This is a genomic window from Wolbachia endosymbiont (group A) of Scambus nigricans (assembly GCF_947251485.1).
Lineage (GTDB): Bacteria > Pseudomonadota > Alphaproteobacteria > Rickettsiales > Anaplasmataceae > Wolbachia > Wolbachia pipientis.
Map to the genome: position 1 here is coordinate 343,030 of NZ_OX366356.1, position 57,671 is coordinate 400,700.

The window sequence follows — 57,671 nt, forward strand, 5'->3', positions numbered from 1 at the left end:
TGCTGACAAAATAATGGAAGAAAAAGAACTGCCTATTCGCTTTACTGCATATTCGGAGTGCTTTCGTAAAGAAGCAGGTAGTGCAGGTCGCGATACCAGGGGCATGATAAGGCAACACCAATTTGGTAAAGTGGAGTTGGTAAGCATCACAACTGAAGACCAATCAAATGATGAGCTTGAGCGTATGACGAGTGTTGCTGAAGAGATATTAAAAAAATTAGAATTGCCATACAGAGTAATGCTGCTTTGCAGTGGCGATATGGGTTTTGCTGCACAAAGGGCTTATGACATAGAGGTATGGTTACCTGGGCAAAATAAATATAGAGAAATATCAAGCTGCTCAAATTGTGGTGCATTTCAAGCAAGAAGGATGAACGCTAAATACTCTTCAGAAACTGATAAAAAGATGAAAAAATATATTCACACTTTAAACGGCTCAGCTTTAGCTATAGGAAGAACGATTATTGCCATAATGGAGAATTATCAAAATTCTGACGGGTCGATTGCAATACCAAACGTGTTGCAAAAATACATGAGTAATGATACTGTTATAAGCAAATAATAATTTTGACATATAGAAAAGCGAGGAAATAAAGATGAAGGTTCTGGTTATAGGTTCTGGTGGGCGTGAGCACGCTCTACTTTGGGCTCTAAAAAAATCTCCTATCTTGACTGAGTTATATGTAACTCCTGGTCGCCAAGCTATGAAAGATCTTGGGGCTCTTGTGGATGTAAATATTCAAAATTCAGTGGATGTTACACAATTTTGCAAGAGAGAAAATATAGAGTTGGTTGTTATTGGTCCAGAACAACCAATAATTGATGGGCTTGCTGATGGTTTAGTTGCAGAGGGAATAAATGTTTTTGCTCCAAGTCAAGCAACTGCAAAACTTGAGGGATCGAAGTCTTTCACCAAGGGACTATGTAAACGATATGGTATACCAACTGCCAAGTACGAGTGTTTTGTTGATGAAGGGTTAGCTAAAGATTTTGTACGTAGCAATAAAATAAAGTTTCCACTTGTAGTGAAAGCAAATGGAATTGCAGCAGGAAAAGGGGTGGTTATATGTAATACAGAAAGCGAAGCTTTTTCAGCAATAAATTCAATGCTAGTGGAGAAAAAATTTGGTGAATCAGGTGAAGAAATAATCATAGAAGAGTTTTTAGTTGGAGAAGAAGTAAGTTTTTTTGCTCTTATTGATGGGTTGAAAGTAGTAACTCTTGGGTGTGCAAAAGATTATAAGAGAGTTGATGAAAGTAATGAAAGCCAAAATACTGGAGGTATGGGGTCGTACTCATCACCTTCAATTATAAGTAAGGACATGGAGCAAAAAATTATCCAAAAAATAATGTACCCTACAGCTCAAGCATTGGTTAACATGGGTACGTCTTATAAAGGAGTACTCTTTGCTGGTTTAATGATTTGCAAAGATAGCCCAAAACTTCTCGAGTATAACGTTAGATTCGGTGATCCAGAAACGCAATCTATATTACCTAGATTTGATTCAAATTGCGATTTGTTAAAATTGATGTTGTCAGTTGCAGAAGGAAAGTTAAATGTCAAAATGGTAGAACTTAACAACAAATCTACAGTTTGTGTAGTTGTTGCAAGTAAAGGCTATCCGGGTGATTATCAAAAGGGAGAAGTAATTAAAGGATTAGATAAGATTGAAAGCATTCCTGGTGTGTTGGTGTTTCATGCTGGTACTAAATTCGATGAAAGTGGTAACTTAGTTTCCGATGGCGGAAGAGTGCTAAATATAGTAGCAGAAGGGAGCACTATAGAGGAAGCCAAAAGTAAGGTGTACTCAGCATTAAATTTTTTAGAATGGCCAGGGGGCTTCTTCAGATACGATATCGGTAGTTAATGTTAGCTGTCGGTTAGCAGGTGGTTCACAGAAACGAAAAACTTCCTTGACAAACTCCGCCAGCCCCCTTATCATGAAACTGAAGCTATTGTATTTGCTTTCGCCAATCTGCAGATTAAAAGGTAAGGATTACTTAATGTATCGGCGTCTTATGTTCAATTTTTTGCAGTATATAGATACTGTATGTCTTTACAAAACTTCATCTACATCTAGATTTTTATCTAAATAAGCTGAACGCGCTTATAAAGCGTTACAAGACATCAAAAAATGCCAATACTCGACAGAGATAGTATAGCCTTTCTTATAATAGTCCGAATGCGATAAGATATGTGTTTATGGCTATAGCAGGCCAGTAGCATATTACGGTCTGTTCGGATTATTGTAAAAAGAGCTATAACCCCAGGGCTTCTTTTGCCTTTTTTTTTATTTGGTAAATTTCTTAAATATTTATGGCTAAACGACAACCGTCATCCCGCTACTTGTTAGCGGGATCTAGAGATACCGCGGCGGTATGACGTAGGGAAACCTTTCTTGGGTTAGCTATAAAACTAATCAGCATCTTGTTTAGCACATATAAATTAAGTTTCACAAATATAGTGCTAAACCTTGAAAATATGTTATAGCTACTTCTTCCAATTTAGTGGTGGGTTTTGACAGTACACATGTTATTTTACTAGCTACCAACTCAAGTGTCACAGAAGTTGCAATCATTTTAAATGTCACAGAAGTTGCAATCACTGCATTTATATTCTGTACTTTAACATTTACTCTACTTTCTATTAGAGGCTTTACCCCCCTTACATCATTACGTACAGCAGTATGATTTATTTCATTTTCAATTCCACTACTATGCTGCAACAAGATATCCCCATTAACTTTTATTTCAACATTTTTGTCACTACTACCATTGTTAAAATTTAATCCCTCATCTCTTCTACTTTGTCTTTTTTCTTTTAATTTTAATTCAGTTTCTCTTTTATCAAGGGTAGGAAATGGGATGTGAGTTTTTTCCTGACCATCTTGATTTATAGCTCTTGTTGTATTAAAAGCTTCGTTGCTTTTACATGATATTGTATAAGTAAGTGGTGTGTAGATTTTTTCTTCACTATCTGGATATTTTATAGTTGTTGTTGCGTCAAGAATGTCTTTCAGAATATCGTTTTCTTTAGAGACTTTTAAAATTTCTTCAATAGTTTTGCTATTTTTACATGATATGGCGTAAGTAAGCGGTGTGTAAATTTCTTCTTGACCATCTAGATATTTTATAGTTGTTGTTGCGTCAAGAATATCTTTCAGAATACTGTTCTCTTCAGCTGCTACTAGAATTTCTTTAATAATTTTGCCATCCTCCCAGAACATAGCATGAGCAAGTGGTGTGTAAGTCACTTCCCGGCTATCTAAATGTTTTATAGTTATTGTTGTGTCAAGAATATCTCTCAGAATACCGTTTTCTTTAGCTACTCTTAACACTTTCTCAACAGCTATACTATCTCTACGTAGTATAACATAAGCAAGTGGCGCGTAAGTCACTTCCTTGTTATCTGGATATCTTATAGTTGCTGTTGTGTTAAGAATATCTTTCAGAATACCGTTCTCCTTAGAGACTTTTAAAATTTCTTCAATAGCTATACCATCTTCATATAGTATAGCATAAGCAAGTGGTGTAACAGTTGCTCTCCGACCATCTGGATATTTTATAGTTGTTGTTGCGTTAAGAATATCTTTCAGAATACCGTTTTCTTTAGCTACTCTTAACATTTTCTCAACAGCTATACTATCTTTACGTAGTATAGCATAAGCAAGTGATATAATAATTGGTTCTTTACCCCGATGTTTACTTACTTCCGTAGTAAGAATCCTTTGTTTTTCCTTTTTAGATATTTTTTCTAGTTCTTCAGCAATGCTACTTTTTTTGCCTTTTATTTTTGATGCTAATTTTAAAATACTTTTTTCATCTTTCTCTTTCAATTTCGAATCGTTTACCTGATGAGTCATTTTTTTCTCAAGGTCTTTCTTATTAAACTAAGCATAACATTTTCTCTCTTCGTGGTTATAATATTTGCTTTTATGAATCAGTTGTGTTGATAATGTATTAATTGCATAGTTCAGACATTGTTTTATAAAGCAAAATTTTAGTAGACCACCTTACAAGAACGTTTCTTGCTAATTCTGAATCCGAAAAAAGGACGCAGTAAAGTTATTTGTAAGGGAAGAATGAAACTTGTAGCTATAGCTAAACTGACTTACGATAATTTGAAAAACCGTCATCCCGCTACATTAATATTGTATTAATAAAAACTTAATAATAATCCTTAATAATATATGAACTAACATGTTCGCAATTTCGTATGACAGAGGAAACAAAAGATGGATATGCTTCCTTATACGTTGCAATTCAGGAAGGTATAGCCTTTCTTATAATAGTCCGAATGCGATAAGATATGTGTTTATGGCTATAGCAGGCCAGTAGCATATTACGGTCTGTTCGGATTATTGTAAAAAGAGCTATAATATTGAAGCTGCAGAACTACTAATAAAATGTGGCACAAACGTCAATGATCATTATGAACGCAATCGTACGCCACTGCATATTGCCATCGGACGCAAACAATTAGAAATAGCAAAATTGCTGATAAAAAATGGAGCAAACGTTAATGCAAAAACTCAAAATCATGGTAAAGATGATCTAACACCAATGCACTTTGCAGTTTTTGCAAATACGCCAGAATTTATAGAATTACTAGCTAGCCATGGTGCATTGATTAATGAAAGAGAAAGTACCGAAGGGTATACTCCTCTTCACTTTGCTGCTTTATATGGGAACAAAAATATAATACAAGCCTTAATTGATAAGGGACAAGATATTGAAGATGTGGACAATAATGGGCGAACAGCTCTGTTTTTAGCTGCTAGGCAGTGCACTGAAGCAGAAGATGATAGCAGAATAGAAATTATCAAGTATAGCTCTTTTTACAATAATCCGAACAGACCGTAATATGCTACTGGCCTGCTATAGCCATAAACACATATCTTATCGCATTCGGACTATTATAAGAAAGGCTATATTTGATAGACAAGCTCAAAGCAGATGTAACAAAGAAAGACAATAATAACAATGCAGTACTCTTTCCTGCCGCTAATAATTGCCCTGGAAAAGTGGTAGAATTCATCATTGAGCACTATATAAAAATCTTTGAGTTAGAGAATTTTATCAACCACAAAAATAATGATGGAATGGATGCTTTGGATATTGCGCTGAATAGTGGAAACGAAAAAGCTATTGAAGTATTAAGATCATATGGAGCAGATATCAAGAATAAGGTAGATGGTAGCATTCAAAAAATTACTGCAGAAAAACCAAGTAGTACCCTAGACAGAGCAGAAAGTGCAGAGGTAGCACCTCCAATTAAGCAAAGAGTATAAAACTTTTTATAAAGCGATTATAAATTTCAGTAAGTTGCAGAGGCTCTACAATGGGAAGTGTAGTATGTTAGCAGATACAAATGACTAGATAAATTATATTTCATTAAAGTCATTTATCTTGAAACATAAGCAGGATTTTGTATAGTTGTTTCAATTTGGGTCTGTATATTGAAACAACGCGTGAAAATGACAGGTCATTGTACAAGAGGTACCTAATTCACCGACAAGAATGCTGGATAAAGACACTTACATTTCAATTATTTTACAATTTCTGTATAATCTTAAAAACTCAATTAGTGCGTTATGAAGATAATAATAGGTAATGCTAGTAAGGAATTAGGGGAATCAGTAGTTAACCGGCTAGATGTTCAACCATCCTCTGCTTGGATATCAAAGTTTACCGATGGCGAGGTAAATGTAGAAGTAGCAAATGATCTATATAATCAAGAAGTATATATAATACAATCTCTTTCTCCCCCTGTGAATGATAACCTTATGGAGCTTCTGCTCATAATTGATGCAGTAAATAGATTAGGAGCCAAAAGGATAGTAGTAATTATTCCTTATTATGGATATAGCAGGCAAGATAGAATTATCAAGAACAATAATGTGCAGTCTGCTTTAAGTGCCAAATTAGTTGCAAATCTTATTCAAACTGCAGGTGCAAGTAGTGTTGCAGTTATTGATTTGCACTCAAGTCAAATTGAAGGATTCTTTGATGTACCGATAACTAATTTGAACTGCTTTGAAGCATTTGTTGACTCTATACACACGGAAAATTTGGCAATTGTTGCACCTGATGTTGGAGCAATTGGTAGAGCACGTGCTTTTGCAAAGACTTTAGAGGAAAAGTACAAGATAGGGTTAAGTGATAAGATTATTGTAGTAGATAAATATAGGGAGAAAGCAGGCACATCTCAAGTAATGAACATAATAGGAGAAGTTGCAAACAAAAATTGTGTCATTGTTGATGATATAGTTGACTCTGGTGGAACATTGTGTAATGCAGCTCTTGCTTTAAAAAGTTACGGAGCAAAGTCCGTAACTTCATGCATCACACACGGTGTGCTTTCAGGAAGTGCAGTTGAGAAAATCTCTTCCTCTTCTTTAGATAAATTAGTGATTACGGATACCATACTTCACAAACTTGAAAAAACTGGTAAAATAGAAGTTGTTTCGGTTGTAAATATTTTAACTCACTTCATCCAAGGAGGTAGAAATGCCAGCTAAGTCAACAGAAGACGTTATTACTTCACTAATAGAATTTGCAAATAAGAGAAAAATAACAATTACCAAGGAAGAAATGCTTAAAATTGCACAGCTTGTAAGGATTAAGTTATCAAATGACGAGATTGATCACTACTCCAAAGAACTGACAATGCTGGATTGGATACATGATACTTTATTGCAAGTTAATACTGAAGGTGTTTCTCCTATGCGTTATGGCAGCATAGACAAGGACATTCATGTACGCGATGATGTTATAAATTCTCAAAACATTAAAAAAGAGATATTGTCCAATACAAAACCTGAGCATGGGTATTTTGTAGTGCCAAAGGTTATAAGCGATTAAAGTAAAATAAGGCTCATATCAAACCTATAATAGATCTACTTTCAAAAATAAGACCAATCAGGTAAAGAAGCATTTGTGGGAGTGGAAACCATTTTTTGATTTTTCTTTACTAAGTCTACTAAATATAGTTTAGAGTTGCTTGGTGATTCTGTTCTTGTAAAAATGATTTCTCTACCATTTGGTAGCCATGCCGGGGATTCAATTTTATGCCCCTCTGAAAGCAGACGTTCTTCTTTGCCATCTGGCTTCATAACTCCTATGTAAAATTTTCCTGACTGAATCTTTGTAAAAGCTATCAGATCTCCTTTTGGCGACCAAACAGGCGTAGCATATCTTCCACTTCCAAAACTAATTCTTTTAGGTTTTTTACTTTTGTTAGTAAAATCGATAACGTACAGTTGCTGACTCCCACTTATATCAGAACTAAAAGCCATATACTTTTGATCTGGAGAAAAAGAGGGAGAAGTGCTTATAGCTGAACCTTTAGTAATTTTTTTTGTTCGTTTACTACTTAAATCCAAAGATAATATATTCGTTTCACCACCCAATGAGTGGGAAATTAAAAGAGATTTACCATCGGGAGAAAATCTTGGTGCAGAAACAACTCCTTCAAATGCGCTGATTATTGATTCAGTGTTATCTTTTAAATTTTTTAATATTATATAACTTTTACCATTTGCGTACGAGATATAAACAATACCCTTTCCATTTGGTGAGAATCTCGGTGTTGACACAAATCTATCGCCATTTGTTAAGTATTTTATATTACTTCCATCTTGATTCATCACAGCAATTTTACGCACAGATTTGTAGTTGCTATCTTTTTCTTCAGCGATATACGTGATTTTTGTGTTGAAGTGCCCTTTCTCACCAATTAATCTATCATGTATCACATCCGAAACGAGGTGACCAATTTTTCTCCAGTCTTTTGCTGGAAAAACAACTGACTGAGTAAGTAATTCTCTTTTTGTAAAAGCGTCAAATAAACGAAATGATAGCTCTAATGCACTACCAGATATTTCGCTTAAACTTACTGTGACTACAGTATCGCTTTTCCAAGATTTAGATTCAGCTTCCGCGCCACGTTTTACATTAAATAAGCCACAATTAGATAAATTTGTTCCTATTACCTTTGCAATATTTTCGCTTAATTCGCTTTCCAACGCTGTTTTACACGTACATTTAGATACAACAAGACCAATGTTACCAACACTGCTTTTTTTTATATCAACATATAAAGCAGCTTTTGTAAAATAAGGAATAAATAACGGAATAAATAACACCAGATGAACGAATAGCTTCATTCATTTCATACCTGTTCTATCTGAACCTCAATTATAGGTCTTTTTAGTAAATATTCCTTTAAGATACTCAATATTGAACTTTCAATCTTATTTTTAATTTTTTTTGTTGGCTGCAAACTAAACAACGACTCAACTTTCTTGACAATTTTCTGTATGGTAGCTGCATCTTCTAGCACTTCAAAAACACCAGGTACAAATACTTTTGGTTTAGCAAGCAATTTATTTTTCTTGTTTACAACTGCTGTTACCACAATAACTCCGGCATCTCTCATTCTTTTACGCATTTTTATAACACTGCTTTCCGGATGACGTAGCAACATACCATCAATACCAAAGTAGTCAACATCAATTGAATCAACCTTTTCTCCGTTCTCCAAATTAACAATATCACCTGGTGCAATCATTATTGCTTTTGCCACACCGCACTCTTTAGCAAATTTTACATGTGCATGCGTGTGAATATATTCGCCGTGAACTGGAATAGACATCTTCGGTTTTATTAAAGAATACATTTCCTTTAGCTCTTCTCTTGTTGGATGCCCAGAAGCATGAACATGCTCTGTTTTTTCAGTAATAACTTCTACCCCCATCTCAATAAAGGCATTGAGCATGTTGTGCGCACGAGTTTCATTTCCAGGAATGATTTTTGACGAAAAGATCATGGTATCACCTTGCTGCATTTTAAATGCTTGATGACTCTTAGCAGCAAGTCTTGCGGTAGCTGCCAGTGGCTCACCTTGACAACCTGTGCAAAGTAGCACCAGTTCTTCCCTTGGAAAATTTACTGCTTCCTTTGCTTCAAGAAACTGAGGAGAATCAGTTAAATAACCACTATCTTGCGCAACTTTCACTATTCTCCATAAAGATCTACCAAGTAAAACTACTTTTCTATTTAGTGCTTTTGCAGCTTGGCTTATCGTTTCAATTCGTGCCACATTTGAAGCGAATAGCGAAACAGCAACTAATTTTTTAGACCGCTTTATTATGTTATAAATATTATTATAAATTTCACCTTCTGACTCACGGTGATGCTTGCTTAATATATTGGTTGAATCGCAAATTGCTGCAAGCAGGTCACCTTTATCGCCAATTTCTTTTAGACGCTCTATATTAGAAGTTAATCCAACAACAGGTTTTGGATCAAATTTCCAGTCTCCGGTATGGAGTGCACTACCCATTTCAGTGCTAATTAATATTGAATTTGCCTCAGGAATTGAATGAGTTACATTTATAAACTCGACGGTAAAAGGACCCAAATTTATGCTGCCATTTATGTCTACCTCTTCCACAGGCACTATACCTTCCAATCGAAATTCTTTTAGTTTCTCTTTAAGAAAATTAACCGTAAACTTTGTTGTATATATGGAGCACTGCAACTCTTCCCACAAGTGGGGCACTGCACCGCAGTGGTCCTCATGTGCATGTGTAATTATTATTCCAAGTAAATCTTTTTTCCTTTGAGCAATAAAATCTATATCAGCAATGAGCAGCTCAACACCTGGCATAGTTTCATCTGCAAAACCAACACCAAGGTCGATCATAATCCACTTACCTTGGTAATGATATAGGCTAACATTCATCCCGATTCTTCCTACTCCCCCAAGCGGAAGAAATAAAAACTCATTTTTGTTTATATTCATTAAATTTAAATTATTAAAACCTGAGAATAGCAAAACTTCGACCTTAAATAAAGAAATTTATTGCTTTTACATAGTTTTAAGGAACTAAGAAGTTTCTGTTGGCTAATAATAACACTATTGTTAAGTTTTCCATTAATAAGGTCAAAGAATTGCAGGATTAAATGAAAACCCGTAAACAGTCACCCCTTTATGTCATTTAGCAGATTTCTTATTTTTTTTTTACTTTACTAAAAAACCCTTCAGATTGCTGTTGTACACTTGCATTTTCCTCTTCTTCAAGCGCTTTTAATAGTTCAATTTGCTTTTTAGTTAAATTTTTTGGATTTAAAGTCTCAACTATTACCTGTACGTATAAATCACCACGAGCATGTGAGTTCATATATGGCATACCCTTTTCCCTACAACGTAGTTTGGTACCAGTTTGAGTGCCTTCAGGGACCTTTACTTTTATTTTAGCTCCATCAATTGATTGAATATCGATTTCACCACCAAGCACTGCTAGTGTCATTCTTATAGGCACTTTACAGTGTAAATCTGCTTTATTTCTAGCAAAGATTTTATGGAAAATTATTTTCACGTATACGTATAAATCTCCACTTTTTCCACCTTTTGTTCCAGCTTCTCCTTTACCACTTATCCTTACCTTAGCTCCTTCTTCTATGCCTTTTGGAATTGAAACGGATATATTTACTTCATCTCTTCTACGTCCACTTCCACCACATTTCTTACATTTGTTTTGTATTATTTCTCCTTCCCCATAGCATGTAGTACATGTTCTTTCGATGGTAAAAAAGCCTTGTTGAGTTCTAATCCTACCGCTTCCCTGGCATGTGTGGCACTGAACTGGTTTAATTGCTCCTTCGCCACCTGTGCCTTGGCATGTATCACATTTTACATTTGTCACATAATGTATAGGCGCTTGTATTCCTTTAAATGCATCTTCTAAGGTAATTTCAAGATCATAACGTAGGTCTGCTCCAGATACTCCTGTTGTACTTCTTTTTGCTCTCGATCTACTTGCACCACCACCGAATCCTCCACCAAAGAAGTCATTGAATATGCCGCTAAAATCTCCTGCAGAGCTAAAGCCTTGAAATCCACCAGAAGCACCTTCGTGGCCATAAAGGTCATAGCCTGCCCTTTTCTCAGAGTCAGACAGAACTCCATATGCAGCTGTTACTTCTTTAAATTTTTCCTCTGCTTCTTGATTGCCAGGATTTCTATCAGGATGATATTTTAACGCTAATTTTTTATACGCTTTTTTTATCTCATCAATACTGGCATTTCTGCCTACTTCCAGTAGCTCATAGTAGTCTTTTTTGCTCATATATAATAGTTTAGTTCTTAACCTTTAAAGATAGGTATTGCATATATTAATTTCAAGTGTGACTTCTGCTTCCTATAAAATGTGGTGCACCCTGAGCGACTTGAACGCCCGACCTTTTGATCCGTAGTCAAATGCTCTAATCCAACTGAGCTAAGGGTGCTTTCATAAAGTTAACTTTAGCAGATTTTGTGGCTTGATTCAATTAATTTGGCTAAAAATAAAACTATTGATTTCTATCATACGTGAACCCCTCACAATTCTCAAACTGCCGTTTCGCATTAGAATTATCAAATTCACTACAAGGAGGAGCAGTTGGAGTAGTATTAGGATCTTGAGAAAAGTAAGGAGGTGGTGCATCATAACGAGAAGAATCTCCATAACCATGCCCTTGTCTAAGAAAGCTATCTACCGCTCCTTTAGCTTTCTCGATATTTTCTGATTCTTCCTCATGCTTCATATGAAAAGCTAAACTGCCAGTAAAACACACAAGAGAATTAACGCCAAGGATAACTAAACCCCACACTGGTAAGACTGGGTAAACAGCACAAGCTACCAAAGCTGCCAAAGAAACAGCGCCAACCGCAAATTCTATATTTCTGAACGTTTTAAATTTACTATCCAGGTAATCTATTTTTTCTTCTTTTCTAGCCACTTTTCTGCTGCTGTTATACCAAAAACACATACCAGCATGGAAAGCAACACACACAACTGCAGCTACCATACCTAAAGCTAATAACTTTCTATTGTCTTCTGAGTCTTTTTTCTTATCTTCTCTGCTTTGATGGCTACCACTACTGAAACCAGGGTTATTTATAACTGTAGTATGACCACCAAACAGGCTGCGAAGTAGTAAATAATCCCAAAAATCTAAACCTCTATCATTGTATACATGTATATGTGTAGTCTGAGGGCCTGTAGGTTGTGTGTTATTCCCTGCGTTATATTGATCATTTCTGCTTCCTGTATCGTGCCTATTGCTTGAATTTGGATATGTAAATTCTTCATACACATTTTTAAAATTCTCCTTGCTCCAAGTTAAATTCGGTGTATTATTACAATACTGTAGAAACCCTTCAGTATTATTATTACCTAATTTCTTTATATAGGCTAACGCATACCTTTTTAAAACACTGTCACTTGCTACCATAAATACCCTCTTAAGTTAAGATTAAATTAATAGATATTTATTATAATAAGACAACATCTACTTGTCAACTTGAGCCTGATTCAAGTATCCGTTCAGGGTGTGGCAGAAGAACTTATTCAAATAAAGTAGGTGGTAAAATATAAACATTTTATAAAGTGAAAAATAGACTTTTCAGACCACTGCCGAGCTAAAAAAGCCCTGAAAAACGTGATACTTAGGCCACTTCTTGCTTAAGCTGTACAATTTCAGCTTGAGAAAGGCCAGTGGATTCAGCTATTAAATTAACAGATACACCAGCTTTAAGTAAATTTTTTGCAACTTCGATTTTTCCTTTCTCTATACCTTCCTCAAGTTTGTATTCAAGAATGGCTTCTTCCTTACGTAGATCCATTATTCTTTCTTCATATGCTACTAAATCTTTCTCATTCCAGCAAAACTTGTCTAACTCATCATATGCTAGCTTTACTATTGGTGATTTTTCTGCTATATTCCTTAGGTCTTCATCTGTAGTTTCATCTGCATACTGTTGTCTAAGTGAAGAAGGTCGCCCCTCCTCACTCGACTTCAAAACCGTACGTGAGACTTTGCGCCTCATACGGCTTCTCTCTAATTTGGTGCTTGTCATGCACACCTCCTGTGTAATTCATCGTGACAATGTCCATGTAACAAAGATAAGTTTTTGATCATGTTGTTTCGTCTATTCCGGTCTTTGTGATGTATTTCTATTATATCATCACTTTTAAACCATAGTCTACAATTATCACATTTACTTTGTTGTAACTTCAATAGTTTTATTACTCTTAATGGCTTATCTGGTATTTTTCTCAGACGTTTACCCCAATAAACCCAATCACCATCATATGGAGATCTGGTTTTTTGCACTTTGTTTAATAACATGATTGCTGTGTGTAATAAGATGTATCTTGTTACTTGTCATAAAACGCCAGTTATCGTTATTATATTTTTTAAAGTATTTTCTTTTTATCCAGCATTTCCCTTTGTTTGGGTGCCTAAAGACTGCCCACTTCCAGAGCTTTCTATGTATAGTATTATCCAATGAGCTAAAGATTTTATAGCCTTTCTTATAATAGTCCGAATGCGATAAGATATGTGTTTATGGCTATAGCAGGCCAGTAGCATATTACGGTCTGTTCGGATTATTGTAAAAAGAGCTATACATGAAACTACCGAAGAGTAATATTGACTCCATCCTCTGTTTATTGGATTGAGATTCCTTATTACTACTTCCTGTGGCGCCCCACGCATTTCTCTAAGTTTATGTTTAATAGCAAATGTATGCTGCTTTATAGAATTACGACTTGGTTTTATTAATAATGTGTAACCTTTTTTACTTTCTTTTGTTGGATATTGTCTTATTGAAAATCCAAGAAAATCAAATCCTGGTTTTGTTTCGTCAATGGTTCTTAATGTATGAGAAATTCTTGTTTTAGAGGGCTTTAATTTTAGTCCAATGGTTTCTAACCATTCTTCAACTAAAATTTTTGCTTTAAGAATAATCTCTTCGTTTTTATGTATGATGACAAAATCATCACAGTAGAAAATTACACTAATAGACTTTTGCGCGTTTTTATGCGATATCCTACCATATTTTCTTTTCATGCATTGAAAGAGTTCGTTTGTTAATGCTTTTTTGACATGTTGCTCTAATCCGTGTAATGCAACACAAGCTAGCAACGGTGCCTCCTTGAATTGTACCACGTTTTGTGGATTGAAACTTTCCATCTTCCATAACGCCTGCCCTTAACCATCTTCTTATGATTTTCTTTAACGTTGGTGTGGTTTTCAAGCAGTTTATTATGGTTAATATTGTCAAAACATCCAGAAATATCAGCATCTAATACATATGCTGTTTTCTGTTTTAGCACATCAAATATGGCTTCAATTGCATCATGACATGATCTACCAGGCCTAAAACCATAAGTGTTTGGCTCAAGTTTTGCCTCCCATTCTGGTTCCAACACCATTTTTACAAGTGTTTGTTTTGCTCGACACGATATAGTTGGTATACCAAGCGGGCGATATTCCGATGGCTTACCAGGTCAGACACGTCTTGATGGCTTTGCTTTCTCTCTTATATCTAAGGAGTTTGCCAATTGCAATCTTTCTTTTTGACTAAGGTTAGCTTTTCCATCAATACCTGCAGTTTTTTCCCCTCTGTTGTCCTGAGTTACCCTTCTAACTGCGATCGTTCTTGCACTTGTTGATTTGAGTAATAATCTCTGAAGGTTGTGCATCTTTTTGATATCATTACATTTAGAGGCTTGGTACATTCGTTTTTGTAGCTTAAATGAAGATTTCTTCAGCTTTCGCCAAGGAATTCCATTCCATTCATACCTAGCCTTTTGCTGGTCCATAACATATTCACTACTATTCACCACTTTACCTTCCAAATTAAAGTGTTTACGTCTGCATATCCCAGATATTATAGCCTTTCTTATAATAGTCCGAATGCGATAAGATATGTGTTTATGGCTATAGCAGGCCAGTAGCATATTACGGTCTGTTCGGATTATTGTAAAAAGAGCTATACTTTGGGCATTAGCTTCTTCTTCCACATAGCGGCTTGTGGTTGGCTACCTACTTATATTTAATGAATATAAGAGCTTTTATGTGGTTACTCCGTTCCATAGCTTCGTTTCACGTTAAACTTAGATTCCTACTATTTGCCGGAAGCTGGGAACATCAATAACTAAAGTCTTCAATCTTTAGTTCCCATTTTGCTTCGTACCATTTTGGTCTATGCGTAGTTCAACCTCTTTTCGCATAATATGCTTTGACGACAATTCAAACATAGGTTCCTCTCGTAATCATATCTAACTCTGTTTGCAGGATGAGGTTTAGTGTTACCTGCTTTTATCTCATGCTTGCATCCCAAAGGTTGCCATCCTTTGAAATGTGAGACATACATTATCCCCGATGTCTAGGGAAGATGGAATTTAACCATCACAAAACCACGGCTTTCCGGGTCGCACTGAAGAAAAATAACCAACGATCCACTATGCTTTCTAGCTGTTCTTCCTTATTCTTAGGAAATTTAGGTAGTTCAATAAATACAAATTGAAAATCTTTTAAGTCATGTTCATAGGTAATTTTATCAAAAGTAACGTGATCAGATTTGTAAGCCAGCTTGTTAGGAAATAAGATAAAATCGGCGATAGCAATAAAAATAACTCCTTTAAGATCTTGATCACCTTTGTGAGCTTGACTTGAATAAGCTTTAGCAGCATAGTATTGAGCGCGTTTCTCAAAACCTTTATCACGAGCAAACTGGTCAGGTAAGGAAGCAGTATTACTACTACTCCCTCCCTTAGAAACCTTACTATTACCCACAAATATGAGGTTCATGAGCAAGTCTTCATCCTTCTGCTAGATCAAAGAGACGTCTCCACCCTTTCCAAAGAGTAATTGGTCCTGGTTTTGGGTCGCTTTTTCTTGCTAAATGACCTCCAAGTTCACGAAACGGCTTCTTTTATAGTAGGGGCTATATTTGGACATGGTTTCCTGTGTATTTTAACATATAAAACTTTCCATTCTTCCTCAGCTAATAAGGCAGTACATGGTAATGTTGGGTTAGTTCTTGCAATTGATGTAATAAAGAAAATTCTCCAAGCAATAATGCTCATGACTGTTAAATACCTCATTAATCTTTCTGCTGTTCCAAGTCTACATTCCTCAACTTTGAGACCAGATTTTAAAATCTTATGCAATATCTCTATTTTCCATCTCAAACAATACCAACTAACTTTTTCAACAGCTTCTTCAAAAGTACTGACCGGAAAAAAGCATCCACTCTAGAGGACTTGCTTCGGGAGGAGAGTTTTTTTCAACAACATGAATTGCTGAAGTTGTAGACTCTGTCGGTTTATATTTTATGTGACCTTCTTTACATTTTATATGGCCTTCATGTGATAAATTTTCCGAATCTAATTTCTAAAAACGCTGTCCTTTTTTGCTTGTTATCTCTAGCAGGGATTTCAACTTCTACTTTTCCAGCGCAAGGGAGGCCTTGGATAAATGACCATAATTTTTGCTTGTTCCTGGTATGCATGAATTTTTTATTTACATTTCTGTTGTGGCGAGCTCTTACTAAAATTGCTGAGTTAAGATTATGTGCAAGTTCAAAAAAATCATGCATATCTGCTTCTCTGTCACATACGGTTATAGCTTCGGTTTGGGCCAGATCTATAATATTATTTGTTTTCTTTAAACTTTCTAGCCATTTCATACTTTCTTTATCCTCAATATGAACGTTGTTACGATGGCTCTTTAGTCTTTTTTCTTCTTCAGAAATGAGTTGCCTCGAGTAAATCTTTTGATCCAGTATTCCCAGCTTCCGTACTAACAGCAAGGGCTGTATGCATTACTGCTCCTTTTCCAGCAATAGTTCCCAATCCGCTTATGGCTTGAGTATGAAATATAAGTTGTATCTTGAATCACAAGAATTCTTTTATGAGCTTTTGTTCTTTCAACTGTTTTATCAATGTGTGAAGCTAGAATATCGACTTCTTTTACGTTCTCATTTTGAAAAAAACGTTATGCTGCTTTTGCTTCTGACCAACTTCCACATGCCTCATTAATTGAGCTTTCAGGTAAACTTATCAAACTATCAGCAATCTTTACTAATCGGTCAGTTAATCTTTTATCTCCAAGTACAGCATCTCCAAATTCATTTTTAGCCCATTCATTACTCTCGTTTGCCATTTTTATACCCTCAATATTTGCAAACTTTAATATTGTAATACTTTATTTATAAGTACATTTATATTTGTGGGTAATAGTAAGATTTGATATGCTGCCAACACTTATGTTCAAATTAAAAATGTCATTTATGATACTAGCCACTTCACGCTTTGAGTTTTTGTAAAATCCGCTGAGTGCTGCAATTATAGACTTAACCCTTGGACCAAATGTATCTGGCGTAACACCTTCTGGTAACTTGCTACTTTTTCTTTTTCTGCATCTCCAACAACGACCATGTTCCAATTACTACATAAGGCCTAATTTCCGGAAGATCAACTTTTTGGTGAACATAAGGTTTTCGCATATTACAAGCTCTCCTCCGCATTCGCAAATATTAGGCAACTCTATTTTTACTACTTTATCCGCTTCCATTGTGGCATGAAAATTTCCTTTATGCCCAACCTGATCGCCAACATTCCTTTCGCTTTTTGGCTTGTCCTTTTTTATTTTGTATAGCTCTTTTGAGCTGGGCAGGGATGAGTTTTTTGAATTTAAACCGAGCCTTTCCTTTAATTCAGCGTTCTCTATCTTTAAAGCTTTACTTTCTGTTTTTAAGTTTTCTATCTCTGCTTTCAGTTTTTCTATTTTTTGCTGTAAATTTTTGCAAAGTTCTAAAAGGTTTACCATATTACCTCACTTTTGCTCTATGATTATCTTTTTAGATCACTTTGTCTACCTTATTCTACCACTCCGCTGAACGGATACAATTTACTAAACAGAAAAAAAGGCAAAAGAAACCCTAGGGTAGCTAGTTATTCACTATCCATTTTTTAAGTTGGCGTTTTTTAATGTTTTAAATAGCGCGTTTCAGCTTGTGTAGGTAAAAACCTAGAAATATTGTGAAGACATAAGGTGCACATAGTGCAAAAAATTAAAAATAAGACGCCAACTACGTTGTTTTCTTGCTGTTTAATCTGCACAGATGAAGATAACTGAATACCTTCAGTTTCATGATAAGGGGGCTGGCGAAGGGTGTAAAGCAAGTTTTTTCGTTTCTATTTCCAATAAAAGTTTGTTATATGGTTATGCAAGAAGTCTATTATAAATGAAATGAATGTGAAAAATATCTTGTTAGCACTTTTAGTACAAATGATATTCAGTTTGCCGCTATTTGCAGCTGATCCTGTTTTGCTCAACTGCATTAAAACTCCGGAAATATATGACCTTGATGCAAGGCCAAAAAATTTTAGCTCTTCAAACAATTTAAGAAGGAAACCTGGTTCTCCAAATAGTGCAATAGGGGAATTAATACACATAGTGGGTAGAATTACTGATATGAACTGCTTACCAATACAAAATGCTGTAGTTTCTATATGGCACGCGAATTCACGCGGCGTGAACCATTACGATAAGAATATAGAGGATGATCTGAATTTTGCTGGATCAGGAAGGTTTGTAGTGAATAATCTTGGCTATTATAATTTTATTACGATAGCACCTGGTAAAATTGGTGATAGAGCTCCACATATCAACTTTCTAGTTCAACATCCGGATTTTCCAGAATTCACAACGCAAATGTTTTTTGCTGACCATAATTGCGCTGATCCTGTTCTTGAAGATTTTGTTAGTAATGGGCTTGCAAGCCTTCTCATAACACCATTTACTTACAGTGATCAGGTCATAAAAACCTATACGTTTAACATTACCTTGGGCGGATATAATAAGTTCTCTAATAAAAGATAAAAAACCTTGCATGTAAGGGAGTCCATAGTAAACTTAAGTGTTATTGTACTTAGGATGTATATGAAAAATATCTTACTGATGTTTTTGCTGTGTTTTATGTACAGTTTACAATTATTTGCAACGGAGATGCCAGCAATGAAAATAACAATTTCTAAAATTTCGCCCGATTTTAAAACAATAGTAACGGGTTTATTTGAGGACAACGAAACCGTAAATGATGGCGGAGTTTTGCAAGGAAAACAGATCATAGATAACATAAAGCAATTTAGCGATTTCAATGGAAGTTTTGGTGAATTTTTCTCTACTACTTTGCCAGAAGAAAAAAATATCATAGTTGTTGGACTTGGTAAGAAGGGTGAGTGGAATGAAAATAAAGAATTAAATATTGGTGGTAAAATATATTGTGAGCTAAGCAGATTAAAAATTAAAAAAGCAGCGGTTTTAATCGAAGGTAGTGCAGCAAATGTTGCATATGGTGCGTTTCTGCGTAGTTTTAAGTTTGATAAGTATAAAACTAAAAAGGATGAGAAAATTACAGAGGTAGAGGAGATTACCGTATTAGTAAAAGATGAACAATTAAGTAATGCTGAAAGATCATTTGAGCACTTAAGGCAAGAAGGTGAGAGTATATTCCTTGCGCGCTCTTTTATAACAGAGCCTCCTAACATTCTATATCCAGAATCCTATGCTGATCATATAAAAAAAGAACTTACTAAGCTTGGCCTTGAAATCGAGGTGCTTGATAAAAAGCAGATGGAAGAGAAAAAAATGGGAGCCTTGCTTGGAGTTGCACAAGGAAGTAGTAAAGAACCAAAATTAGTAGTGATAAAATGGAATGGAGCTTCTAAAGAACAAAAGCCTATAGCTTTTGTTGGTAAAGGTATAACGTTTGACACTGGTGGAGTATCACTCAAACCTTCACGTGGTATGGAGTCAATGAAATATGACATGGCAGGCTCTGCTACTGTGGTTGGGGTGATGCATGCTTTAGCAGGACGAAAAGCAAAAGTAAATGCGATCGGTGTAGTCGCACTTGCAGAAAATGCAGTGGGTGGTAATGCTCAAAGACCAAGTGATGTAGTAACTTCAATGTCTGGACAAACAATAGAAGTGTTGAACACCGATGCAGAAGGAAGGCTCATACTTGCAGATGCTTTATGGTATACGCAAGATAGATTCTCACCAAAATTTATGATTGATCTTGCAACTTTAACTGGTGCTATAGTGGTTGCACTTGGAAATAACGAATATGCTGGTCTTTTTTCAAATAATGATGAATTAGCAAACCGTCTGATTGATGCAGGAAATGAAGTAAATGAGAAGTTATGGCGTTTTCCTATGAATGAAACTTATGACAAAATTATTGATTCACCGATTGCTGATGTTCAAAACATCGCTCCTGCAGGCTCTGGTGGAGATAGCATAATGGCTGCACAGTTTTTACAGCGTTTTGTGAATGAAACTTGCTGGGCACATTTAGATATCGCAGGCACTGCTTGGCACGAGAAAGGTACTGACATTTGTCCAAGAGGAGCAGTAGGTTTTGGTGTAAGGTTACTTAATAAGTTGGTTGAGAAGTACTACGAAGCCAATGATTAAAGGTCTTTATACTGGATTTATGGCTTAGCTACATGAACGTTTATTTTCGAGGCGCAGCAAATGAAAGTAGCTGATACATATTTCTTTTTTTCTGGATTCCAGTGTCAGCTACTTTCATGACACCCTGACAACCGTCATCCCGCTGCTTGTTAGCGGGATCTAGAGATACCGCGGCGGTATGACGTAGGGCTGCTGTCATCCCAGTGCTCCTTTTTTTGTCATCCAAGTAGCCTCCTATGGTGTCATCCCAGTGCCCAGACACTGGGATCCAGTTGAGCTATTTCAACAAAAATACTGCATTTTGAGATGAACGTTTATTTTCACCAGATTATTTACAAGTATAACAATTATAGCTCTTTTTACAATAATCCGAACAGACCGTAATATGCTACTGGCCTGCTATAGCCATAAACACATATCTTATCGCATTCGGACTATTATAAGAAAGGCTATAAAGTCTGGATTCCAGTGTCAAGCACTGGAATGACACCGTCTTGGATGGAAACCAGTGTTAGCTACTCGGATGACATCATAGGGGCGCTGGGATGACACCCTGACAATCGTCATCCCGCTGCTTGTTAGCGGCTAAGAGATACCGCGGCGGCATGACGTAGGGAACCCGTTTTTTGGGTTAGCTATAACAGTAGTCAGGAAACAATAGCTTAAAAAGAGACTTAGTGTTAAATTTCTAATAGATTACTTATAAAAATAAATCTTATGGAAAGCAGAGCTAAGGCTTGGTTCATTTGGCTGATTAGTAACTTGGTTGTTATATTCAGCAACATGCAGATAATTTATACCTTTATAAGTGTAAATCTCGAAAAGGAACTTGGACTTACAATCGCGCAAGTTGCACTGGCTAATTCAGCATATACTTGGACTTTCGCCATCTTACAATTTTTTAGTGGAGCAACGTTTAATGTTTTTTCCAGTAAAAAAATTTATTTTTTCTCGTTATCAACTATGATCTTGGGGTTTTTTGTCCTTATTAATAGTGACAATTTCTCCCATTTGATTTTGTCTCAAGTGTTGATTGCAACTGGAGCATCATTTGGTTTTATTGGTGCTGCTCACACAAGTAGCATATGTTTTTCCGCTGCCCAATTTGGACTAATGTTTTCACTAGTGCAGACAATTTCAAGCCTTTCTGCTTTGGTAATTCAAATACTGTTCTCTAACTTGCTTGCCGAAGATGCATATTGGAAAAATCTGATTGTATGCATAATACTATTTGGTGTGTTGATATTTGTACTTACGCTTTTTTGTCCAAACACACTTCCAGAAAGCAGCTCAGAAAAGCGCACAATAAAAAGCTCTATGAAGACAGTAATGTGCTCTATATTAACAGTGCTAAAATTAAGAGATATCTGGATAACTTCAGTGGTGGGTGCTATTACTTTTGGAACATTTTTAGCACTTAATACCTTGTGGGCTCCAAGGTTACTGGGCAACTCAGAACTCAATGCAATGGAGTCAGGTATAGCAACTGCAATACTATGGCTTGGTCTTGCAGTTGGTGCTCCAATTGCAGATCGAATCTCAAACTTATTTAAAAATAGGAAACATGTAATTTCTGCTTTTGCTTTATTGCAAGGCGTCTCAATTATTATTTTACTATACAGCCATTTAACAGTCCACGTTGTGTACTTTTGTATGTTAATGTTTGGGTTTTTTGCGGGAGGACATATGCTTAATTTTGCTGTCGGCAGCGAGATTGTGAAACGAAAATACATCAGCACATCATCATCCATTATCAATGGATTTATGTTTATTGGCAGTGGAGTTATAGTGTCAATGTTAGCACTTTTTACAGATCATAAAATGGCACTTTTTGCAATATTGATAGTTGCCGGTATTTTAAATTATGCAACAAAAGAGACATACTCTAAAAAATAAAGTAGCTGAATCTCGAGTCGATTGCTATATTATATTTACGTATTGTAATATTTATCAATAATGGATCACGTTACAACAAAAGACACAACAGTAACTAAGGTAACGATAGCTGGAGATATAAACCAAGAAATAGGATTATCAAAGGAAGACTCTGTTTCGATAATAGATGATATATTGGACGAAATAAAGACAAGCTTGGTAAAGGATGGAATAGTAAAAATATCGTCATTTGGAACATTCTTGGTTAAGAAAAAGAAGGAAAGACCAGGAAATATACCAAATACATCGGAGAAAGTGATGATTCAGGCAAGAAATTCAGTTTCTTTTAGGCCTTCAAAAATTATAAAAAAATCAATCAATAATTAATGAACAAGGAAAAATTATTTTATACGATTGGGGAAGTAGCTGAAGAGCTACATTTGGAACAGCATGTTTTGAGATTTTGGGAAGGTCAATTTCATCAAATTAAGCCTACAAAGCGTAAAGGAAGAAGGCTATATGATCGCAAGTGTATAGAGGCCATAAAGAAAGTAAAATACATGCTATATGATAAAGGATATACAATAAAAGGAGTGCAAAAAGAATTTGGTAATGATATAAAAGTCACAAAGAATTTGTTGCAAGAACTCACCGATTTGAGGGACTATTTAACTAGTAAAATAAATAACGAGGAAAATAACAAGCAGGCGTGAAACACTACGTCTCGCTAAAATTTTGGAGTTTTGTGAGAGTTTAAAATGTGGCATATAGCCTCATTTCTTATGTTATTAGCAATATTAATAGGCTGTGGCCTGCAAAAACCTGCACCTGTGCTGCTTAAAGGCGAAGAATTTTACGGAAAAAGAGATCTGGAATATACAAGAGAGTACCATTTAATTAGGGAGCCTTCAGTGCAAAAAGAAAGTAGAAAAGCCATCATAAATAGGATATACAAAGATAACAATAATACACAAAATGTGGGGGTAAATTGTAAATTTGTAATGCCAGTTAAAGGTTCAGCTACCTCTTCTGATGAAATGTGTAAGGATGGCATAAAAATTGCTGCTCAAAATGGAACGAACGTAGTTTCCTCTGCACCAGGCAAAGTGATATATGTAGGCAAAGGGCTGAGATGGTATGGGAATTTAATTATAGTGGAACACAAAGATAATTACATGACTGTGTACTCCTATTTAAAAAACATACATGTTGAAATTGGCGATAAAGTAAAGCAAGGTCAAGTAATTGGATCTGCAGGTAAATCAAGCACACAAGATAAAGATCCACAGATGTGTTTCACAATACGACATAATGGCCAAGCGGTTGATCCTTTGATGCATATGAACTGTAATTGAATTTGGATTTATATGAAATATGATTTTAAAAGTGTTGAAAAATTTTATCAAGATAAATGGGATTTTTCTGTAAGCAAGAGTGGTAAACAAGAAAAGTGTTACGTGTTGGAAATGTTTCCATATCCATCTGGTAAAATTCATATGGGACACTTACGTAACTATGCAATAGGGGATGTGATAGCGCGTTACAAGAGAGCTAATGGATTTGAGGTTTTGCATCCAATTGGCTGGGATGCGTTTGGATTACCAGCTGAGAATGCAGCAAGGGATAACAATATTAGCCCCGAAACATGGACAAAAGAGAATATAGATAATATGCGTACACAGTTGAAATCTATAGGTCTTTCTTATAATTGGGAGCGTGAACTCTCCACATGTGAGCCTGATTATTACAAACACGAACAAAAATTTTTCCTGGATTTTTTAAAGCATGGGCTTGCCTATCGAAAAGAATCATGGGTTAACTGGGATCCAGTGGACCAAACAGTGCTTGCAAATGAACAGGTGGTTGATGGAAAAGGATGGCGATCAGGTGCAGTTGTTGAAAAACGTAAGTTGTCCCAATGGTTTTTAAAGATTACTGATTTCGCTGAAGATTTACTCCAGTGCCTGCAAAGTTTGAAAAATTGGCCAGAAAAAGTCAAAACAATGCAGGAGCGTTGGATAGGAAAATCTGAAGGAGCAACTATAGAGTTTGAAGTAGTTGGCCTGAATAAGAAATTAAAAGTTTTTACAACTTATCCTCATACTTTGTTTGGGGCTTCTTTTTGTGCAGTGGCAGCAGAGCATCCTATTGTGCAGGATTTAAAGAATGGTTCTTCTGTTGTCATCCCAGTGCTTGACACTGGGATCCAGGAAATAAAATCAAAAAGAGAGAACGATGAAAAAATAGGAGTTTACACCGGATTAAACGTCAAACATCCATTTCTTGATAAGGAATTGCCGCTTTACATAGCGAATTTTGTGTTGATGGAATATGGGGAAGGCGCGATTTTTGGTTGCCCTGCACATGATCAGCGTGACTTTGAATTTGCACAGAAATATAATTTGCCGATAATTCCCGTTATTTCTTCAGCCCACTTAGGTGTCATTCCAGCGCGTGACCAGAATTCTTACAATGGATCCCAGTGTAAAGCTACTCAGATGACAAAGGAGGCGTATACTGGAGACGGGACAATGTTTAACTCCGAATTCTTAAACGGATTAATGGTGAGTGAAGCAAAGGAAGCCATAGTTAAAAAATTTGAAGAAAAAAAAATAGGCAAAAAAACAATAAACTATCGTTTGCACGATTGGGGAGTTTCAAGGCAGCGTTATTGGGGATGCCCTATACCTATCATATATTGCAAAGATTGCGGAACTGTTCCAGTGCCAGAAAAAGACCTTCCTGTAGTTCTACCAATAGATGTAGAATTTACAAGTGGTGGCAATCCGCTGGATAAGCACCCAACTTGGAAATTTGTTGATTGTCCAAAGTGCGGAAAGCAAGCAGAGCGTGAAACTGATACATTCGACACCTTTTTTGAATCTTCCTGGTATTTTGCTGCATTCTGTAGTGAAGATAAATCAATAGACAAAGATGCATGTAATCGTTTTATGCCTGTTGATTATTATATAGGTGGGATAGAACATGCAATTCTGCATTTGCTTTATTCAAGATTTTTCTGCCGTGCTTTAACCAAATGTGGCTATTTTGATATTAAAGAGCCTTTCTCTAATTTAATCACTCAAGGAATGGTCTGCCATGCAACTTATAAAGACGAAAATGGTAAGTGGCTATTTCCCGCAGAAGCAAAAGAATTAATAGCGCGAGGTGCAAAAGTTCAAGTGGGCAAAGTTGAAAAAATGAGCAAATCGAAAAAGAATACAGTTGACCCAAACTTTATCATAGAAAAGTATGGTGCTGATACTGCTCGCTTGTTTGTGTTGTCCGACACTCCTCCGGAGAAAGATATGGAATGGTCCGATGATGGCGTGGAAGGTTGTTCTCGTTATGTAAATAAATTGTGGCGTATGGTCATGCAGCTAAGACCTGTAAATATACACTATGATAATGAAAATGTTACGGGTGGACTTCTAGAGTACAGAAAAAAAATTCATAAACTCTTACACGGACTTACAGATGACTTGGAAAACTGCAGATTAAACTGTGTAGTGGCAAAATTTCGTGAGATGACGAATTTAATAGCTGAAATAGACGTAAAAACTGGAAAATCTCTTATTGATGAAGGTATATGTATATTAATCAGAGTAATCGAACCATTCATACCACATCTAGCTGAAAGCCTATGGCAAGAAATAGGAGGTCAACCTTGGCCAAAAGCTGATGAATCATTATTAGTTGACGATACGGTAACTATAGCAGTGCAAATCAATGGAAAATTACGTACAACAATCAAGGTGGCAATTAACTTACCTCAAGAAGAATTGAAGAAAATAGCGATAGACTCTGTGTCCAGTAAGATCGATCAAAGCAAAGTTCGCACTGTATATGCTGTACCAAATAAGATAGTAAATATAGTTATATAAAAGACCTGAGTAGTACGTTTTATATAATCTGATTTTATGGCTATACTTTTTTTGACATGTAGTTATATCTTTTTTAATATAAAGGATATATACTTATGCATTATATATTTTTTTGTATGAGGAGTTATATGAAAATAAAGAGATTGTGCGTTTTGGCTGTGTTGCTTACTTCATCTCTAGCAGGTGCAGCTAGTAATAGTGCAAGTAAGTCAGAAGATAAGTATAGCCTTTCTTATAATAGTCCGAATGCGATAAGATATGTGTTTATGGCTATAGCAGGCCAGTAGCATATTACGGTCTGTTCGGATTATTGTAAAAAGAGCTATACTATATAAAAAAATATTTTACTCTTTTTGACTGGCCAGGGCTTTTTTTTAAATGTCTCTTTCCCTTGTTACTCTTGCTTTGTAAATCAAACCTCTCTTTGTCATAAGGAGCCATGTTACCTCTACCTGGAAATGCATTTGCCGCTGACTTTTTTTCGTTATATTTCTTCATCCATTTTCCTAATACACTATCCCTTATTCCTAGATCTCTTGCTACTTTTGCAACTGGTTGACCTACCTTTCTTTGTTCATTTGCCAGTTTAACAGCTTCCAATTTGAATTCTGCTGTATATTCTCTTACCATTTCTAATCCTCCAAAATTTTATTTTACCAAAAAAAACTCTTTTCTTTCTCTCCACTTTTTCTGGGTAAGGTCAAACAATGACTATGCAAAAAACCTAATAACATGTATAATCTATAAATAATTTCTGAGGTAGATTGTGAAACTAGGTGTTAATATCGATCACGTTGCAACCCTCCGCAACGCACGCGGAACTTCTTATCCAGATCCATTGAAAGCAGCAGAAATAGCCATTGACGCTGGAGCAGACTTTATTACTGTACACTTACGAGAAGATAGAAGGCATATTAGAGATGAAGACGTATTTAACCTAAAAAAAAGCATTAGCACTGAGTTAAATCTTGAAATTGCAGCCACGGAAGAAATGCTTGAAATAGCAAAAAAGGTAAAACCCTATTCGATTAGTATAGTACCAGAAAAAAGAGAAGAATTAACAACCGAAGGTGGCCTGGATATCGTGAATATGCACAGTAAACTTTCTAGTATAATAGAGGAAATGCATAGCTCTAGCATAAAAGTCTTACTGTTTATCGATCCAAATATTGATCAACTAAAATATCTTGAAAAGCTAGGGACAAAACCTGACATAATAGAAATTCACACAGGGGATTACTGTGATAATCCATCAGAAAAAAAGTTACAGTTAATTACTAATGCTGCAGAGTACGTCAATAAATTAGGAATAGAATGCCACGCAGGACATGGCATAACTTATAAACACGCTAAGAAGATGACAAGAATACCTCACATCTCAGCTCTTAACATAGGCCACTATTTAATTAGCGAAGCTGTATTTTACGGCTTACACAGCGTAGTAAAAACAATGAAAATGACAATGTCTAACTAACTGCTGCTTTTTCCTTCTCATTTAAAATACTTAAAAGAGTTTGGCTTGCTTTAAATTTTACCCTTGTCTTTTTAGGAACAGTCATGATCTCACCACTTTGGGGGTTACGACATTGTTTTTCCTGACTGATAGCAGTAGAAAATGTTCCCATCCCATGCAAACGTATTTCACCTTTCCCATGCAGCTCATTCTTTATTATTTTAATAAATGCATCATGAATCTTGCTCAAATCAGATTTTGTCATATCTATATTCTGACTAGAACAATCTTCCTTTAATTGTTTTATTATATCTTCTTTACTCATAAATTACCTTAATATTGAAAAAATCACATAAACAGCATATTATGTTGACACCGATAGTCAACTAAATTCATCACAAAAATAGAGGATATCATACATTTTTGCAAATATTTGTATAATACTTACAAAAAAACACCCCTATAAAATAACTATCTCTTAGAAAATTGACACTTTTTCCGAGCTTTATGTTGACCATATTTCTTACGTTCAACAACACGTGAATCTCTAGTTAAGAACTCACCATTACGTAGTATGGAATGCAAATCTTGGCTTACACTACTTAAAGCTCTGCTTATTCCATGAGCTAGAGCACCTGCTTGACCAGATAGCCCTCCACCTTTTACAGTTGCAAATACATCGTATTTATCCAATGTGGAAGTTGCAACAAATGGCATTTTTACTATTTGGCACACTGACTCTCTTTTAAAATAAGAAATTAGATCGCCTTTTTTGTTAACACTAAATTTTCCACTCCCCGGCTTTATCCATACTCTTGCTACAGATTCTTTTCTTCGGCCTGTAGCATACAAACGACCAAGCGAATCAACTGCTGATTTAATTGTCTTTTCTGACCAATCATTGTTATTTATTGTAGAACTCTTCATTTTTACTCCATTACTTTTTATTTTTACGATTCAAAGAGGCAAAATCTATCTTTTCAGGTTGCTGTCCTTGATGCTTATGCTCTGAACCAGAATAAACATACAAATTTTCAAAGCGTCTACGTGCCATAGGGCCATCATCAAGCATCCTTTTCACTGCCATTTCTATTACACGCTCAGGAAATTTGCCATTTAAAATATTATCTGGAGTAGTTTTCTTCAAACCACCAGAATAACCTGTATGCTTATAGTAAATTTTATCTTTAAGCTTCTTCCCGGTGAAATGCACCCTTTCTGCGTTGATAATAATTACATTATCGCCACAATCCATATGAGGTGTATACTCAGGTTTATGCTTTCCACGTAATAGTGTCGCTACAAATGCTGCAAGCCTCCCTACCACTAGTCCTTCTGCATCTATGACAAACCACTTTTTATTGATTTGTTTCTGCTTTAAGAAAAAAGTCTTCATTATTTGATCCAACAATAGTAAGCTATGATATACTTAATTTCTCAATAGTGTCAACAATATTAGTTATTGATTATTAAAGTAATTTATGTTAGTAATTGAGCTGCGCAACCAATATGCATAAGAATTAGAATGTTTCGATTGATTATCACACTTGCGATCATTTTTGGTACTATAAGTTGCTATGCAACCGATGTGGGAGAAGTGATAAGCAAAGCCATCAAAAATAGCTCAAAAATAAAGTCTCAATTTTACCAATATAAAAGCGCAGAAAAACACTATAAATCTTCTGGGTTAGCTGGATTTTTACCTGACATTAGTTTGCAATACAATTTTGATAGTAATTTTAATATTATTAACAATTCACAAGGCTCTGGAAAACGCCTGATATTAAGCCAAAGGATAATAGATGGCGGTGGTACCTTTGCCACATTCAGTCGATCAAGCCATCTTCTCAAAGCAGAAAAGATGCGATTTCAGCAATTAAAACAAGAGCTTGCACTTAATGCTGTGAAAGCATATGTTAATGTTTTACAAAAGACAGAAATATTAAAGCTCAGAGAACATAAAGAACGCGTTTCTTTGGAACATTTGTCAGCTATGAAAAAACGCTTTTCCCTTGGAGAGGTAACCAATGCTGAAGTTTTGTTAGCAAAAGCAAAATTTTCGTCTTCTATATCCGAAAGAGTTGATGCTGAAGGTAAATTAAAGTTGGTAAATATTGCTTATTATCATTTGATTGGCGAAGATGCTGATGACCTTTCTGAAGCTAATGATAAACTACCTTCTGTTCCAGAGCTAAATGAATGTTTACAGTTAGCAAAAACCAATAATTTATCTCTAAAATCAGCAGTTTATCAAAAAAGAGCAGCCGGAATGGAAGTGATTGCTGAAAGCTCCAAGTGGCTTCCTTCTTTAAATCTAAGTGCAAGCAAAAATTTTGGGGAGGATGGTATGAAGGTAGACAAACTATTAGAAAATGTTAATGTAGTTTTTACTCTTAATGTTCCAATCTTTAAGAGAGGAGTTAATGCTTTTGGTGTCAGTAAAGCTAAAATGGATGCAAAAAAATCTACCTACGATTATTATGAAACGGTAAAAAATATAGAACAAGCAGTTGTAAATGCTTGGAATAATGTGTTGACAGCAAAGGCCATTATCAAAGCAAGTCAAGAAGCGGAAAAAGCAGCAGCTCTAGCATTGGAAGGAGTTGAGCAAGAAGTAAACTTAAATTTAAAGAGTACATCTGACCTTTTGGGCACTGAAGATGCATTATTTAAAGCACGTTCAGACTTAGTTGAAGCAAAAAGCAATTATGTGATTAGTGTTTACAACTTGCTTTTTATGATAAATAGTATAGACTTCTAAATTTAATGGTATTAGCACTATGCATGATGAACAAGGCAATCAATCTGTAAAAGATATCCTAGAAGATATAAAAAAAGCTATATCGGGTAAAAACGCGAGTAACGATAAAACAGAAATAAAGGATGAAAATGATGATGTGCTATACCTTGAGGAAGAGTATCCAGAAGAAATAGAAGAAGATGGCAAAAAAGAAAATAATGAAAAAGAGGACATTGATAATGATGACCAAAGTGAGGAAATGGCTTGCAACAATAACCAATTTAATGGCCATAGCTACAATTCAGAAGAAAAAAAAGATATTTATTTGTACGATAATATCCAAATGAGTAATAACAAAGCGAGTAATAGCGGCTTACAAGCGCAAAATAACGATCATCTAATTTTAAAAGAGAATATGGAAGAGATCAAAGCGTTGCTTGGAAAAATGCAAAACGAATTACAGCATAAACAACAAAAAAAAGCGAACCTTACTGTTGAAGAATTAGTTACATCTCTTTTAAAACCTCAGCTCTCAGAATGGCTGAATAAATATCTACATGCACTGGTAAAAGAAGTAGTTGAAAAAGAGCTTAAAGATATAATCAATAATAAGTAGGGTATTAGCAATAAAAACTAGAGTAAAGACGGCTAGAGGCAGAAAACTATCTTCAACAAGGTGGCTACATCGTCATTTGAATGATCAGTATGTGCAAAAAACTAGCGAGGATGGTTATAGGTCACGCTCAGCATATAAGCTGGTAGAAATGGATAACAAATTTAAATTATTCCAAGAAGGGCAAAAAATTATTGATCTTGGTGCTTCTCCTGGTGGATGGTCACAAGTTGCATCTCAGAAAGGTGCAAATGTGGTTGCTCTTGACGTAAAACCACTGAACGCAATTAATGGAGTAGAGTTTATACAATGTGATATTATCAATGAGCTTGAAATTTTAAGAGAAAAATTCAAGGATCAAAAATTTGATGTAATTTTATCTGATATGGCGCCCGAATCTTGTGGTTTAAAATCGTTGGATCATATCAGAATTATGCTTTTATGTGAGGCAGCGCTCAATTTTGCAAAGCATTTCTTGAGCCATGGTGGCACGTTTGTAGTAAAAATTTTCCAAGGAGAATCTGATAAAGATTTTTGTAACGAGCTAAAAAAAATGTTTAAAACAGTAAAATACTTTAAACCAAAGTCAAGTAGATCTGAATCTACAGAAATGTATTTGGTAAGTTTAGGCTTTATTGGCAGCAGACTTTCTATATAATATTAATCTAGGTAGTTCGCAGAAACAAAAAACTTACTTGACACCCTTCGCCAGCGCCCTTACCATGAAACTGAAGCTATTGTATTTGCTTTCGCCAATCTGCAGATTAAAAGGTAAGGATTACTTAATGTATCGGCGTCTTATGTTCAATTTTTTGCAGTATATAGATACTGTATGTCTTTACAAAACTTCATCTACATCTAGATTTTTATCTAAATAAGCTGAACGCGCTTATAAAGCGTTACAAGGCATCAAAAAATGCCAATACTCGACAGAGATAGTAAAAGACTAGCTAACTCGGGGATTCTTTGTCTTTTTTTCTGCTTAGTAAATTTCTTAAACATTTGCAGCGTAAGTTAGTTGCAATTAAAAGCAGCTGAATTTCGCTTGTCAAGCGTTTAAAACATAAAAAACGCCAATATTTTAAAGCGGATAATAACCACGGGGCTTCTTTTGCCTTTTTTTTTATTTGGTAAATTTCTTAAATATTTATAGCTAAACGACAATCGTCATCCCAGCGGGATCTGGAGATACCGCGGCGGTATGACGTAGGACTGCCGTCATTCTGCTACTTGTTAGCGGCTGAGATACCGCGAATGAATCGCGGTATGACGGTTCGCGGTGGCATGATGTAGGACTGCTGTGACACCATTATAGAATGAACCAGTGTCAGCTACTTGCATAGAAAATGTTTATGACTAATTTTTATATCAAACATGGAATTTCGACAAACTTAACTTTTTTGTGAGACTATTCAGCAATAATAAATAAATTGAGAGGAAAGGTTATGGCAATAAAAAAGGAAAAGTTTTTTGAAATAATAAATGAGGTAAGCAAGAGTGAAGGTTTAAATGAGAATAATTTACTTGAAAGAATAGGAAATGAGTTAGAAAAGATAAACTCACAAGAGCATACAACACATAATATGTATAGTGATTAAAAAAAAAGTGGGCGGTTAAAAGATAAGATCTTCAGTGTATTAAATTCAGGCAAAACTGTAAATTGTATGTTGTTACATATTGCTGTGGAATGTAACAGTGTACCAATAGTAAAACTCCTACTAGAAAAGGGAGTAAAAGTTAATGAACCAACACATGAACTTGGGGAAGTTAAGCCTAAATTAACTGCTTTGCACATTGCTGCTTTGCATGGTCATCAAGAGATAGTTCAGCTTTTATTGAATAATGACGCAAATCTTTTACTAAAAGATAGTCAAGGCCGAACTCCAGGGGATATTGTCGGTAATGTAAACGATAGAAATGCTATAATAGAAATGTTAAAGGAAGGAGAACAACGTTATCTTGAGGCAAGAGATACGAGAAGACGAAATAGACAAGGCACTTTACCGCAGCCTAATAATAAAACTCCAGGAAATTTAGCTGTGAACGGAAATAACGCAACTGCTGCAGTGCAAGCATGTAATGCAAGAGATCAGGAAGAGAACAACGGAACTACACCAAACAACAGAAAAATCTATGTACAAGGTGAGGATGAACAGACTTCTTCAAACTCAATCATTAATGAAAACAATACAGACAAAGTAGATGATACATTAGAAAGAGAACAGGCTCTAAGAGAAAGAAATGCTGTGGAGCAAAAGTTGCAAGAGGTAGAACCAAGACTTGCCAATAATCAGAAGCGCATAGAACAAACCGGTCATAATCAACATTCGGAACAATACGGTGCTACATATAATGGTGAACAGACCTTTTTAAATAAAAGTAATAGTGGCGATAGAGGAATATATTTTGATGCAGATAAATGTAAAGCTTTAGTCCAACCTATATCAAAAAATGGAGAAGACATTAATGCAAAAGATAAAGGTGGCATGACCTATTTACATTTTGCTATTATAAATGATCTATCAGATGTTATAAAACGTCTAATAGATGATGGAGCAGATGTTGATGCACAAGATAAAGATGGCGTGACCCCTTTACACTTTGCTGCTGTAAAAAACGCTAAAGAATCAGTAGAACTTTTGATAAAAGGTAAAGCAAATATTAATGCACAAGATAAAAATGGCGTGACCACTTTACACTTTGCTGCTGTAAAAAACGCTAAAGAATCAGTAGAACTTTTGATAAAAGGTAAAGCAAATATTAATGCACAAGATAAAAATGGATGTACCCCTTTATATTGTGCTGTTGCAAATGACAATAAAGAATTAGCAAAACTTTTGATAAAATATGGAGCAGATCGCTCATTGATAAAGGATGAATTCCTAATAGATATACTAAACAGTATGTGTGATCAGCCATCTGAGGTTGTATCTAGTACTTCTTCCCATTCCAAAACACACAACGCAATGGAAACTCCAGAAGAAGCAGAAAAGGTTAAAAAAAGTAAAGTTAAGTTAAAAGAATTACATACTCAGCTAAAGGATAAGCAGAAAAAGAATGAATTGCTAAAACAACAAATACAAGATCTAGGAAGTGAAAAAGCAACGCTTAAGGATAAATTAGACAAAACAGAAAGTCAGCATTCTAAAACAGAAGTGTTGTTAGAAAAAGCGCAAAAAGAACTAGAAGAATCAAAAAGTTGTATAGCTGGATATGGGACTAAGTTGAAAGAATTCAATAAAGAGAATGAATCACTAAGACAAGAAATACAAGATCTAGAAAGTGAAAACACAACACTTAAGTGTGAACTAGGCAAAACAAAAACTAAAACAAATGAAGTGTCGCTAGAAAAAGCAGGAAAAAGACAAATGAGTTTCTTAAAAGTTGCTTCTGTGAATCTTGTAACTATGTTAACAGTAGGTGCTACTCTCAGTATTGCTTTCGACTTGTCTGTTCTACCAATAATTGTAGTTTTTGTAACATCTGCATTGATAGCTAGCGGCGTTACATATGCAATATCAACGAAACCTACCACTGAATTGAAAGAAGTGGATATTCAAGGTTCAGCGCAACATGGTGTTTGTAAAACTTAGCACCCACAGTTGTACGAACATTGCAATTTGCAGATGCAAGTATAGCCTTTCTTATAATAGTCCGAATGCGATAAGATATGTGTTTATGGCTATAGCAGGCCAGTAGCATATTACGGTCTGTTCGGATTATTGTAAAAAGAGCTATAAATGCTGTAATTGATGAGGTTACTGATATTACAAATAAGCTATATAAAAAAGCTAGTGACTGTGAAAAAAAGAGGATGTATGAGTTTTTTAAGAAAGGGCTGGAATTAGAAATAATGTTTTGGGATGAGGCATATTACTCTAATATATCTAGCAAAGAATATTAGCAGCGGATTATTTACGTTAACTTGATCTTTTATCGGTAACTACAGTGTTCAGTGGCATAATTAGGAGCTGTTACGGGTCAAATCTTTTAAAGGATATAATTGAGCATCCTTTTAATGTTGAGTTAGTGAATAACACCCTAAATATAGAGAACTTCAAATTCTATACTCAACAAGAGGCATTGCTCTTAGGTGATTATATTCGTGTCATCTTAATTGCTGCATCCAGAATGGAAGATTATAGTAGTATTATCTTGCTTGCTGAAGTAGCCCAAAGAGCAGTGACTGTTAATAGAATGTTATATGACTACTACTTTACTATGTACGGTATAAGTCGCGAAAAGAAATCTCTTGAGTGTTTTAATTTCACTAATTTTCTTTTATCCATCTCGCATAGTATAGCTCTTTTTACAATAATCCGAACAGACCGTAATATGCTACTGGCCTGCTATAGCCATAAACACATATCTTATCGCATTCGGACTATTATAAGAAAGGCTATATATACGAGACTGTCGTTGATAGCATGAAAAATAGATTCAAGAAAAATAATAGATATAGGGATTGGTTTAATTTTTGTTACAGTGATTCAGTAAAGTCTGGATGCATTATTTTGGAAAATATTGTTGATGGATATTGCAGCAGAGCAAGAGAAAACGAAAAGAGCAGAATGCTTGAGTTGTTTAGAATAACTGCACAATTTGTGTTAGATTTTTTGAACGGTGCATATAATTTTTCAAGATTCAATCAATTTCCTAAGGAACATTGACAATTTTAAGCTAATTTGTATCCTTAATAAGTATTTTTTAAAATGCTATGAAAAGTAAAGAACATGATTTTCATTTAGTGGATCCAAGCCCTTGGCCAATTGCTGTATCAGCAGCAATTCTTATTCTTGCACTTGGATTAGTTGGCGCGCTTCATAAACAAATTGTCGGAATGTTTTGTTTAGTTTTGGGAATCTCCGCAGTATCAGGGGTGCTGTTTTATTGGTGGAGAGATGTAATAAGGGAGGCCATTTATGACAAATGTCACACTACCATTGTAAAACATGGACTCAAATTTGCAATGTACTTGTTTATTCTCTCGGAGGTCGTATTTTTTATAGTGTTCTTTTGTTCATTCTTTAAAGCCTGGCTTGATCCAGTTTTTTTATTTGAGGCGTTTTCTCCTGCAAAAAAAGTTGAATGGCCCCCTGAGGGAATTTTGCCACCTGATCCGTGGTCACTACCATTCATGAATACATTAATATTATTGCTTTCTGGTACAACAATTACTTGGGCAAATCACTCTTTACTTAAAAATGATAAAAAGAGCATGATTAAAATGCTGTCCATAACTATATTGCTTGGAGTTTTTTTTATAATAGTGCAAGCAATAGAGTATCATGAAGCGAGTTTTTCTCTACAAGAAACAGGAGAAAAGCTTATTTATACATCCAATTTTTATATGATGACCGGTTTTCACTGCGCACACGTTATAATAGGAATAATATTTTTATCAGTGTGTTTATTTAGAGCACGGAAAGGCCAATTTACACTTCAGGACCATTTGTGCTTTGAGTTTGCCTCCTGGTATTGGCACTTTGTAGATGTAGTCTGGATATTTTTATTTTTGTTTGTCTATTGGTTAAGCGTTTATTAAGTGGTTAAAATAATAGGTCTAGATCCAGGAATAAGCAAGACTGGGTGGGCCATTATCAGCCTGAACGAAAAAAATAATATTGAATTTTTGGGCGGCGGTACCATATCAACTGATGGTAAATTGGGTACAGGTGAACGCCTACATATAATTTTTGAACAATTAAAGAAAGTAATTTCCCTATACTCTCCGAATGAAGCTGCGGTGGAGAAAATTTTTGTTAATAAAAATCCTAAATCTTCACTAACTTTAGGATATGCAAGAGGGGTTGTAATTTTAGCGTTAAAAATAACAAAGCTAACTATGAATGAATATGATGCAAACTATGTAAAAAAAAGCATTACCGGAAATGGCCATGCTGATAAGGATCAGATGATATTTATGGTGAAGCAAATAGTTAAAAATTTGAGTATAAAATGCCACCATGCTGCTGACGCTCTTGCTGTAGCAATTTGTCATGCTTATACGAAAGGTTCTTGTTTTGTTGAGTAACTTTTATATGGGATTCAGTTTGAAGATTTCCAGATCTGGAAAAACTATTTGATTGTATTTATCTTGTCTAACGTTCGTTGCAAAATAATACATGCGGAGATTTTATCATCTATTTTTTTCGATTTTGTGATTGATATTCCAGTAATTTTTAGTGTATGAGTTGCGATAGATGTTGAGAAGCTTTCGTCTTGTAAGTATATATTTACTTTATATTTTTTTATTATTTTATTTGCGAATTGGATTATAGTTTTACACCATTTAGTTTCTTGCTCGTCCATTTTTAATGGTAGTCCTATTACCATTGATCCAGATTCATTTTCTTTGAATATTCTATGCAGATAACCTAAATCTTTGCTCATATTTTTTCTGTGATATATGCTATGAGCTGTGGCTATGAGCTGTGTTTTATCGCTAAATGCTATGCCTATTTGCTTTTCTCCCATGTCAAGGCACATTATGCGCTTCTCTTTTGGAATAGACTTTAGAAACTCATCTGGATTTCTATGTAGCATCTATTAGACTTCCTTTAAAGCGACCTTACCAAAAAAGTGGAGAGAAAGTTAAGAAAATTTTTTACAAAAAGAATAATGAATCAAATTGCTCAGGAATGCAATAGACTTCTTGCATAACCCAAACTAAGTAGAAAAAAGGTATCATCTAAGTAGCTGACACTGGTTTCCATCCAAAAGGGCAGTGCCCCTATGATGTCATTCCAGTGCCCAGACACTGGAATCCAGGAAAAAGAATGGTGTCATCCAAGTAGCTGACACTGGGATGGCTTTGTTGCATCGCTACTTATGAAAGGCTAACTATAGCTCTTTTTACAATAATCCGAACAGACCGTAATATGCTACTGGCCTGCTATAGCCATAAACACATATCTTATCGCATTCGGACTATTATAAGAAAGGCTATATAATTAGGATTATAGCTCTTTTTACAATAATCCGAACAGACCGTAATATGCTACTGGCCTGCTATAGCCATAAACACATATCTTATCGCATTCGGACTATTATAAGAAAGGCTATATAAGCAACCTATTGAAAATCTTGTTTTTTTGCAATCAATCTGATCAAATTTAAGAATAGTAATTTATTATTTATATTAATAAATTTAATTCTATTGAAAATAGCTAAAGCATTGAAATTCTTGAATTTTAGCCGGATTAGTGAGTGGTAGTGAAATTTCTTTTACTCAAATTTAGGTATTCACTGACCGTTCTTGTTATAAATACCAGAATAATAAGCTACTGATATTCTCCACCTTTTTTATCTTTAATCCATCATAGCTAGCGATGCAACAAAGCCCACTGGGATCCAGAAGACTTAATTTCAACCAAATAATAAAGGCTGGATCCCAGTGCTTGGCACTGGAATGACAGCAATCATACGTCATACCGCAATTCATTCGCGGTATCTCGGCCGCTAACAAGTAGCGGGATGACGGTTATCGTTTAGCTATAAATATTTAAGAAATTTACCAAATGAAAAAAAAGGCAAAAGAAGCCCCATGGTGGTTGGCTATTTATAGCTCTTTTTACAATAATCCGAACAGACCGTAATATGCTACTGGCCTGCTATAGCCATAAACACATATCTTATCGCATTCGGACTATTATAAGAAAGGCTATACTATGTACTAAAATATCGGCGTTTTTTTTATTCTAAAACGCTTGATTAAGAGCGATTTAGCTGCTTTTAACTTGCAACTAACCTACACCGCAAGTGTTTAAGAAATTTACCAAGCAGGAAAAAAGGCAAAGAAACCCTAGGGTAGCTAGTATTCAAATTCTCCCTTGTCAATTTGACGTTTTTTGCTGTCTTAAACGCTTTGTAAGCGCGTTTCAGCTTATATAGGTAAAAACCTAGAAATTTTTAAAGACATGCGATGCACGTAGTGCGAAAAATTAAACATGAGACGCCAAATACCCTAAGTTTTTTGTCATTAACCTGCACAGATTGCGAAGATAAATAAATAGCTTCAGTTTCATAATAAGGGAGCTGGTGGAGTTTGTCAAGTAATCTTTTGCATTTAACCCGTTTCTATGGGTAAAACAATCTGCATACCACTTAGCTAACATGAGTTTTGTTTTGACTTTTTGTGCTAATTTTGCAGAATATTAAGATTATCATTTAAATAAAATACATGACGAAAGAGGATTGGGAAGCGGTAATTGGGCTTGAGGTACACGCTCAAGTTTCTTCTAATACGAAGCTATTTTCTAGCTCATCAACGGAATTTGGTGCTGAGCATAACACTCAAGTTTCTCTAGTTGATGCGGCAATGCCAGGTACGCTGCCAATACTAAATTATTACTGCATAGAGCAAGCAATACGCACTGGTCTTGCACTTTCTGCAGAAATTAATAAGTATTCTTACTTTGATCGGAAAAATTATTTTTATCCTGATTTACCACAAGGTTACCAGATAACTCAGTTTTTTGAGCCAATAGTTAAAAACGGTAGAGTATTTATCAACGACAATGAAAAAGAAATAAGAATTGCGAGAATTCATTTAGAGCAAGATGCAGGAAAGAGCGTTCATGAGGAAAGCAAAACTTATGTAGATTTAAATCGTGCAGGGGTTGCTTTAATGGAAATTGTTTCAGAACCAGATCTCCGTTCATCTGCGGAAGCTGCAGAATGCATGAAAAAATTGAGGCAGATTTTGCGTTACATTGGTTCGTGTGATGGTGATATGGAAAAGGGATCACTTCGTTGTGATGCAAATGTTTCTGTTCGCCTAAAAGGCAGTAGTACATTTGGCACTCGTTGTGAAATAAAAAATCTGAACTCGATACGTTATATTGTGCAAGCTATAGACTATGAAATACAAAGACAAATTGAAATTTTAGAAAGTGGAGAAGAAATAAGTCAAGATACCTTATTATTTGATGTTGCTTTGGGAAAAACAAAAGTGATGAGAAGCAAAGAGGATGCAAGCGACTATAGATACTTCCCTGAGCCTGATTTATTACCTGTTGAGGTAAGCCAGGATAAAATCGATTCTATTAAATCATCTTTACCCGAGTTACCAGATCAAAAAAAGCTGCGATACATTGAGGAATTGGGTATCAACGAATACGATGCAAACGTCATTACCTCCGATAAAGCAATTGCTGATTATTTTGAGGAATTGATAAAAAAACATGATTCAAAGCTCGCCGTTACCTGGTTAACCGTAGAGCTTTTTGGTCGTTTGAATAAAGTAGGTATTGATATTGTGAGCTCCCCAATCAAAGCCAATGCCCTGTCCGAGCTCTTAGATTTTATCGTTGATGGAACAACCTCTGCTAAACTTGGCAAACAAGTGTTCGATAGTATGTTTGAAACTGGCAAACCTGCATCTCTCATCATAGAAGAGCAGGACCTAAAGCAAATAACCGATAGAGGTCAAATATCAGAAGTTATCGACACAATCATCAATAGCAACCAAGATAAAGTTCAAGAATACAAAAGCGGTAAAACAAAATTATATGGTTTCTTTGTTGGTGAAGTCATGAAATTCACCAAGGGAAAAGCCAGCCCTGATGTTGTGAATTCAATTTTGAGTGAGAGATTAAGTAATTAGTCACATTTTTTTATTTACATAACAGCACATCTCGTAGATATTCCAAGGTCTTTGTTACGATATCTGTATATCATGACATATAACTTTTTTACCATTTGTTGGTACTATTTTTAAAATCATGTGAGGTTGAGGATGCCTGAAACTTATCCTGCTTGGGGAAGAAAGCGGTCTCTTCATGGTGATATCTACCAACTAAAGTGGGTAATGCTGCTTCTCAAACGTGCAGTAGATGTTGGATATTCTTTCCGTTTAGCTACAGAAATGGAATCAGCTACGGGTTTTGATGATATTGTTTTTCAGGATAGGAAAAATGAAAAAATAGTATATAGGTTTATACAAAACAAACACAAGCAAAATGAATGCGAAAAAATCGGTGTGGGTAAATTGCTTTCAAAAAATAAAAGTGGTGAATTTAGCGTTCCAAAATATTTTGTTTCCTATCTAAAGATTAAAATTAATCCAGATTTTGCAGATGGTGACCTAAAGTACTTTACTATCTGTACTAATATCGGTTTCGATCTAGCTCAAAGTATAGCTCTTTTTACAATAATCCGAACAGACCGTAATATGCTACTGGCCTGCTATAGCCATAAACACATATCTTATCGCATTCGGACTATTATAAGAAAGGCTATACAACACAAAATACAATAAAAAAGTTGAAAGCAAAAACTTCGGGACCAAACAAGGGAATAGAAATTGCAGTTGAAGTAATAAGCACTAGTGATATTTTTTTTAAATACGGCGGTACGAGATACAAGTTCTCTTGTACTCACGATAACATGATTTCAATAGTGCAACCGGCATTTAAGAGTGCTGTAAAAGAAGCAATAGAAGAATTGGAAAAGGAGATAAAAGAACTTCAAGGTAAATCAGATCAAAACTCAAAAAGAAAATTGGAAAGAAATCAGGTATGGCAACGTGAGTTTGAGCGAATGACAAATGAAGGCAAGTTAGAAGAGAATATAAGGGAATTTTTTGATAAATTAGTATTTGCAGTAAATCAACCTAACGAGATAAAACTAGCGGAAATCATTGAGAATGAGTTAGGCAAAGAATTTAATAATATCGATAAAAAGAACGTTTATGGTCGCTTTCTGGTAGAAGTTCTGGATTGGATGAAAGCAAGAGAGGGAAAGTTTCTATCACATGAAGAAATAAATGAGTTTTTTGAAAAAATAAGAGAGGAAATTTTAGGAGTGATTTGGTTTGATGTCAGAGGTCCAGTCAGACTATTTACAGGAAGAGATGAGGAATTGGGAATGCTACATGATTCGCTACGACGCAATCCCAAAGGTGCTGTAATTTCATACATAACGTCTATTAGTGGTCCTGGGGGGATGGGAAAAAGCCAGTTGGCTAGAAAATATGCTTGTAAATATAGAAGATATAGCCTTTCTTATAATAGTCCGAATGCGATAAGATATGTGTTTATGGCTATAGCAGGCCAGTAGCATATTACGGTCTGTTCGGATTATTGTAAAAAGAGCTATATTATGACGGCAATGTTATATGGATAGACGCTGAAAACTTTGAAACTATGAAAGATTCTTTCTTGAGATTAGCTAGAGATAATAGACTAGGTATTTCTCCCAAAGATAAGTACGGAAACGACAAAACGATAGAAACTATTGTTAGAGAAGTATTTGCTTTCTTTGCAAGAAGGAGGAGCCTGTTCATTTTCGATAACGTTCAAGAGTACAAAAAGATAAGTAAATTTTTGCCATTTTCTTTATCTCCTGATCTTAACAAGCCTCATATTTTGATTACTTCACATGATCAAGAACTGGAGAAGGGGATAGATGTTATAGTACTAGAGGGATTGGAACTATAGCCTTTCTTATAATAGTCCGAATGCGATAAGATATGTGTTTATGGCTATAGCAGGCCAGTAGCATATTACGGTCTGTTCGGATTATTGTAAAAAGAGCTATAAAAGACGCTATAGAATTTGTTAAAAAAGGATTTAATATACCAAAAAAAGATAAATCGCAAGATTGGGAGATAGAAAATTTGGTAAGAAGGTTGCAATGCTTTCCTTTAGCTATACAACAAGCAGTATCATATATCGAAGACCAGAAAATAACAGAGAAGTTCGAAATTAGTGATTATCTAAAAGAGTATGAAAAGAAAGCTAAGAAGTTATAGCTCTTTTTACAATAATCCGAACAGACCGTAATATGCTACTGGCCTGCTATAGCCATAAACACATATCTTATCGCATTCGGACTATTATAAGAAAGGCTATATACTCCAAAAGTAAGTATTAGATATAACAAATAGAAGAAATTAGATAGAATGATTAAAGGGGCAAGGATATAAAGGTTTAATTTAAAATAACCTGATAAAATTTGAATCACACTTCCAAGTGCTGGCACCCATGAAAGTAATAAAGTTGCAAAAATTAGCAAGTTTTTTGTGGCTTTTGGCGTTGCATATTCGTTTTCTAGTTTGTGATATGATTTTCGTATAGAGATTGTTATTTTACCTAAGTACCAATTAACTATTCCACCAAGACTTGATCCTAGTACTCCAAAAAATAACATCAGTAGTGGAGTGTGATACGACCTAAAATAAAGCATGGTATTGAACACAAAACCTTGATGTATGGGTAAGAATAATGATGATACTAGACTATCTGTGAATAACAGGAAGTAGTTTTCCATATGAATTTACCAGGTTGTTGTACCATCTTCATTGTCAGAAATTGTAACCCCTATTTGTTTCAACTGATCCCTTATTTTGTCTGCAGTATTATAATCTTTATTTTGTTTTGCTGCTCTTCTTAAATCTATCAATCTTTCTATTTCTTGATGACTCACACCAGCAGTAAACCACTCTTGATAACTTGACTCAAGAAGACCAATAAATCTGGCACTCTTAACAAAACTCTCAGTTAATTTAAGCTTTTCACTTTCATTACTCATTTTGTTAATTTTTGCAGCCATTTCATGTAATATAGCTAGAGCTTCAGGGATGTTTAAGTCGTTTTTTAAAGCGTCTATAAAATCTTTAGAAATCTCTGCGTTACTTTCATCAATATTCGTTATATCTAAACCACGTAATAACCGATAAAATTTGTTTAAGGTTTCCTGTGCATCAGAAATAACGTTTTCTGTCCAATCAAGTGGTTTTCTGTAGTGAGTTTTGAGCAGTGCATAGCGTATTACTTCACCCTTTATTCCACTATCTAGCAAATCTCTTACTTTGACTATATTAAATAAGGACTTGCTCATTTTTTCTTCATTTACTGTAAGAAAGCCGTTATGTATCCAGTATTTTGCAAACATTGATCCAGCAAATGCGGACTTACTCTGTGCAATTTCATTTTCATGGTGAGGAAATTGTAAATCTATGCCGCCACCATGAATATCAAAATCTTTGCCAAGGTAAGCATATGACATTGCTGAGCATTCTATATGCCATCCAGGCCTGCCCTCTCGCCATGGGCTATTCCAATAACTTGAAAGTTTGTAGTCAATATCATTTGCAGGCTTCCACAGCACAAAATCTCCAGGGTGCTTTTTATTTTCATTAACTTCAACTCTGCTACCTGGAACCAATTCATCAGTTTTTTTTCCTGATAAAGCACCATATTCATGGTAAGATTCTATATTAAAATACACGTGTTTGTCAGATTCGTAAGCATGGCCTGATTGCAGTAAATGTTCAATTAATTTTATAATATAATCTACGTTTTCCGTTGCTTTTGGCTCGTGTGTTGGCTCTTTACAATTTATGCTTTCCATATCATCATGAAAAGCTTTAATGTAATATGTGGTTATACTTTCTATGTTGCTATTTTTTTCACTTGCTGCATTAATTATCTTATCATCAATGTCGGTTATGTTACGCACATAGGTAACTTTGCCATAACAAAACTTAAGTAGCTGAAATAACACATCATACACAACAACAGACCGTGCATTGCCTATATGTGCTGTGTCATATACTGTTGGTCCGCAAACATACATTTTCACATGATCTTTATCGATTGGTGTAAAAAGTTCCTTTTTTTTTGTTAAGGTGTTGTAAAGCCTAACCATATACGAAGCTTTTGAGAAAAGAAAATGCCCCAATGACAAGTTGTGGCCCTTTGACTATTACAACAAGAGTAAGCAATAACCCACACAATGATATTAGAACTCCCAATATGGATAGAAACCCATCTTTACTCATGATACCAAGCGAAATAAAAGTTGTACCAATTGCAGGAATGAAGTTAGTAAGAGGTAGTGGAAGAGCTATTGATAACGCACAAAGCAGCATTATAAAAGCTAAAATTTTTTCACCGGGCCCATAGAAAATAAAAGACATTCTTGGTCTCATGAACTTTTCTATTTTTTTTAATGCTGGAGAAGTTTTTTCCACCACAAGAGCTAGTGTTGAACGCTGAAAAGATCTTCTTTCTAGCCAACTGGGCATCCAAGGAGAATCAAATCCAAATAAAAGCTGCAGTGAGAATAAGATTAAAGGTATAGAAAGAATAGTTGTATAACCAGGTGGAACAGGTATAGGCACCGATAGCGGCAAGGAGAAGATGATTATTAAAATACCAAAACCGCGCTCATGCAAAGCTGTTTTAATGTCAAACAAAGTTACTTTATTGCTATCATTGTTATTGGTATCTGCAACCTCTTTTAGAATATCAGAAGCTAGTTTTTTATCTTTAGTTAGTTTCTCACTTTTTTGCACAATTATCCTCTAATAAAACATTCCTCTTAAGCTAACATAGTTGTTGCTGTATTTCAATATTTGTTATTTATTTCATACCAACACTTCACCTCTTTCATTCTTTAACCTGACTAAGTTTTTAAACAGATGACATGCACTAAGGTGCATGTCACGAAGTATGAGGACGCTAACGATCTGGTTCATTAGACGATAATTTTTCTGAGTCCTTAAGCTCCTGTTTAAGGTTTTTGATGCCTTTTCCTAAATCACCCATAACTTGCGGTAACCTGCCTGCACCAAACAGAACTAAAATTATTATTAAGACTAGAAACAATTGCCATGGTCCTAAACTCATTTTCACCTCCATTTAAAATATTGACCTTTAAATATTAAAACTTGACTGAAGTCAAGTAACACATGGATTATATTACCTTTATTTAGTTATAAATCAAGGTTTTTTAATTATTTTATAACAATCCCAAACTAGATTATTTTCTTGCAGCGAATAAGTGGAAACTTTTCGTTTAACTGTAGAGTAGAAGAGAGCTCACTAAAAAACTTTGCTAGCGTATCATCTTTAGGATTATGGTATATATCGCTAGAAACTCCTGATTGAATAATTTTACCATTTTTCATTACGTAGATAAAATCTGCAACTTTCAATGCTTCTTGCGGGTCATGAGTTACCATTAGCATAGGGATATTTTTACTTCTGAAAAGGGACAATATATGTTGTCTTATTCGGCACTTGAGCAGTATATCTAAATTAGAAAATGGTTCATCTAACAACACAACATCAGGGTTTTGTGCCATCACTCTTGCTATTGCAACTAATTGTTGCTGTCCTCCAGATAAGGCGTTAGGGTACATATTTTCATATTTTTCTATATTGAGTAACTTCAAGATTTCCAATGCAATTAGGTGCTTTTCTCTCTTGGAAGAGCTGCGGATAGCAAAGGTTATATTTTCTACTACTGTTTTATGAGGAAATAATGCAGAATGCTGAAAAATCAATCCGATATTTCTATGCTCTATAGCGACTGATGCCTTATTACTTGCAACTAACCTATCATTTATAAAAATAGTTCCAGATTTTGGATTTTCTATCCCCGCAATTAATTTCAAAATTGTTGACTTGCCACAGCCAGAATGCCCCAATAAACATGCAACATTTCCTTTCTTTACTTTAATGTTTATATTGCTTAAAGCAAAGTCGTTTTGATTGTTATAGAAATAACCAATATTGTTAACTAGCATTAATCTTACTTAAACCATGTTATTAAATATAATAGCATTATACTCAAGAAGTACAGAAATGTTTTTTGTCGTCATAAATTGGTTATGCAATAAATCTAGAAAAGAAAGGATTTTTTGCTATAATTTTACATGAATGGTAGGAAACACGGGACTATAGCTCAGCAGGATAGAGCGTTGGACTCCTAATCCGAAGGTCGTGCGTTCGAATCGCACTAGTCCCACCACATTAAATTTTATGGAGATTTTTTTTCACAAATACGCACACCTTTTTTTGCGGTTTTAAGATATAAATTCCCTAATAATAAAACGGGTTTTGTGTCATTCCAGTACTCCTCTCTTATAATTCACGTATTTAAGAATGACTTCTGCTAAACCTTTACTAATTCCAGGTACGTTTTGAATTTCAGCCAGAGAAGCTTTGCTTATATTTTTCACTGAACCAAAATAAGACATCAACGCTTTTTTTCTTTTGTTGCCAATGCCGGGTATTTTGCTTAATTGTGAAACTATAAACTGTTTATCGCGTTTTTTTCTATGTGAAGTTATCGCAAAACGGTGGGCTTCATTACGCAGCGATTGTAAGTAAAGCATGACTTTGCTGTCATTTGCCAGACTGAATTCTTCCCTGCCCAGCATATAAAATCTTTCATTCCCTGCGTTACGATCAGGACCTTTTGCCATACAAGCAAAAGGAACGTTTATATTCAATACTTCCAGTACATTCTGTACTATGGAAACATGTCCTGGTCCACCATCAATCAGTAAAAAATCAGGTATTATGCCTTTTATATTGCCGGAGAAACGTCTGGTTAGCACTTCCCTCATCATTTTATAGTCATCGCCTGAAAATTTTTCCTTTATAGTAAATTTTCTGTACTCACTCTTTAAAAAACCCTCCTGCCCTGCAACAATCATCACACCAATTTGCTGGCTTCCAGAAATATGGCTATTATCATAAACCTCGATACGCTTTGGAATACTTGGTAACAAGAAAACTTTGCTAAGCTCTTCAAGCTTTTCTAGGTTATTTCTATAATCGATAAGCTTCTGCTCTAAGCTATGCTGAGAGTTATCATAAACAAATTTCAATAAATCACGCTCTTTTTTATTCTTTGCATGCAGAACTTTTACTGGCTTTTGAGCAACCTTATATAGTGCTTGTTCTATAATTTCCTTATCCACAATAGAATCTGGAACGTAAATTTGTATTGGAGGTATGTTAGCTGAATTATAAAAATTGACCAAAAAGGTGGATAAAATTTCATCATTTGAGTGATCACCACAGTTCTCGGCAAAGTAAGGAGTGCTGCCGTAGTTGTCTTTATTTCTAAACGATAACACACTAATACATGCTAGATCCTCTTCACGTACAATACTGAAGAAATCTGCATCTTTTTCAAAAGAAAAATCCGTGTGCTGTATTTGAATTTGCTCAAGAAACTTTACCCGATCTCTATATATAGCAGCAAGCTCATAGTTTTCTTCACTGCTGCACTTTCTCATTGTGAAAAGTAACTGTTCTTTCACTTCCTTATTTCTTCCAAGCAATGTATTTCGTGCCTGTTTTACTGATTGGCAGTAGTCGTCTTTTGTGATTTTGTTTATGCATGGTGCTGAGCAGCGCTTAATTTGATATTCAATACATGGTCTTTTTGTTGAGGAAAAGTATTGATCTGAGCATACTCTTAGGAGAAAAGCTTTTTGCAATGACAATATAGTTTGCTTAACAGCAACGGCAGATGTAAAGGGACCATAATAATAAAACTCATTCTTCTTAAATTTGCCTCTATATTTTGCTATTCTTGGATAATCGTGCTTGGAAATTGTTATATAAGGATAAGATTTTCCATCCTTAAGCACAATATTATAAAGTGGTTTCAATGATTTTATTAGCTGTGCTTCAAGAAGCAGTGCTTCGATTTCATTCTCAGTGATGAATATTTCAACCTTAATAACCTGTAAGAGCATAACTCTAATTCGTTCAGAAAGATTTTCGAATTGAAGGTAGTCGGATAACCTTGACTTTAAGTTTTTTGCTTTTCCAACATATAAAACTTTATTCTTATCTCCGACCATCTTATACACGCCACAGGACTGTGGAGATGATTTGATTTGTTCTTTATATTGCCTGAGCATTTATCCATTGCTTAACCTGTATGAGGTTAAAATCTGCTACTAAATGAAAGATGGAAACTACATTTTCAAGCAAAGATAATCTGTTTCTTCTCAGCTTATCAGAATCACAGTTAATCTTTATACTGTCCATAAACTGATTGATAAACGGAGCAAAACCAGCAAGTTCATCAAGTGCTACATTAAAGTGGTTATTTTTTATCGCTTGTTTTATGTTTTTACAAGCAGTTATAGCACAATTTGATAGCGCAATTTCTTCACTTTCAATCAAAAACCTCTTACCGTAAGATGCACTATAAGTAGTGCCATCACTTTTCCTTGCTTTGCTCATCATGTTACTGACTCTTTTGTAAGTGCTTAGAATTTGTTCACCTTCTGGAGTACTAAGATAACGATCCAATATAACAGTTTGCTTTTCTGCTGTCAGCAGATCATTAATATCGATTTTATATAGTATTGAATCTACAACATCTTGCCTTATATCTCTATTTTTTAAAATAACCTTGAATCTTTCTAAGCAAAATCTAAATACTAGTTCTGAAATTTGTTTTCTATTCGGCTTATCAACTGACGCTGTATTTTTATTAAATAGAAGCCTTGAATATAAAGATACTGACTTGTCTATCATTAGCCTAATTGGAACATGCAAATTATTTTCAAGTATTGTCCTAATTATACCAATTGTCATTCTCCGCAAACCAAATTGATCATACGAACCAGAGATTTTCTCACCTGCTGCAATTAAACCAACTAAGCTATCCACTTTGTCTGCAATTGACACAGCAATTGCAGAAGGAGATTTAGGACACTCCTGCTCTGGCCCGATTGGCTTATAATGCTCAGTTATAGCTTCCACTATTTCTCTATCTTCTTGAAAATAAGAAGCATAATATCCACCCATTACTCCTTGTAATTCTGGAAACTCTCTTACTATCGATGTTGCCAAATCAGCTTTTGCCAAATATGCAGCACGTTCAACTTTTATCAGCGAAGCATGTGGAATAAATATAGCTATATACTTTGACAAAGCCGTAATACGCTTCACCTTTTCCCCCACGCTGCCAAGTGAAGCATGAAATAATATTGAACCTAATCTTTTGACATAATAATCTAGATTTTCCTTTTTATCTTGAGACATTAAAAATTGGGCATCAGCAAGACGTGCTTCTAATATTCTTTCGTGTCCTTTAACAACTTCACCATTGTTGACGTTGACAACAGTGACAAAGTGTGAAATTCTCTTTCCATTACTTAAAGCAAGGTATTTTTGTTGTGTATGAACTATACTAAGTATTACTTCCTTCGGTAATCCAAATGACTTTTCTTGATTCACTTCACCAAACAGTACGATTGGCCACTCTATAAGCCCTGTCAATTCATTTAGTAAATAATCATTTTTCTCAAGTTGTAAATTCTGCTCTTTTGTGAATTTATTAATCTGATCTAGTATAAATTGCTTTCTTTTGTCCATTTGGAGAATTACACTGTTTTTTTCTAGCAATTCAAAATAGTCTTTAGGTGTTTTAACAGTAAGCGCCGTACCACTTGAGAGAAATCGATGGCCATATGTTGTGTTAGATGCTGTGATCCATGCAAAAGATACAGGTATTATTTCATCATTTAAAATGCATAAAATGTTTTTAATTGGCCTAACCCACCTTTCTTTTCCTTCGCCCCATCTCATACTTTTTGGCCAAGAGAAATTTTTTAATATTTCTCCTAGTTGATTTTTAAGAAACTCTTGAATGTTAAATGAGCAGCTTTCTCTTTTAATGAAGTAAAAATCCTCATTATTTACTTTTCGAACGAGCAAATCTTCTTCATTTTTCTGATATTTTCTTAAAAAACCCTCGATAGCACTTTTTGGTGCGTTAATGTTTGGTCCCTTAACTTCGTTATTGGAATCCTTTAGCTCCAAAGCATTTATGTTGTCAACAAATAGAGTAATGCGACGTGCCGTTATAAAAACCTCCATTGATGTAAATTTTACATTATTTTTGTTAAAAACATTGGCAATACAGCTCTTAACTTGAGTTGCAGCTACATTCTGCATTCTCGGTGGTATTTCTTCTGAAAGGCACTCAAATAATAACTGCAACGACATACGCTATTTACTCATGTACAATTCACAACATTTTTTTGTTAGCTCTCTAACTTTACCAATATAAGCTGTACGTTCATTTACACCAAGCACACCTCTTGCATCAAGCAGATTAAGTAGGTGACTAGTTTTAATACATTGGTCATAGGCTGCCATTGGTAGCTCCTTTTCAATAAGGAACTTACACAATTTTTCCGTATCTTCGAATTGCTGCTGTACCACTTTAGTATCATAATAATCTAACGCTAGATAAGAAAATTCATATTCTCTTTGTTTAAAAATATCTCCGTAAGTTACACCGTTATCGTTCCAAATTATATCGTAAACATTATCTACACCTTGTATGCACATTGCTAAACGTTCCAACCCATATGCCGCCTCACCAGGAATCATCTTGCAGTCAATCCCTCCAACTTGCTGTATATAAGTAAGCTGTGTTACTTCCATTCCATTGCATGTAACTTCCCATCCAAGTCCTGATGCACCAACGCTCGGATTTTCCCAATCATCTTCAACAAACTTAATATCATATTTTTCTGTAGATATGCCAAGAACTTTTAAGCTATCTAAATAGACGTCTTGTAAATTATTACCAGATGGCTTTATTATAGCTTGATATTGGTGATGTTGATACAAGCGATTAGGATTATCACTATAGCGTCCATCTGCTGGCCTAATTACTGGTTGTAGATATGCAATTTTTGTCGGTTTTGTATCAATTGCAGACATAATTGTTGCAGGATGTAATGTGCCAGCACCAACTTCAGATGTGTATGGGTGAAGTATAACACATCCTTCACTAGCCCAAAAATCTTGTAACTCTTTTATTATACTTTGTAAGTTCACACAAATTGCACACTTTTTATACTAAATATATAAATAAATAAGTACTATTCAATACCTATTTTTTTAACAGTATCATGTAAATAATCACCTAAAACTGCTGAACTTTCCCTCACATACTGAATTATGCTTTTATTTAGGACAATTGCATCATGCATAGTTAAATCGCAGAATATAAATGCTGTTAAATACAGTAAAATCACCGCATAAAATGTGTGAAAAATCCCCTCAAATGTAATTGACATTGCATTATTATAGCTGAGCTGTATTGAACTTATTGGCCATGGTTTTATCACTTCTACGACATTAAAAAATACGTAAGGTATCATAAGAAAAAAGAAAAAGTGCATAAAATCATTAAACCAAAATGGGCATTGAAACATCTGCTTACATATACTCCCATAGAGTTTACTTACAGCATAATAAATCGACATCATTGCTGGCATTGAAAGTGCTACAGTCAGTACTTGCCCTGACGCTATTTGTATTACTATTTCTTCACCACTGTTTGCTGAAGGGTCTTGAGCATGAAAAATAAATATTCCAATTAATTGCATTACTAACATAACTATTGCCAATTTTGTAAAAACAGCAGCTACGACTATTCCTGAGTCTGGCATTTTATATAGTAAGTATTCGCCTCCATATGTAAGAATTAATATAACATCGACAATAAATAATATTAAAAAAGAAGACCAATAGTTCTGCCAACTTGGTAAATATCCTATTCCTAAAAGAGAGCTTACTGTTTTAGCAGGAAAAACCTTGCCTAGCATCTTCCCCAAAAATTTAAAAAAAATCCCCATGTTCTGAGTAACACTTGGTTTATATTATTTATAATACTGTATTGTAATAGACTTATCAATAGCTTAAAACATGTATTGGAAGATTTTAGGTAATATGCAGCAACAGCAGAAGAACGTGCGCCAAAAATTTAATAATTTTATAGGGCTTATGCACTTAAATTTTTTGCAATATCAAGTGCAGCGTAAGTGAATATTGCGCTTGCACCCGCACGTTTGAAACCAATCAAAGACTCATAAATCACCTTGTCATAATCTAGCCAGCTATTATTTGCAGCAGCTTTTATCATTGCGTACTCACCGCTTACTTGGTAAGCAAAAATCGGAAAATTAAACTTATCACTTGCTGTTTTGATAATATCTAAATATAGCATACCTGGTTTAATCATAATAAAATCTGCACCTTCATTTATATCCATTTCAATTTCGCACATTGCTTCGCGCGCATTTTTATAATCCATTTGATAACCACTTTTGTCTATAGAATGTGATAGCCCACATGAACCAACGACTTGCCTGAATGGAGCATAGAAGCTAGAGCAGTATTTTACTGCATAAGATAATATTAATACGTCTTGAAAGTTGTTATCATCTAATGATTTTCTGATTCTTCCTATTCTACCATCTATCATATCAGAAGGAGCAACTGTATCACATCCTGATGCTGCTAAAGCAAGTGCTTGCTTACATAATATCGACATGGTTTCATCGTTTTCTACGTCCACCTGATTGGCTTTTAAAATGCCGTCATGGCCGTGAATAGTGTATGGATCCAATGCAACGTCTGCAATAATACCAATTTCAGGTACCTTTAATTTTACAGCACAAATTGCTCTGCAGATTAAGTTGTCAGAATTATATGCTTCCTGAGCGTTTTCAGATTTTAGTTTACTATCAACTACAGGAAAAATTGCAACAGCATTAATTCCTAAATCTTTAGCTTCCTTAACTATAGACACTAATCCATCTATTGAATAACACTTTACGCCTGGTAAGCCAGAAATTGGTTCAGTTGTTTCTTCTCTGTTATGAACAAACAGAGGAAGAACCAGATCATTTACTGATAAACTATTTTCACTTGTTAAATTGCGAACCCATTTGCTCGAGCGCCTGCGCCTTAATCTTGTATTTGGAAAATTAAACATTGGATCCAGGTAAATTCCCAGTAAAGAGCAACACCCCTGAAATGAGTATCACCCAAAGCACCGATATTGGCAGAAACACTTTCCAACCAAGGCGCATTAGCTGATCATATCGATAACGAGGTATTGTTGCTCTAATCCAAATAAATACGAATAAAAGTATAATTATCTTCAAAACGAACCAAATTAAACCTGGAATTTTATAAAGCAAACCAAGTTCTAACGGAGGATACCATCCTCCTAGAAAGAATATCGTCATCATAGCACTTGCTAAAATCATATTTGCATATTCTCCAAGAAAAAAGAGGGCAAAAGGCATGGATGAATATTCAACGTTATATCCAGAGACAAGCTCTGCTTCAGCTTCTGGTAAATCAAATGGGTGACGATTAGTTTCTGCAAGCAAAGAAATAAAAAATATTATTCCTATAGGCATTAGTAGCAAATCAACCCAAAATGGCATATTGTGTTTCGCTACCACCATCTCTCCAAGATTTAATGTTCCAGTGGTAATAACGACTGCAGCAACTATTAAGCCTATTGAAACTTCATATGAAATCATCTGAGCAGCCGACCGTATAGCGCCAAGGAATGCATAATTGGAGTTGCTTGACCAGCCTGCAATAATCACGCCGTATACTCCCAGCGACGATATAGCTAGCACGTAAAGCACTCCAACATTAATATTTGCTATAACCTTAGGAATAACTACTTGCTGGCCATTTTCTACAATTACTTCAGCACCAAACGGTATAACTGCCCAGGCAATTAATGCCAAGATAAAGGTAAGCATTGGAGCCATAATGAACAGTATGGTGCTCGCTCTAAATGGTATTATCGGCTCTTTAATCAGTAGCTTAATAGCATCTGCAAATGGCTGCAATAGCCCAAAAGGTCCAACTACACTCGGGCCGTGCCTTAGTTGAATTGCAGCAAGGACCTTACGCTCAAAGTATGTCAAATATGCAACTGAAAGTAGTAGCGGTACTAAAATAAATAAAATATTAACTAGCGTGTTCATAAAAAGCTTTAGTACAATCTGCCATTATTTTTGAAGCGCGACTTATTGAATCCGTCATATAAAAATTACACTCCTTTAAAGTAAAAGGTTTATCACTTAAATTTATTTTACCATTGCTAATTGGCACCCATGTGTTTTTTATCACTTGATCAACATTTCTAAACTGTGGACCGATAGTATCTAATTTTTTTCTCACGTCAAATAAACTATCATATGGTAAGGAGAGATCCAAATATTGCGAGAGATTTTTAATAATTAACCAGTCCTCCTTTGCTTCACCTGGAGGAAATACAGCTAAATTTGTTCTTTGCACTCGACCTTCAGTGTTTACATAAGTTGCATATTTTTCTGTATATGCAGCACCAGGCAAGATAACATCTGCCACATGTGCACCCTTATCACCGTGATGACCTTGATAAATTACAAATGTGTTTTCTAACTTTGATGTGTCAATTTCATCTGCACCAAGAAGATAAACAACTTCTATTTCACCACTTTCTGCATGTTCCAATATTTGATTAATATCCCTTTCGCCTTTTTTAGGAACAAACCCAATATCTAGCCCACCAACTCTTGCTGCAGCTTTATGCAGCACATTAAAGCCATTCCAGTCATCTCTGACCATGTTAAATTCTTCTGCAATTTTGCCAGCTAGAATTAGAATTGATTCAGAATCGTCTCTTACTAATGCATCTTGACCGATAATCAGCATAGGGCTCTGAGCAGCACTCAGCAGCTTACAGAACTTATGATTTCCATTTGCTATTTCACTCAAAATATCAGGATTATCGCCCAATTTCTCAACATGATACAAATATTCAATGTTAGGACCAACACTTGCAACAGGAAAGTTGCCCTGTAAATATCTCTTTCTCAATCTTACGTTAATGATCGGTGCTTCTATCCTTGGGTTTGTATTTATAAGCAGACACAAATCCGCATTCTCTATACCTTCAATAGTGGTATTGAACACATACGATCCACGATTATTTGGTATAAGTTTTGCACCATCCTGCCTGCAATCTATATTTCCCGAGCCGAGCTTCTGCATCATTTCTTTAAGTAGAAGCATAGACTCACAATCTGCTAAATCACCTGCAATTGCAGCTATTTTATTTGATTTTGTATTCTTTAATTTCTTTGCAGCAACAGTTAATGCCTCATTCCAATCAACTGGGGCTAATTTACCATCTTTTTTTATATAAGGTCGATCAAGACGCTGAACTTTTAGTCCATCATAGGCAAAGCGGGTTTTATCTGATATCCATTCTTCATTTACCTCTTCGCTCAGCCTTGGTAATATCCTCATAACCTCCGGGCCACGATAATCAACTCTAATTGCGCTACCCACAGCATCTAGCACATCTATAGTCTCACAATGTGATAGCTCCCATGGACGCGCTGTAAAGGAGTAAGGCTTTGAAGTTAAAGCTCCTACCGGGCAGAGATCTATGATATTTCCAGATAATTCAAAACTAATATGCCTTTTTATGTAAGTGCTAATCTCTACATTTTCTCCCCTTCCGATTCCTCCAAGTTCATTTGTACCTGCAACATCAGACAAAAATCTAACACACCGAGTGCAATGAATGCATCGATTCATCGCAGTCTCAATCAGTGGTCCGAAGTGTTTTTTTGGCACAGCCCTCTTATGCTCATCAAGTCTGCTGGTTCCTTTCCCATAAGCCATCGTGATATCTTGCAAATCGCATTCACCACCTTGATCGCAAATTGGGCAATCAAGCGGGTGGTTAATTAGCAAAAACTCAAGCACACCTTCACGTGCTTTTTTAACCTTAGGGGTATCAGTGTGAATAACCATCCCTTCTGCAACTGGCATTGCACAAGAGGCTACTGGTTTTGGAGGTCCACCCTCCACTTCAACCAAACACATTCTGCAATTACCAGCAATTGCTAAACGCTCATGATAACAAAAACGTGGAATTTCAACGCCCACGACTTCACAAGCTTGAATTACAGTGAGCCCATGCTCTACTTCACATTCCTTAGAATTAATAGTAACTTTAACCACAACTATTATACAGCTTCCCACTTTATAGGATTGCCGCTTACCTCATCTTCAACCAGATTGCCGTTGTCATATTGAGCAGACATATAATTCATGCGCGAATCACGATCTATATATCTAACAGGTTTTACCGGTTTATCTTTATACATTTTTTGCTCAGCTTTCTTACGCTGAGTAGGGTTATTTTTACTAGCTGTCTTTGCTTTCCCACCCGCTGCCATATAAACTCCTAAAAACTTTTCATTCTATTTTAACACTTAAGTATATAGCGTCAATATTTAATAACTTTAAAATTTCAATAGATCTCTTATTATAATCATTTTACAATCATTGTTTAAATAAAAAGTTACCCCTTGATGCCATTCCAGCTCATGACGCACAGCTGTACGAACATTGCAATTTGCGTGGCAGATTCAAGTAGCTGACACTGGTTTCCATCCAAGACGGCAGCGCCTCCTTCTTCTGTCATCCCAGTGCCCAGACACTGGGATCCAGGAAAGTTTGCTTGTGAGCAAGCAAACTAGCATAGAAAGTGGTTACAACATTTTCGATGAGATTATATGGAAAACTGGATCCCAGTGTCAAGCACTGGAATGACATCATAGAGGCGCTGGAATGACATCATAGGGGCTCGGGTGACGAAAAAAGGAGCACTGGAATTACACCTTCCTGCCCAATTCATGTTGCTATAAACATTAAGAAATTTACCAAGCGAAAAAAAAGGCAAAAGAAGCCCCGTGGTTATTGTCCGCTTTAAAATATTGGCGTTTTTTATGTTTTAAACGCTTGACAAGGGAAATTCAGCTGCTTTTAATTGCAACTAACCTACGCTGCAAATGTTTAAGAAATTTACTAAGCAGAAAAAAAGACAAAGAATCCCCGAGTTAGCTAGTCTTTTACTATCTCTGTCGAGTATTGGCATTTTTTGATGTCTTGTAACGCTTTATAAGCGCGTTCAGCTTATTTAGATAAAAATCTAGATGTAGATGAAGTTTTGTAAAGACATACAGTATCTATATACTGCAAAAAATTAAACATAAGACGCCGATACATTAAGTAATCCTTACCTTTTAATCTGCAGATTGGCGAAAGCAAATACAATAGCTTCACTGCCGTGATAAAGGGGCTGGCGGAGTTTGTCAAGGAAGTTTTTTCGTTTCTAACGATTGTT

The 57,671-nt window shown here is 35.3% G+C and carries 56 protein-coding genes, 2 tRNA genes and 9 pseudogenes (1 of these 67 running past the window's edge); 32 read left to right on the forward strand and 35 right to left on the reverse strand.

Annotated features, from left to right (window positions below):
* Both serS and purD read left to right on the forward strand, forming a co-directional pair.
* Nucleotides 1-562 carry the final stretch of a serine--tRNA ligase gene (gene serS / locus OPR46_RS01905; RefSeq protein ID WP_265043694.1) on the forward strand. 716 nt of this gene lie to the left of the window's left edge, so 562 of the gene's 1,278 nt are visible here — the last part of the coding sequence; the start codon falls outside the window, past its left edge; it ends in the stop codon at nt 560-562.
* Nucleotides 563-596: 34 nt separating this feature from the next.
* Nucleotides 597-1,868, forward strand: coding sequence for a phosphoribosylamine--glycine ligase (gene purD, locus OPR46_RS01910; RefSeq protein WP_265043696.1), 1,272 nt, complete (start codon nt 597-599; stop codon nt 1,866-1,868).
* A gap of 260 nt (nt 1,869-2,128) precedes the next feature.
* Here purD and OPR46_RS01915 read toward each other — a convergent pair whose 3' ends face one another.
* Nucleotides 2,129-2,332, reverse strand: coding sequence for a hypothetical protein (locus tag OPR46_RS01915; RefSeq protein ID WP_265043697.1), 204 nt, complete (start codon nt 2,330-2,332; stop codon nt 2,129-2,131).
* Between the two features lie 121 nt (nt 2,333-2,453).
* Nucleotides 2,454-3,863, reverse strand: a complete 1,410-nt coding sequence (locus OPR46_RS01920) for a WD_0033/WD_0034 family tandem repeat-containing protein (RefSeq protein ID WP_265043699.1) — start codon at nt 3,861-3,863, stop codon at nt 2,454-2,456.
* 478 nt (nt 3,864-4,341) lie between these two features.
* On the opposite strand from OPR46_RS01920, the pseudogene OPR46_RS01925 reads away from it, so the two are divergent.
* From OPR46_RS01925 to gatC, 4 genes and pseudogenes are all read left to right on the forward strand, one after another.
* Nucleotides 4,342-4,827: pseudogene (locus tag OPR46_RS01925) on the forward strand (ankyrin repeat domain-containing protein); the annotation flags it as partial.
* Nucleotides 4,828-4,931: 104 nt separating this feature from the next.
* Nucleotides 4,932-5,291: pseudogene (locus OPR46_RS01930) on the forward strand (ankyrin repeat domain-containing protein); the annotation flags it as partial.
* Between the two features lie 303 nt (nt 5,292-5,594).
* Complete coding sequence (locus OPR46_RS01935) at nt 5,595-6,521, forward strand: ribose-phosphate diphosphokinase (protein WP_155968767.1); 927 nt, start codon at nt 5,595-5,597, stop codon at nt 6,519-6,521.
* On the forward strand, nt 6,511-6,864 hold the full coding sequence (gene gatC / locus OPR46_RS01940; protein WP_015588776.1) for an Asp-tRNA(Asn)/Glu-tRNA(Gln) amidotransferase subunit GatC: 354 nt from the start codon (nt 6,511-6,513) through the stop codon (nt 6,862-6,864). Before OPR46_RS01935 ends, gatC begins: the two co-directional genes overlap by 11 nt.
* Nucleotides 6,865-6,905: 41 nt before the next feature.
* On the opposite strand, the gene OPR46_RS01945 is transcribed toward gatC, so the two are convergent.
* From OPR46_RS01945 to OPR46_RS02010, 14 genes and pseudogenes are all read right to left on the reverse strand, one after another.
* Nucleotides 6,906-8,168 carry a Tol-Pal system protein TolB gene (locus tag OPR46_RS01945; RefSeq protein WP_265043704.1) on the reverse strand — a complete coding sequence of 421 codons (1,263 nt, stop codon included), beginning with the start codon at nt 8,166-8,168 and terminating at the stop codon, nt 6,906-6,908.
* 5 nt (nt 8,169-8,173) lie between these two features.
* Nucleotides 8,174-9,808, reverse strand: a complete 1,635-nt coding sequence (locus tag OPR46_RS01950) for a ribonuclease J (RefSeq protein WP_265044057.1) — start codon at nt 9,806-9,808, stop codon at nt 8,174-8,176.
* 208 nt (nt 9,809-10,016) lie between these two features.
* Nucleotides 10,017-11,135: a molecular chaperone DnaJ gene (gene dnaJ / locus OPR46_RS01955; RefSeq protein WP_265043706.1), complete on the reverse strand. Its 1,119-nt coding sequence runs from the start codon at nt 11,133-11,135 to the stop codon at nt 10,017-10,019.
* 82 nt (nt 11,136-11,217) lie between these two features.
* Nucleotides 11,218-11,295, reverse strand: a tRNA-Arg gene (locus tag OPR46_RS01960).
* Between the two features lie 63 nt (nt 11,296-11,358).
* Complete coding sequence (locus tag OPR46_RS01965) at nt 11,359-12,282, reverse strand: hypothetical protein (RefSeq protein WP_265043708.1); 924 nt, start codon at nt 12,280-12,282, stop codon at nt 11,359-11,361.
* A gap of 214 nt (nt 12,283-12,496) precedes the next feature.
* Nucleotides 12,497-12,808: pseudogene (locus OPR46_RS01970) on the reverse strand (nuclease/transposase family protein); the annotation flags it as partial.
* 95 nt (nt 12,809-12,903) lie between these two features.
* Nucleotides 12,904-13,179: an HNH endonuclease signature motif containing protein gene (locus OPR46_RS01975; RefSeq protein WP_264723744.1), complete on the reverse strand. Its 276-nt coding sequence runs from the start codon at nt 13,177-13,179 to the stop codon at nt 12,904-12,906.
* The gene (locus OPR46_RS01980) at nt 13,139-13,339 is read right to left on the reverse strand and encodes a group II intron maturase-specific domain-containing protein (protein ID WP_265043713.1); all 201 of its coding nucleotides are present in this window, start codon (nt 13,337-13,339) and stop codon (nt 13,139-13,141) included. The genes OPR46_RS01975 and OPR46_RS01980 overlap by 41 nt, the downstream gene beginning before the upstream one ends.
* Complete coding sequence (locus OPR46_RS01985; RefSeq protein ID WP_265043714.1) at nt 13,264-13,977, reverse strand: reverse transcriptase domain-containing protein; 714 nt, start codon at nt 13,975-13,977, stop codon at nt 13,264-13,266. The genes OPR46_RS01980 and OPR46_RS01985 overlap by 76 nt, the downstream gene beginning before the upstream one ends.
* Nucleotides 13,971-14,321: pseudogene (locus OPR46_RS01990) on the reverse strand (reverse transcriptase/maturase family protein); the annotation flags it as partial. The gene OPR46_RS01985 and the pseudogene OPR46_RS01990, both read right to left, overlap by 7 nt.
* A gap of 21 nt (nt 14,322-14,342) precedes the next feature.
* Nucleotides 14,343-14,858 (reverse strand): reverse transcriptase N-terminal domain-containing protein, encoded by a 516-nt coding sequence (locus OPR46_RS01995; RefSeq protein ID WP_265043715.1) that lies wholly within the window; start codon nt 14,856-14,858, stop codon nt 14,343-14,345.
* Nucleotides 14,859-15,246: 388 nt separating this feature from the next.
* A pseudogene (locus OPR46_RS02000) lies at nt 15,247-15,618 on the reverse strand (PD-(D/E)XK nuclease family transposase); the annotation flags it as partial.
* 40 nt (nt 15,619-15,658) lie between these two features.
* Nucleotides 15,659-17,004, reverse strand: a pseudogene (locus OPR46_RS02005) (IS4 family transposase).
* A 54-nt stretch (nt 17,005-17,058) separates the two neighbouring features.
* Nucleotides 17,059-17,670: pseudogene (locus OPR46_RS02010) on the reverse strand (DUF6444 domain-containing protein); the annotation flags it as partial.
* A gap of 423 nt (nt 17,671-18,093) precedes the next feature.
* Between OPR46_RS02010 and OPR46_RS02015 the strand changes: the two are divergent.
* From OPR46_RS02015 to OPR46_RS02050, 8 genes are all read left to right on the forward strand, one after another.
* Nucleotides 18,094-18,726, forward strand: coding sequence for a protocatechuate 3,4-dioxygenase (locus tag OPR46_RS02015; RefSeq protein ID WP_320109358.1), 633 nt, complete (start codon nt 18,094-18,096; stop codon nt 18,724-18,726).
* Nucleotides 18,727-18,822: 96 nt separating this feature from the next.
* The gene (locus OPR46_RS02020) at nt 18,823-20,325 is read left to right on the forward strand and encodes a leucyl aminopeptidase (protein WP_265044058.1); all 1,503 of its coding nucleotides are present in this window, start codon (nt 18,823-18,825) and stop codon (nt 20,323-20,325) included.
* Nucleotides 20,326-21,042: 717 nt separating this feature from the next.
* Complete coding sequence (locus OPR46_RS02025; RefSeq protein WP_265043720.1) at nt 21,043-22,221, forward strand: MFS transporter; 1,179 nt, start codon at nt 21,043-21,045, stop codon at nt 22,219-22,221.
* Between the two features lie 60 nt (nt 22,222-22,281).
* Nucleotides 22,282-22,587, forward strand: coding sequence for an integration host factor subunit alpha (locus OPR46_RS02030; protein ID WP_265043723.1), 306 nt, complete (start codon nt 22,282-22,284; stop codon nt 22,585-22,587).
* On the forward strand, nt 22,587-22,913 hold the full coding sequence (locus OPR46_RS02035) for a MerR family transcriptional regulator (RefSeq protein ID WP_265043724.1): 327 nt from the start codon (nt 22,587-22,589) through the stop codon (nt 22,911-22,913). The genes OPR46_RS02030 and OPR46_RS02035 overlap by 1 nt, the downstream gene beginning before the upstream one ends.
* A 45-nt stretch (nt 22,914-22,958) precedes the next feature.
* A complete protein-coding gene (locus tag OPR46_RS02040; protein ID WP_006279879.1) occupies nt 22,959-23,555 on the forward strand; it encodes a murein hydrolase activator EnvC family protein in 597 nt (198 codons plus the stop codon).
* Between the two features lie 12 nt (nt 23,556-23,567).
* Nucleotides 23,568-26,084 carry a leucine--tRNA ligase gene (gene leuS / locus OPR46_RS02045; RefSeq protein WP_265043727.1) on the forward strand — a complete coding sequence of 839 codons (2,517 nt, stop codon included), beginning with the start codon at nt 23,568-23,570 and terminating at the stop codon, nt 26,082-26,084.
* Between the two features lie 128 nt (nt 26,085-26,212).
* Nucleotides 26,213-26,371 (forward strand): hypothetical protein, encoded by a 159-nt coding sequence (locus OPR46_RS02050; protein WP_265044119.1) that lies wholly within the window; start codon nt 26,213-26,215, stop codon nt 26,369-26,371.
* 40 nt (nt 26,372-26,411) lie between these two features.
* Here OPR46_RS02050 and OPR46_RS02055 read toward each other — a convergent pair whose 3' ends face one another.
* A complete protein-coding gene (locus tag OPR46_RS02055) occupies nt 26,412-26,714 on the reverse strand; it encodes a transposase (protein ID WP_151807816.1) in 303 nt (100 codons plus the stop codon).
* A 136-nt stretch (nt 26,715-26,850) separates the two neighbouring features.
* Between OPR46_RS02055 and OPR46_RS02060 the strand changes: the two genes are divergently transcribed.
* Nucleotides 26,851-27,558: a pyridoxine 5'-phosphate synthase gene (locus OPR46_RS02060; protein WP_265043730.1), complete on the forward strand. Its 708-nt coding sequence runs from the start codon at nt 26,851-26,853 to the stop codon at nt 27,556-27,558.
* Here OPR46_RS02060 and OPR46_RS02065 read toward each other — a convergent pair.
* The 3 genes from OPR46_RS02065 to rplM all read right to left on the reverse strand — a co-directional run bounded on the left by OPR46_RS02065 (nt 27,551) and on the right by rplM (nt 28,933).
* The gene (locus tag OPR46_RS02065; protein ID WP_265043732.1) at nt 27,551-27,862 is read right to left on the reverse strand and encodes an HU family DNA-binding protein; all 312 of its coding nucleotides are present in this window, start codon (nt 27,860-27,862) and stop codon (nt 27,551-27,553) included. The genes OPR46_RS02060 and OPR46_RS02065 overlap by 8 nt on opposite strands.
* A 146-nt stretch (nt 27,863-28,008) precedes the next feature.
* Nucleotides 28,009-28,464, reverse strand: a complete 456-nt coding sequence (gene rpsI, locus OPR46_RS02070) for a 30S ribosomal protein S9 (protein ID WP_006279875.1) — start codon at nt 28,462-28,464, stop codon at nt 28,009-28,011.
* A gap of 10 nt (nt 28,465-28,474) precedes the next feature.
* On the reverse strand, nt 28,475-28,933 hold the full coding sequence (gene rplM / locus OPR46_RS02075; protein ID WP_265043733.1) for a 50S ribosomal protein L13: 459 nt from the start codon (nt 28,931-28,933) through the stop codon (nt 28,475-28,477).
* Between the two features lie 129 nt (nt 28,934-29,062).
* Between rplM and OPR46_RS02080 the strand changes: the two genes are divergently transcribed.
* From OPR46_RS02080 to OPR46_RS02100, 5 genes are all read left to right on the forward strand, one after another.
* Nucleotides 29,063-30,298 (forward strand): TolC family protein, encoded by a 1,236-nt coding sequence (locus OPR46_RS02080; protein WP_265043736.1) that lies wholly within the window; start codon nt 29,063-29,065, stop codon nt 30,296-30,298.
* Nucleotides 30,299-30,317: 19 nt separating this feature from the next.
* On the forward strand, nt 30,318-30,893 hold the full coding sequence (locus OPR46_RS02085) for a PopZ family protein (RefSeq protein WP_265043737.1): 576 nt from the start codon (nt 30,318-30,320) through the stop codon (nt 30,891-30,893).
* A gap of 76 nt (nt 30,894-30,969) precedes the next feature.
* A complete protein-coding gene (locus OPR46_RS02090; protein WP_265043738.1) occupies nt 30,970-31,548 on the forward strand; it encodes an RlmE family RNA methyltransferase in 579 nt (192 codons plus the stop codon).
* Between the two features lie 787 nt (nt 31,549-32,335).
* Nucleotides 32,336-32,488 (forward strand): hypothetical protein, encoded by a 153-nt coding sequence (locus OPR46_RS02095; protein WP_265043739.1) that lies wholly within the window; start codon nt 32,336-32,338, stop codon nt 32,486-32,488.
* A gap of 66 nt (nt 32,489-32,554) precedes the next feature.
* On the forward strand, nt 32,555-34,483 hold the full coding sequence (locus OPR46_RS02100) for an ankyrin repeat domain-containing protein (protein ID WP_406833323.1): 1,929 nt from the start codon (nt 32,555-32,557) through the stop codon (nt 34,481-34,483).
* On the opposite strand, the gene OPR46_RS02105 is transcribed toward OPR46_RS02100, so the two are convergent.
* Nucleotides 34,419-34,592 carry a hypothetical protein gene (locus OPR46_RS02105; RefSeq protein WP_265043742.1) on the reverse strand — a complete coding sequence of 58 codons (174 nt, stop codon included), beginning with the start codon at nt 34,590-34,592 and terminating at the stop codon, nt 34,419-34,421. The genes OPR46_RS02100 and OPR46_RS02105 overlap by 65 nt on opposite strands.
* A gap of 34 nt (nt 34,593-34,626) precedes the next feature.
* On the opposite strand from OPR46_RS02105, the pseudogene OPR46_RS06545 reads away from it, so the two are divergent.
* The 5 genes and pseudogenes from OPR46_RS06545 to ruvC all read left to right on the forward strand — a co-directional run.
* Nucleotides 34,627-34,794: pseudogene (locus OPR46_RS06545) on the forward strand (TenA family protein); the annotation flags it as partial.
* 44 nt (nt 34,795-34,838) lie between these two features.
* A complete protein-coding gene (locus OPR46_RS02110; RefSeq protein WP_265043745.1) occupies nt 34,839-35,321 on the forward strand; it encodes a thiaminase II/PqqC family protein in 483 nt (160 codons plus the stop codon).
* Nucleotides 35,318-35,560, forward strand: a complete 243-nt coding sequence (locus tag OPR46_RS02115; protein WP_265043748.1) for a hypothetical protein — start codon at nt 35,318-35,320, stop codon at nt 35,558-35,560. Before OPR46_RS02110 ends, OPR46_RS02115 begins: the two co-directional genes overlap by 4 nt.
* A 47-nt stretch (nt 35,561-35,607) precedes the next feature.
* Entirely contained in the window at nt 35,608-36,435 is an 828-nt protein-coding gene (locus tag OPR46_RS02120) for a cytochrome c oxidase subunit 3 (RefSeq protein WP_265043750.1), read from the forward strand.
* A complete protein-coding gene (gene ruvC, locus OPR46_RS02125; RefSeq protein WP_151807779.1) occupies nt 36,436-36,924 on the forward strand; it encodes a crossover junction endodeoxyribonuclease RuvC in 489 nt (162 codons plus the stop codon).
* Nucleotides 36,925-36,968: 44 nt separating this feature from the next.
* Here the strand turns inward: ruvC and ruvX are convergent, their stop codons facing one another.
* The gene (ruvX, locus tag OPR46_RS02130) at nt 36,969-37,436 is read right to left on the reverse strand and encodes a Holliday junction resolvase RuvX (RefSeq protein WP_265043752.1); all 468 of its coding nucleotides are present in this window, start codon (nt 37,434-37,436) and stop codon (nt 36,969-36,971) included.
* A 1,636-nt stretch (nt 37,437-39,072) separates the two neighbouring features.
* Between ruvX and gatB the strand changes: the two genes are divergently transcribed.
* From gatB to OPR46_RS02155, 5 genes are all read left to right on the forward strand, one after another.
* Nucleotides 39,073-40,497, forward strand: coding sequence for an Asp-tRNA(Asn)/Glu-tRNA(Gln) amidotransferase subunit GatB (gatB, locus tag OPR46_RS02135; RefSeq protein ID WP_265043754.1), 1,425 nt, complete (start codon nt 39,073-39,075; stop codon nt 40,495-40,497).
* Nucleotides 40,498-40,629: 132 nt separating this feature from the next.
* Nucleotides 40,630-41,151 (forward strand): hypothetical protein, encoded by a 522-nt coding sequence (locus OPR46_RS02140; protein WP_265043756.1) that lies wholly within the window; start codon nt 40,630-40,632, stop codon nt 41,149-41,151.
* Between the two features lie 5 nt (nt 41,152-41,156).
* Nucleotides 41,157-41,951, forward strand: coding sequence for an ATP-binding protein (locus OPR46_RS02145; RefSeq protein ID WP_265043758.1), 795 nt, complete (start codon nt 41,157-41,159; stop codon nt 41,949-41,951).
* Between the two features lie 86 nt (nt 41,952-42,037).
* Nucleotides 42,038-42,331 carry a hypothetical protein gene (locus tag OPR46_RS02150; protein ID WP_265043762.1) on the forward strand — a complete coding sequence of 98 codons (294 nt, stop codon included), beginning with the start codon at nt 42,038-42,040 and terminating at the stop codon, nt 42,329-42,331.
* Nucleotides 42,332-42,510: 179 nt separating this feature from the next.
* Complete coding sequence (locus OPR46_RS02155; RefSeq protein WP_265043763.1) at nt 42,511-42,645, forward strand: hypothetical protein; 135 nt, start codon at nt 42,511-42,513, stop codon at nt 42,643-42,645.
* Between the two features lie 101 nt (nt 42,646-42,746).
* Here OPR46_RS02155 and OPR46_RS06550 read toward each other — a convergent pair.
* From OPR46_RS06550 to OPR46_RS02175, 5 genes and pseudogenes are all read right to left on the reverse strand, one after another.
* Nucleotides 42,747-43,163 (reverse strand): annotated as a pseudogene (locus tag OPR46_RS06550) (DedA family protein); the annotation flags it as partial.
* 6 nt (nt 43,164-43,169) lie between these two features.
* The gene (gene cysS, locus OPR46_RS02160) at nt 43,170-44,543 is read right to left on the reverse strand and encodes a cysteine--tRNA ligase (RefSeq protein ID WP_265043765.1); all 1,374 of its coding nucleotides are present in this window, start codon (nt 44,541-44,543) and stop codon (nt 43,170-43,172) included.
* Nucleotides 44,536-45,192: an exopolysaccharide biosynthesis protein gene (locus tag OPR46_RS02165; RefSeq protein ID WP_265043766.1), complete on the reverse strand. Its 657-nt coding sequence runs from the start codon at nt 45,190-45,192 to the stop codon at nt 44,536-44,538. The genes cysS and OPR46_RS02165 overlap by 8 nt, the downstream gene beginning before the upstream one ends.
* Before the next feature lie 166 nt (nt 45,193-45,358).
* On the reverse strand, nt 45,359-45,526 hold the full coding sequence (gene tatA / locus OPR46_RS02170; protein WP_006013840.1) for a twin-arginine translocase TatA: 168 nt from the start codon (nt 45,524-45,526) through the stop codon (nt 45,359-45,361).
* 128 nt (nt 45,527-45,654) lie between these two features.
* The gene (locus OPR46_RS02175) at nt 45,655-46,428 is read right to left on the reverse strand and encodes an ABC transporter ATP-binding protein (protein WP_265043769.1); all 774 of its coding nucleotides are present in this window, start codon (nt 46,426-46,428) and stop codon (nt 45,655-45,657) included.
* A gap of 147 nt (nt 46,429-46,575) precedes the next feature.
* On the opposite strand from OPR46_RS02175, the gene OPR46_RS02180 reads away from it, so the two are divergent.
* Nucleotides 46,576-46,652 (forward strand) — tRNA-Arg (locus OPR46_RS02180).
* 94 nt (nt 46,653-46,746) lie between these two features.
* Here the strand turns inward: OPR46_RS02180 and uvrC are convergent.
* The 8 genes from uvrC to OPR46_RS02220 all read right to left on the reverse strand — a co-directional run bounded on the left by uvrC (nt 46,747) and on the right by OPR46_RS02220 (nt 56,721).
* Nucleotides 46,747-48,564: an excinuclease ABC subunit UvrC gene (gene uvrC, locus OPR46_RS02185; RefSeq protein WP_265043771.1), complete on the reverse strand. Its 1,818-nt coding sequence runs from the start codon at nt 48,562-48,564 to the stop codon at nt 46,747-46,749.
* Nucleotides 48,548-50,665: a glycine--tRNA ligase subunit beta gene (gene glyS, locus OPR46_RS02190; protein ID WP_265043776.1), complete on the reverse strand. Its 2,118-nt coding sequence runs from the start codon at nt 50,663-50,665 to the stop codon at nt 48,548-48,550. Before glyS ends, uvrC begins: the two co-directional genes overlap by 17 nt.
* Nucleotides 50,666-50,668: 3 nt before the next feature.
* The gene (locus OPR46_RS02195) at nt 50,669-51,508 is read right to left on the reverse strand and encodes a glycine--tRNA ligase subunit alpha (protein ID WP_265043778.1); all 840 of its coding nucleotides are present in this window, start codon (nt 51,506-51,508) and stop codon (nt 50,669-50,671) included.
* 44 nt (nt 51,509-51,552) lie between these two features.
* Nucleotides 51,553-52,311, reverse strand: a complete 759-nt coding sequence (locus OPR46_RS02200) for a phosphatidylglycerophosphatase (protein ID WP_213863111.1) — start codon at nt 52,309-52,311, stop codon at nt 51,553-51,555.
* A gap of 146 nt (nt 52,312-52,457) precedes the next feature.
* Nucleotides 52,458-53,453 (reverse strand): porphobilinogen synthase, encoded by a 996-nt coding sequence (hemB, locus tag OPR46_RS02205; RefSeq protein WP_265043784.1) that lies wholly within the window; start codon nt 53,451-53,453, stop codon nt 52,458-52,460.
* Nucleotides 53,446-54,471, reverse strand: coding sequence for an NADH-quinone oxidoreductase subunit NuoH (nuoH, locus tag OPR46_RS02210; protein WP_015588803.1), 1,026 nt, complete (start codon nt 54,469-54,471; stop codon nt 53,446-53,448). The genes hemB and nuoH overlap by 8 nt, the downstream gene beginning before the upstream one ends.
* Entirely contained in the window at nt 54,455-56,503 is a 2,049-nt protein-coding gene (gene nuoG / locus OPR46_RS02215) for an NADH-quinone oxidoreductase subunit NuoG (protein ID WP_458694308.1), read from the reverse strand. The genes nuoH and nuoG overlap by 17 nt, the downstream gene beginning before the upstream one ends.
* Nucleotides 56,504-56,508: 5 nt before the next feature.
* Nucleotides 56,509-56,721 (reverse strand): hypothetical protein, encoded by a 213-nt coding sequence (locus OPR46_RS02220; protein ID WP_006279675.1) that lies wholly within the window; start codon nt 56,719-56,721, stop codon nt 56,509-56,511.
* A 172-nt stretch (nt 56,722-56,893) separates the two neighbouring features.
* Between OPR46_RS02220 and OPR46_RS06865 the strand changes: the two genes are divergently transcribed.
* A complete protein-coding gene (locus OPR46_RS06865) occupies nt 56,894-57,097 on the forward strand; it encodes a hypothetical protein (RefSeq protein WP_265043795.1) in 204 nt (67 codons plus the stop codon).
* Nucleotides 57,098-57,671 lie beyond the last annotated feature (574 nt).

What these genes read in the sequence shown, in the direction of transcription:
- hemB (WP_265043784.1), bottom strand. Translation starts at nt 53,453, where the DNA reads ATGTTTAATTTTCCAAATACAAGATTAAGGCGCAGGCGCTCGAGCAAA.
- gatB (WP_265043754.1), top strand. Translation starts at nt 39,073, where the DNA reads ATGACGAAAGAGGATTGGGAAGCGGTAATTGGGCTTGAGGTACACGCT.
- uvrC (WP_265043771.1), bottom strand. Translation starts at nt 48,564, where the DNA reads ATGCTCAGGCAATATAAAGAACAAATCAAATCATCTCCACAGTCCTGT.
- OPR46_RS02065 (WP_265043732.1), bottom strand. Translation starts at nt 27,862, where the DNA reads ATGAGTAAAGAAGATATAATAAAACAATTAAAGGAAGATTGTTCTAGT.
- dnaJ (WP_265043706.1), bottom strand. Translation starts at nt 11,135, where the DNA reads ATGAGCAAAAAAGACTACTATGAGCTACTGGAAGTAGGCAGAAATGCC.
- purD (WP_265043696.1), top strand. Translation starts at nt 597, where the DNA reads ATGAAGGTTCTGGTTATAGGTTCTGGTGGGCGTGAGCACGCTCTACTT.
- OPR46_RS02200 (WP_213863111.1), bottom strand. Translation starts at nt 52,311, where the DNA reads ATGGGGATTTTTTTTAAATTTTTGGGGAAGATGCTAGGCAAGGTTTTT.
- OPR46_RS02105 (WP_265043742.1), bottom strand. Translation starts at nt 34,592, where the DNA reads ATGCTACTGGCCTGCTATAGCCATAAACACATATCTTATCGCATTCGG.
- OPR46_RS02025 (WP_265043720.1), top strand. Translation starts at nt 21,043, where the DNA reads ATGGAAAGCAGAGCTAAGGCTTGGTTCATTTGGCTGATTAGTAACTTG.
- OPR46_RS01935 (WP_155968767.1), top strand. Translation starts at nt 5,595, where the DNA reads ATGAAGATAATAATAGGTAATGCTAGTAAGGAATTAGGGGAATCAGTA.
- OPR46_RS02175 (WP_265043769.1), bottom strand. Translation starts at nt 46,428, where the DNA reads ATGCTAGTTAACAATATTGGTTATTTCTATAACAATCAAAACGACTTT.
- OPR46_RS02100 (WP_406833323.1), top strand. Translation starts at nt 32,555, where the DNA reads ATGTTGTTACATATTGCTGTGGAATGTAACAGTGTACCAATAGTAAAA.
- leuS (WP_265043727.1), top strand. Translation starts at nt 23,568, where the DNA reads ATGAAATATGATTTTAAAAGTGTTGAAAAATTTTATCAAGATAAATGG.
- ruvX (WP_265043752.1), bottom strand. Translation starts at nt 37,436, where the DNA reads ATGCTACATAGAAATCCAGATGAGTTTCTAAAGTCTATTCCAAAAGAG.
- OPR46_RS02150 (WP_265043762.1), top strand. Translation starts at nt 42,038, where the DNA reads ATGAAAGATTCTTTCTTGAGATTAGCTAGAGATAATAGACTAGGTATT.
- tatA (WP_006013840.1), bottom strand. Translation starts at nt 45,526, where the DNA reads ATGAGTTTAGGACCATGGCAATTGTTTCTAGTCTTAATAATAATTTTA.
- nuoH (WP_015588803.1), bottom strand. Translation starts at nt 54,471, where the DNA reads ATGAACACGCTAGTTAATATTTTATTTATTTTAGTACCGCTACTACTT.
- OPR46_RS01965 (WP_265043708.1), bottom strand. Translation starts at nt 12,282, where the DNA reads ATGGTAGCAAGTGACAGTGTTTTAAAAAGGTATGCGTTAGCCTATATA.
- OPR46_RS02040 (WP_006279879.1), top strand. Translation starts at nt 22,959, where the DNA reads ATGTGGCATATAGCCTCATTTCTTATGTTATTAGCAATATTAATAGGC.
- OPR46_RS02120 (WP_265043750.1), top strand. Translation starts at nt 35,608, where the DNA reads ATGAAAAGTAAAGAACATGATTTTCATTTAGTGGATCCAAGCCCTTGG.
- OPR46_RS01975 (WP_264723744.1), bottom strand. Translation starts at nt 13,179, where the DNA reads ATGTTATTAAACAAAGTGCAAAAAACCAGATCTCCATATGATGGTGAT.
- OPR46_RS02035 (WP_265043724.1), top strand. Translation starts at nt 22,587, where the DNA reads ATGAACAAGGAAAAATTATTTTATACGATTGGGGAAGTAGCTGAAGAG.
- OPR46_RS01950 (WP_265044057.1), bottom strand. Translation starts at nt 9,808, where the DNA reads ATGAATATAAACAAAAATGAGTTTTTATTTCTTCCGCTTGGGGGAGTA.
- glyS (WP_265043776.1), bottom strand. Translation starts at nt 50,665, where the DNA reads ATGTCGTTGCAGTTATTATTTGAGTGCCTTTCAGAAGAAATACCACCG.
- OPR46_RS02050 (WP_265044119.1), top strand. Translation starts at nt 26,213, where the DNA reads ATGAAAATAAAGAGATTGTGCGTTTTGGCTGTGTTGCTTACTTCATCT.
- OPR46_RS02140 (WP_265043756.1), top strand. Translation starts at nt 40,630, where the DNA reads ATGCCTGAAACTTATCCTGCTTGGGGAAGAAAGCGGTCTCTTCATGGT.
- OPR46_RS02055 (WP_151807816.1), bottom strand. Translation starts at nt 26,714, where the DNA reads ATGGTAAGAGAATATACAGCAGAATTCAAATTGGAAGCTGTTAAACTG.
- OPR46_RS02030 (WP_265043723.1), top strand. Translation starts at nt 22,282, where the DNA reads ATGGATCACGTTACAACAAAAGACACAACAGTAACTAAGGTAACGATA.
- OPR46_RS02095 (WP_265043739.1), top strand. Translation starts at nt 32,336, where the DNA reads ATGGCAATAAAAAAGGAAAAGTTTTTTGAAATAATAAATGAGGTAAGC.
- OPR46_RS02115 (WP_265043748.1), top strand. Translation starts at nt 35,318, where the DNA reads ATGAAAAATAGATTCAAGAAAAATAATAGATATAGGGATTGGTTTAAT.
- OPR46_RS02080 (WP_265043736.1), top strand. Translation starts at nt 29,063, where the DNA reads ATGTTTCGATTGATTATCACACTTGCGATCATTTTTGGTACTATAAGT.
- OPR46_RS02220 (WP_006279675.1), bottom strand. Translation starts at nt 56,721, where the DNA reads ATGGCAGCGGGTGGGAAAGCAAAGACAGCTAGTAAAAATAACCCTACT.
- rplM (WP_265043733.1), bottom strand. Translation starts at nt 28,933, where the DNA reads ATGAAGACTTTTTTCTTAAAGCAGAAACAAATCAATAAAAAGTGGTTT.
- OPR46_RS02020 (WP_265044058.1), top strand. Translation starts at nt 18,823, where the DNA reads ATGTACAGTTTACAATTATTTGCAACGGAGATGCCAGCAATGAAAATA.
- OPR46_RS02085 (WP_265043737.1), top strand. Translation starts at nt 30,318, where the DNA reads ATGCATGATGAACAAGGCAATCAATCTGTAAAAGATATCCTAGAAGAT.
- OPR46_RS01945 (WP_265043704.1), bottom strand. Translation starts at nt 8,168, where the DNA reads ATGAAGCTATTCGTTCATCTGGTGTTATTTATTCCGTTATTTATTCCT.
- rpsI (WP_006279875.1), bottom strand. Translation starts at nt 28,464, where the DNA reads ATGAAGAGTTCTACAATAAATAACAATGATTGGTCAGAAAAGACAATT.
- OPR46_RS01920 (WP_265043699.1), bottom strand. Translation starts at nt 3,863, where the DNA reads ATGACTCATCAGGTAAACGATTCGAAATTGAAAGAGAAAGATGAAAAA.
- OPR46_RS02015 (WP_320109358.1), top strand. Translation starts at nt 18,094, where the DNA reads ATGAATGTGAAAAATATCTTGTTAGCACTTTTAGTACAAATGATATTC.
- gatC (WP_015588776.1), top strand. Translation starts at nt 6,511, where the DNA reads ATGCCAGCTAAGTCAACAGAAGACGTTATTACTTCACTAATAGAATTT.
- cysS (WP_265043765.1), bottom strand. Translation starts at nt 44,543, where the DNA reads ATGGTTAGGCTTTACAACACCTTAACAAAAAAAAAGGAACTTTTTACA.